Below are 57,671 nucleotides of genomic sequence, written 5' to 3' on the forward strand. Positions count from 1 at the left end.
GCCGCAGCCCGGGCCCTGGTTCACCCACCTCTACCACACGCGACAGGAGTTCACAGGCATCATCGGCTGACCCGCTTTACAGCCAAACGCTTTGCCGAACTCATCGAAGTTCTGCACTGTGCCCTTAGCCCGCCACTCGCCAGTGCTATGCGGATCGGTCTTCGCCAACACACGCGCGTTCTGCTCCGTCTGGTTCTGGCACCACAGCTGTCCGAAGGCGATAAAGAAGCGCTGCTGCGCGGTATATCCATCACGCTTTCCATCGGCATACCCTGGCTCGGCGGTCGCTCCCTGTTGCGTAAGAGCTGCTTCGAGCGCCTGGAAAGCAATCCGAATCCCGCCATTGTCAGCTGTGTTTTCGCCAAGCGTCAGCTTGCCGTTCAGGTTTTCTCCCTCCGCCACCTTGAACCCGTCATACTCTTTCACCTCGCAATCGGTGCGCTCGGTAAATTTCGCGCGATCCTCGGCGGTGAACCACGGCCGCACATTTCCCTTCGGATCGTACTTCGATCCCTGGTCATCGAAGCCATGCGTCATCTCATGCCCAATCACAGTGCCGATCCCGCCGAAGTTCACTGCTGGATCTTTGCTGTTATCAAAGAAGGGAGGCTGCAGAATCCCGGCAGGGAAGTTGATGTCGTTGTTCGAAGGGCTGTAGTATGCGTTCACCGTAGGCGGCGTCATACCCCACTCCTTCTCGTCGACCGGCTTGCCCAGCTTGGTAAAATTTCGGGCCCGCTCAAAACTCTGACCCCTCTCTATATTGCCGAGATAATCGTCCCGCTTCACAGTCAACGAGCTGTAGTCGCGCCAGTTTTCCGGATAGCCGATCTTGTTCCGAATCGCATCCAGCTTTGCCTTCGCTTCCACCCTCGTCGCATCGCTCATCCAGGGCAACTGCTGAATGTCCTGTCCCAGCGCCTGCTCGAGCGCTACCACCAGCTTGTCCATATTGGCCTTTGCATCGGGAGGGAAGTATTGTTTTACCCAGTCCTGACCAACGGCCTCGCCTAACGCGGTATCGGTCGCGCGCGTGCACCGCTTCCATCGCGGTGTCTGCTCCTTCTGGCCTTGCAGCGTCGCCGAAAAGAAGTTGAAGTTTTCATCCACAAATGGCTTCGACAAAGCAGGCGCAGCAGTTCTCAGCGCATGCCAGCGCAGATAGCTCTTGATCGAATCCAAACTTGCCGCATCGATCTCGGCATTCATCGCCTTGAAGTAGTCGGGCGTTGCAACGTTCAGCGTACTGAACTCGCCAATCGTGACCTCCTTCAAATAGGTCTGCCAATCATAATTAGGAGAGAGCGCCTCGAGATCCGCCTTGGACATGATGTGATATCGCTTCGCCGGATCGCGTAGCGCAACACGATCCATCGAGCCCTTGGCGAGCGCCGTCTCGATCGCCATCACACTCTTAGCCTCGTCCGACGCCTTCTCCGGAGTATCGCCAAGCAAGACAAACATCTTCGCGACATGCTCGACATACTGATCCCGCAGCTTTTGGCTCCGATCATCCTCGGTCAGGTAGTACGACCGGTCCGGCAACGAGAGGCCCCCCTGGATCGCACTCGCGATCTGCTGGCTCGAGTCCTTCTGATCCTGCTGCACATTCAACCCATAAAACACGCCCACGGAGTAGTTCTTCTGCAACTCCGCCACAGTCGTCGCTAGTTGTTTTTTGTCCTTCAGCGATGCAATCGTCGCCATCGCCGGTTGCAGCGGCTTTGTCCCCAGCTTGTCTGCCAGACCGACGTTCATGCACGCCGCAAAGTAGTCGCCATACTTCCTCTGCAAGGGGGTCTTCGGATCCTCGGCAGCTGCCTTTAGCTCCGTGTACAGCAGATAATTATTGCGTTCCGCTAACTCGTTAAACCGTCCCCACCGCACCTGATCAGCAGGAACGGGATTCTTCTTCAGCCAGTTGCCGCACGCATATTGGTAGAAGTCGATACAAGGATCCACAGTCTTATCGATTGAGGAAAGGTCAAAGATGATCGGCTGCTTCGGCTCTGAAGTTGGTCCGCCCGGTACATCTGTTTCCGTAAATGCTTGCCCCAGACACGCGGCCGTAAAAAGTATCAACAGACTTGCTAAAGACTTGGAAATCATGTCGCTCCTCAGAAGAACCCTCCGTAGAAAGCTACCAGAAAACAAGACGGTTCTTCGTCCGCCGTCAAGAACGTAACTCTCCGTGGTTCTACGAAGACGAAGTGCAGCATTACAAAGTTTCTGGATCCATGAAACGCAGAAAAAACGGGCTCAGGCGAAAGCCCAAACCCGTTGTTCTCGCTATCGCATCTTCTCTAGAAGATCTTCAGATGGATCGTCAGGTACTTCTTAGGATCGCTCCGAATCGTTGTCACGAGGTCCGTGCTGGCCACCAGCAGCTTATTCAAGTTGGTGTAAGCGGCATCATCTTTCACCAGTTTGCCCAGCGTGCCCCGACCATCGTTCACTCCCGACACCAGCGCGTTCACTTGCGTCAGCGTATTGCTCAGATCCTGGCGAAACTTCGGATCTTTCAGCATCAGCCCAAGTCCACCCTTGCCGGCGTCAGCGTCGGCCAGCAGAGAGTTCGCATGAGCAAGCGTCGAATTCAGGTTTTTGTAAAGGCTATCGTCCTTTAGCAGCTTGCCTGCCGTGCCCTTGCCGCTGTCGATCCCATCCGCGATGTTCTGCAGCTTCTCAACAGTGCCGTTCAGCCGGTTGTACAGCGTGTCGTCAGTCATTAGTTTGCCAATCGATCCGCGGCCTGCATTGATATTTTTCTCCAGCTTCAGCAGTTCATCGACTGTATTATTCGCCTTGTTGTACAGGTCGGGACTATTGATCAGCTGTCCAATCGAGCCCTTCCCCGACTGAATGTTGTCGACGATGACGTTCATCTTGGCCAGAATCACATTCAGGCTCTCGATCGTTCCCTGGCTCGCCTTCACGACATCTGTCAAGCTAGGCGTTTCCAGAGTCTTCAGCACATCGCCATCCTGCAACAGCGGCCCAACTGCAAACTGGCTGTTAATGTCCACCACCGTATCGCCCAGCACCCCCACCGTCGACAAGGAGGCCTTCGAATCCTTCTTCAGATTGGTGGCGAACTTTTCGTTCATCTTCATCACCACCTTCACCGGCGTCAGCTTGTGCTCCGGCGAGTTGTCGATCGTCACCGACTTTACAGTCCCGATCGTCACTCCCTCCAGGTTCACCGCCGCCCCTGTCTTCAGCCCCGCCGAGTTCTCGAAGAATGTCACCACCGTCAGCTTATGAGAGAAGATTCCCAGCCCCGACGAACTCGTCATCAGGAACAGCAGGGTCACCAGCACCACCGTCGAAATCAGTACGATCACGCCCACCTTCAACTGCGACCACCGGACCTCCTGCTGGCTGGGCATAGCTCTCCTTTAAGTCCTTTTTGCAAAACTTTACTGCCGCGGCGTCGCACTGCCGCCTCCCACCTGTAGCGCAATCAGGGTGTCAGTAACTAGGAGAATACATTACCCTCCCAGTCAATCGCCCAGGAAAACTCCGGGCATCACCTCGAGCTAAAGTGGTCGATCTGTTATGGATGCCCAAACCGCTCTAATGGTTTCAAGTTCCTATGGTTTCAATTTCCTATAACCCACGACCGCTGCGTTAATCCTCCGCTACCACTACCGCCATCGCCAGCTCCCGGCTATGGGTCAAACTCAACTGTACCCTCCGCACCCCCATCGCCTTTGCCAACTCTGCCGCCCGCCCGCTCAAGTGAAGCGTAGGCTTACCGCTCGCCTCACGCCGCACCTCAAGCTCCTTCCACGTAATGCCTCGGCTAATTCCTGTTCCCAGCGCCTTCGCGCCAGCCTCCTTCGCTGCAAAGCGGGCCGCAAAGCTCTCTGCCGCATTCTTTTTTTTGCGCACACAGTAAGCAATTTCTCCCGCAGTAAAAACCCGCTCCAGAAACTGCTCGCCGTACCGCTCGATACTCTCTTTGATCCGTTTCGTCTCGATCAGATCCGTTCCCACACCCAGCACCATGAAGAACCTCGCTCGCACCACTTTCTTACGCCCATAGAACCAACAACGGCAAATCGCCGCCGAAGACAGAGAGTTTTCGTAGCGATATCGCAAGTCATCTCTTTTCAACATTATCAAACCGTAAACCCCACATGACCACAGTACCCCGCCAGAGACTCACGCTTCCCCCCTCCCCTTCCGATGAACACCCTATCGGCAAGCACATTCGATCCGGCAGAGGCTCAACATCCCATGCAATCGCTTGATATTCAGGGCTTCAGCTACGAAGAGCGCCAAGGCCTCCTGCCCTCGCTCACCTCAGCCTTCGCAGACTGCGGAGGTTGGATCCTCAACCGCAGGACCCTCTCGCCTACCACCATGGAGTTTCGCGTCGAAATCCAGCTCCGCGCCGCCATCGACCTCTACGCCTCTATCATCTCCTCTGGCCTCGAACTCACCCGCGCCGGCCATCTCGGCTTTACCCACCTCTGCACATGCCGCAAAAATCTCGCCACCCCGGCCGACCTCGGTCAGATCATCACCATCCGTCTGGAGATAAGCTTCCTGGAAGATGCCACCCTGCAGTCTCTCTTTCTCTCCGCCGGAGAGTGCGCCTGACCGTTCCACGCACCGCCTAATGCACGTCCAGTTTCTTCTGTTTCGGCCCCCACAGCCCCATCCGGAACGGTACACCCACCGAAAACTGCAGATTCGGCGTATCTGGCGTCAGCCCCACGCCAAAGCTCAGATCAATCGTCTTCCCCGGCGCATACACATAGCTTGTTCCCAGCCGCAACGTGCCTTCCACCAAATACGACGCCGGAATATCCACCCCGTTCAACGTGGTGCTGCGAGTAAATCGTTGATCCCATCCCAGCGTCATCGATACCTCAGGATTCAGTGCCAGGATCGACCCAATCTGGAACCCAACTGCATCCCCCGGGTTGAAGTGTCCCACCATCGTTGCCGCTGGGTTATTCGGATCGTTGGCCGACACCGTATGATCGCCTTTCAGATTCGCCGTATAGGAAAGATTCCCGAAGAAGACCACCGGATCGCTTGACTTCGCCATCGTCAGGTTCCCCTGGATTGAGTTAAAGCCTGTCCCAAGCGCGATCTGGCTGCTCTGAAGATTGAAGGGATCTTTCCCCGTCGTGGATTTGAATCGCACACTCGCCAGCATGTCGGGAATCTTTCCATGCTCGCTGGTCAGCTGCCGTGAGATGCCCGCAGAGATATCGCCCAATCCAAAACTGCTTGAAGATGTCTGGACATTGTTCGCATCCACCGTCCGAATCAACTCATACCCGTAGGGAATCGTGACGTCGCCTTGGAGCTTATGCGGCAGCCCAAGTCTCGCAGTGAAGTTTGGCAGAAGATAGTCTTCTCTTATCCGTTCCGAAGCGATATCGCCCACCACCAACACCGGCAGCAACGCAAAGCCATTCACCGTAACATGGTCCGACGACGCGCTGAAGTAGGAGGTGGTGTTGTCGACCTCCAGGGTTCCAGAAGGCAGCAGCAATCCGCCGCGCACAATCAAAGCTTGATCAAGAGCCTCCGTCGCCTGCCGTTCCGTGTTGTCGTAGGTTGAGGTTGACACCACCGAGTTGATCACGCGACTGGTCGAGGCGGCCGGCAGAGTAGGACGTTCGTCCACCCTGGCGGGAGTAGTAAATCCTCCGTTCATGCGCCACTCCAGCTCATTCACTCGTTCCAGCAGATTGCGAATGATCGCATCGCGCTCCCGCAACGCCTCCTGCAGCTTCAGATCCACAGGGTCTCTCGCCGGCGTTGTAGCTTTGGCGACCTCCTGTGTCTGCGGCTGACCGTTAGTTGATGTCGTCTGGGCAAGGAGTGATCCCGCGCTCGCCAACAACACTACAACTGCTGATAAAACTCTTCGCCGCAACATCGAGCCGCCTTTCCTCTCAGTACAAATAGTTGCTCGGAGCCGTTACTCCAATCTTGCGCGAGATCAGCGATTCATCCGGTACCAGCCGTGCGGCCAGAGGAAGACGCTTATCTCCGATCATTCGGTCGTCTGGCGGATGCACCACAAAGACGATGCCGTTCTTCCACAAGGTCTGAAACCGATCGACTCGCATCGTGATATTGCCGAAGCCCGGATCGCCCAGAATCACATGCCCCGCCACAATGCCCTTTACCACAACAAAATGGTCGAAGCCTTTCTCTCGTATCGGGACGATCACAGAATTTTTTTCCTGCGCCAGATCCTGGATCGTCATACCGCTGAAAGCCTCAGCATGGTATCCTCGCGCCTCGGAAAAGTGCTTCAAATCGAGCAATGAAAATCCACCCCGGGAACGCACGCGAGTCGCATCCACGCGATGAAGAAGCCACACCACGATCGAAGTCTCAGTCGTATCGTCCTTGAAGTCATAAGTGAGGAGTGTACTCAACGCCGCGGCGCCACAACTCACATCCCAACGCTGCTTCACCACGCCCTCATCGCGAATCTCTTTCAGGCTTCGGACATTCTTGCTCCCCCTCGCCCCCGTCGCTTCTCCAGTGTTCTGAGCGCGCACGAGGGCAGGGAAGAGAACAAGACTAGCCAGTCCCGCAGCAAGTATCGATCGCAAGCAGTTCATCAGTGTTTTCCAGTCAGGTTGGACTGCACAATGGTCCCTACGGTCGAGTTCAGATTGACGTTCAGGTTCAGTAGCACATTGATGTTGGAGTTCACCGCGTTGATGTTGACCAGCGAACTCAGATTCTGCTGCGCGCTGCCATTTAACGTGAGCGTGCCCATATTGGTGGTTGAGGTCAGCGGTCCGGTCAACACCTGCAGCGTACCGGCACCCGTCACCAGTCCGTTCGCAGTTGACGCCGACCCTTGAAACTGCACGACTCCATTCGACAAGCTCGCCGAAACGCCCGCTGCCGTAACCCGATCCATGGCAGCGTCGTTCAGCGATTGGCCCTTATGCTTGGTTGAGCTCTGGGCCACTCCTGTAGAAGTTAGCAGCGCAAGACCCGCAATCACTAAAAGACGATTCATACATCCTCCTTGAAGCCACAGAGAAGCGTAGGTTGGGGCTCTCTGATTGGAGAGCCCCTCCCTGCGGCCGTCTTTAGCGAGACTGCGAGATAACGTTGACCTGGCTGAGGGTCGGCATCGTAGTCAGGTTTGTCGTGTGGGCAATGTTGAGCCCATTGGCAACCATACCGCCAGCCGCGTTTACGATGTTCAGTGCCTTCGCGTTCTGCTCTGCCGAACCGGCAAGTATCACGCTGTAGCTGTTGGTGTCATTGATGGTCGATCCATCGACGGCGATGTTTTTCGCGGACGCATCGTCGAAGCTGAGTGCACCCTCTATATCCTTAGTTACAGACTTGCTCTTCACTGCTGTAAAGGACTCCGTGTCTGAAGCGGTCGTCGCAAGTGTCTCCGCATCACTGGTCGCATAGTTATTCGACACACTCACATTATGAGTCTTCGACGAGCTCGCGGTCAGTGTGTTGCTCTTGCTCGAGGCCAGGTTCAGGGTGGCCGCCAACGACGCGGCGTTGGTTGAGGCGCTCGTATCTGTGTTCGACGTGTTGCCGGTGGCGTTATTCGCCGACCCGCCATTGGCTGCGTGCGTATTATTCGAAGCAGCACCTACGGTTCCAGAGGTGCTTCCACCACTCGCAGCGTTGTTGCTGGAAGTCGAACTGCCCGACGTTCCGGCGCTGCCGCCAGTCGCTGCCGTTGCATTGTTGGCTGTGGTGCCGGTAGCCGCTGTATTGTTGTCGTTGGCTGCATTGTTTTCAGAAGCGTTCAACGTCGCAGCAGCAGTCTTCGATTTGGTGAACGTGTCAGAGAAGCTCTTGCTCTTCGTCAGATCGTTGGTATAAGCAAAGTTATCGGTCGTGCTGGTGTTAAGCGAAGAGTTGAGGCTCGACGCAGAGCTGCTTGCAGCGCTTACATTCGAGTTCTTGACAACTGTCAGTTGGCTGTTCGTTCCCCGCTTATAACCGGTGAGATCGGCCGACGATGAGCTATCCTGCGAAATACCGTTGGCCTGCGTTACATCGGTTGGTTTGGATGAGGCATCGGACAACGCGCTGCTGTCGTATACGTTGACGCCATTGGCAACAAGCGCGTCAGACGAACTTACGATGTTGATGCCACTGGCACCCATCAGCGCGCTTCCAGACAGATTCACCGTGCCTGTGTTGTTTTCAGTGACGGTCGAGTTATTGGCCGCGATCGAAGAATTCTCTTCGCCGGCGGCGGTAACTTTGTCCATCTGGTTGTCAGCCAGCGCCTGCTTTGTCTGCTTATCGTTGGTGGTTTTGGTCTTGTTCTGGCCGTAAGCGGAGCCGCCGACAAGAACCGATGCGGTAACGAGAGTGCAAATGAGTTTATTCACGTCTGCCTCCTGGGGCATTGTTAGACCAGCGCGACCGTCTACGCAGCAAGGCCGGCTGCATAGGGGACAAATTGACGCACCAAACTGCGGGCGCGCGCGGAGACTCAGCGGGCGCAGTTGGGACATCGCGTAACTATCCGGGGCTAGGGCTTCAACTCAGGCTGAATAGAATCAGCGCAAAACGTAAAAAGCGGAATAACGCATGCAATCTGACTGGTCGTTCAAGCCGATCGCGTTCGTAATGTAGTTCGTGCGTGAAGCCCTTACTACTAATGAATGTCATCTCTGTCTTGCAACAGATAGTGCGCGACAGATGGAGCCCGTTTCAGAAGTATCTTCCAGACTTCCGACGCAGTATGACATGCAATTTATGTGCCAAGTTTACCCGCAGCATTCCACAGGGGATCTCGCGTATCTCATTCGGCATCATGCACCAACTTGCAAATATCGAGGAAAAAGTTATCTAGCTTCCTCTACCACACCGGTAACCCTCTTGCCGGGATCCGCCGTAACTTACGCGGTTTTCTTCTCTCGAATATCGCTCTCTCGGAGCACCCGAGTCCTGAATCAGCGCCCAAGCTCCACCACCGTCTTGCGGTGCAGCACACTGTCTGAGTCACCAATAATTAACAACCCCGGCTGCTTCCACCCATGCGTCAAAACCAATCTCAAGCCGGTCGCATCTCCAGCCAGGTTGAAGACCGGCTCACTCACCACCGAAGCTCCGCCACCCACCTTCGTCGTCAACCCCACTCCATTGACTCCAGCCGACTCCTCCCACCGACGCCCCTGCGCATCCGTCAGGTAAACCTGTATCAAACTATCGCTCTGTGCCGACCGGCCCCGATTTGTAACTCGAACGGTTACTCGCACCAGGCGCCATCCGTCACGGACCATAAAGCCCTTCACCTCCTCCACCCCCGCGACCGTAAAGCACATCTCATCAAAGCACTGCGGTTGTCCCACCGCTGCCACTCTCTGCCTCTGGACCAGCGAAATCCCTATCAGAATCGCCAGATACACCACCCAAACCCCGGCCAGCCAGGCTATCCCGCGCCGCACTCGCGCCCGTTCGCCCCGCAGCCACGACACCCCAACACCCACCACTCCCAGTGCCGTCCAACCCGCCACTCCCGCCAGCAAAAGCTCGGTCAGCCTCACTCCCCACCCCATTCGCGATAGACTTTCTATACGTACATGCCTTCTCATTCTTCCACGTTGTCCCCCCAACCCGGCTCCTCTTCCACAACGCCTCTTCATTCGACGCCCGATGGCAGCGCAGCAATGCCTGTTATTCTCGCTCGCGATCTCGGCAAGACGTACCGTTCCGGCAAGCTCGAGGTTCCCGCACTTCGCGAGGTCAACTTCGCTATCAATCCGGGCGAGTTCGTTGCTATCGTGGGCCCCTCCGGCTCCGGGAAGTCCACTCTCTTCTACATTCTCGGCGGCCTCACCGGAGCCACCACCGGCTCCGTCCTCATCGACGGCGTCGACTTCGCCACCCTCACCGATGCAGAGCGAACCCGCACCCGCCGCGCCAAGATCGGGTTCATCTTCCAGCGTTTCAATCTCCTGCCCACCCTCACGGCCATGGGCAACATTGAGATCGCCCACGACATCGCCAATCTCGGCGCCTCTACCAAGCGAGAGCTCGACCGCCCTCTTCTCACCCACCTCACCGAGATGCTCGGCATCCAGGGCCGTCTCGATCACCGTCCCAACGAGCTATCGGGCGGAGAGCAGCAGCGCGTGGCCATCGCCCGAGCCCTCATCAACCGCCCCGCTATCGTCCTCGCTGACGAGCCCACCGGCAACCTCGATACGAAAAACTCGGATGCCGTTCTAAGGATGCTTCGCCAGTCCAGCCGCGACCTCAACCAGACCGTCCTCATGATCACCCACAACCCGGAGGCCGCCCAGATCGCCGACCGAATCCTCCACATGCGCGACGGCGAAATTACTCATATTGAAACCGTTACGCGTTAGCGTTCCTGTGCTTCCCCTCCAGTTCTCGGACTAAAGAAGCTCCTCGCTGTGCATAGTAACTGCCTCCTTGGTTACTACGAAAAGTCGCGTGGGACTGAACAGATCGCATGGTTGAGCACTTTAAAATTGAAGTCGAACACTCCTCCCTGTAACATTCGCTTTGTCTGAACCAGAAAGCAGTTTGCGATCTGCCGGGGGTCACCGTGTCCTACACTTACTTCCAACCCGAACAGCAATTTTCGGATTGTTTCAGGCGAAAGCCGTTTCTCTTCTGCCATAACCTCGACTCCAACGATCTCTTCTCGACCCAGTCGGTGGAGAAGCTAGCCGAAATCTGGAGCCGCGACAACACCAAATCCGGCTTCTTCTACCTCGACAGAAAATTCAGAGAGTGGGGCAGTGAAGATCACAAGGCCAGCCTCGTAGAGGCCTTTCGCCACTCCGACCTCAGCCGCATGAGGATGAAGCTCAGCTTCATCCATACGCAGCCAAAGTACGACAAGGTCCTCGAAACCATGACGCAAGAGCTCTCGGAGCTTACTCATGTCGACCTCGGCAAAGAGTATCGCGCGCCCATGGAGACGCTCTTCCTGACCTCGCCAAACGAGTTCACGCCGTATCACATCGACAGCGAAGACAGCTTCCTTCTCCAGATCCAGGGTACAAAGACCATCTACATCTTCGATGGAAGCGACAAAGAAATTCTCAAAGACCTCGATATCGAAAAGTACTGGGCAAAGAACGAGATCGCATTCCGCGAAGAGATCAGGTCGCGCGCCATGCGCTTCGAGATGGAGCCAGGAACCGGCGTCCACATCCCCATGCATTTCCCGCACATGGTCGAAAGCGGTCCCACATCTTCGATGTCGCTCAGCATCGGCTACGAATCAATAGCCTTCGATCGCGACCTCTTCCGCGTCAATCACCAGCTGCGCAAACTAGGCCTCAACCCTACGCCGCCGGGCAAGAGCAAGGTCATCGACAACACCAAAATGGCAGTCGTTGCCGGCGCCAAAGGCATCACCAAGACCCTCAAGGGTCTGCACAAGTAACCAGCCGCAAAGTTCGTTCTCATAGAAAACCCTGCGCATGCTTCGCGGGTCATACCCGGACCCCACACCAGCACCAGCCTGAGACGGTACTGGCTTTGCACTAAAGCCAAGCCAAATAGCAGCCGACAAGCAACACGAATAGACGAACATCGCACCGGATCTGCATCAGGGGTGGGTCTCGCTTTCTAAAATCCGAGGGCGTTTTCTAGACCATAAACGTAAGCCACAGTAGGATGGACCCGAGCTCCCGGCATCAAATCGCGCATAAAAGGAACTCCATGCCCTGGTATCAACTCAACGACGCCAACGACCCCAAGCTCGACGCGCTCGCCAAACAGTACAACCTCCATCCTCTTCATATCGAAGACACACGCAACGAAGACGAAGGCGTCAAAGTTGACTCCGGCGCGACCTACACCTTCGCCGTCTTCAAGCCGGTCCGTCTCATCCCCGACCCCGACAACCCCGGCGAAGAGATGCCATCCTTCTCCCCAATCGACATCTTCGCCGGCAAAGACTTCCTCATAACCGTCTCCGACCCCACCTGCCCCACTACCGGGCAGGCCCTCGCCCGTGCCCGCCGCGACGGCGATGACGAACACCCCGGAAAACTCGTCTCTCTCATCCTCGACACCATCGTCGATCTCTACTTCTCGGCCATCGACCACTTCGACGACCGCATCGACCAGCTCGAAGACAAAGTCTTCGACGATCCCACCCCTGAGATCCTCCAGTCCGTCTTCGCCATCAAGCGCGAACTCATTGACCTCCGACGCGTCCTCGTCAACACCCGCGACGCAGCGCTCCATCTCCAGCGCGATCCCAACACCATCATCGATGCCGACTATCAGCCCTACGTCCGCGATACCTACGATCACGTCGCACGTCTGCTCGACTCGGTCGAAACCCAGCGCGACCTGCTCAACAACACGCTCGACATCTATCTCTCGTCCGTCTCAAATCGCACCAACGAGGTCATGAAGGTCTTGACGGTTTTAGGCACCATCGTCCTTCCAGTTCTCGCCATCTCCGGTATCTACGGAATGAATCTCAAAGGCCTTCCTTTTGAAGATTCACCCCACGGTGCAGAGTGGGTTGGCGGCATCACCGTCGTTGCCACGGCTGTCTTGCTGTTCCTCCTCCGCAAGCTGAACTGGCTTTAGAGACGCTTTCAAAGCCTCTCCACCGTATCAACGCAATTTCGACACCTGTTGACCCGGGCAAAATCTCACAAAAGTCTCAGCCCAACTCTTTCCGCTTACCTGCATCTCTGCTAAGTACGACGGCAACGCCGTCAGGGAGATTCGTTAATGACCGACTATCGTGTAAGTCAAGGGGAAGTTCAGGAAGATCAGATAACCGCCGCCATCGAAAAAGTCACAGCACAGGTTCCGTCCACCGTTTACCTTGCTCTGGCCATTGGCTCCATGGCGGTTTCAGTCGGCTTTCAAGCTGCAAAGAAACCGCACTCAGCTCTTTTTGTCGGCCAATGGGCCGCGCCGTTCCTTATCCTCGGCATCTACAACAAGCTCGTAAAACTCCACGGCTCCGACGGCACCACTCACGCCTGATCTAATACGCGAGAAGCCCCGGCACGAGGGCCGGGGCGCCTCTCAAAACGTCGATCTACAACTACCAGAGCACACCGTCGATCGGAGTCGTGGCCGGCGGAAGTTCCGACTCGCCAAGCAGCTGCCGCAGGTTGACTTCGATCGTTGTAGTGATCGAAGTCAACGGAACGTCGTAGATAGTGTTCTCAAAAGGATCTTCAAGGTCTCGTCCGATCTTATCCAGCGCAAGAAAGATAAACCCCACCAGCGTCGAGCCAAGCGGCGTCAGCCATCCCATATTCGTCACCAGCGCCAAGGGCAGCAGGACGCAGTAGATATGCACGAACAACTGCGGAAAGTAGTCATACTGCTTCGGCATCGGAGTGTTCTTGATCCGTTCCGCACCGCCCTGCGCATCCGCCAGATCGTTCAGACTCTCGTCCATCGCGCGCCACTGCAGCGCGTCAATCCACTCCCTCGTCTGGCACTCCAACAGCAGCTTACCCATCAGCTGCTGTAGAGCCAATGGAACATTCTTCTCGGCCCGCAGACTCTCGAGCTCGCCGTGCTCCAGGAACGGCGCGATCTCAGCCCACGGCTCCAGCTTCCTCAGGTGTTGTCGCAGTGCATGCACAAACGCGATCTGCAGATAGACCATCCGTCGCTGCATCTCCTTGAGCTCCGGAGTATCGCTACCCCTCAGCGACAACATCCCAGTGGTCACCTGTCGCGCCCAGCTCCGTGAGTTGTTTACCACCGAACCCCACAGAATCCTAGCCTCCCACCACCGGCCATACGCAGACTGGTTCCGGAACGCAACGATAATTCCGATCGCCGATCCAAAGAGCGCCAGGGGAATATGCGGCATCGCCACCCACTCCCAGCGCAACAGCTTGTACGCCGCCACCACCGCCAGGTCATACAGCACCAGCAGTAGCAGCGGTAAGCCAACGTACTTCAGCATCGGCATCAGCTGTCGCCCACGCGGAACGATCATTCGCCTTCGCCCTGAATCGTCACCGGCACAAACGTCCGACTCCCGTCCTCCGAGATCCTCACCTCGCCCTTGCCAATGTCGTAGATCCATCCGGAGATCGTCAACTCCCCGCGCGCCGCCGCCCCCGCAACCGACGGATGCGTCCGCAGATGCTGAATTTGCAGCAAAACATTCTCCTCGGTCAGCTGGCGCAGCAGCACGCCTGGTTCCTCGTCAGGCTTGGCCAGCGAACTCGCCACACTCAACGCCGCATGCGCATTCTTCAGCCAGCTCTTCACAGTCGGCATCTTCTCCAAGGCCTCGGGATGCAGCAGGCCCTTCATCGCCCCACAATCCGAGTGCCCGCACACCACAACATGCTGCACCTTCAGCGCCGTAACGGCATATTCAATCACCGCACTCACGCCGCCAAGCATCTCGCCGTACGCCGGTACCAGGTTCCCGACATTTCGAGTTACAAATACATCGCCGGGCTGCGATTGTGTAATCAACTCAGGATCAATTCGAGAGTCCGCACAAGTCACAATCAAAGCATGCGGCGTCTGAGGCTCGCTCGCTGCCTTAACATAGGTATCCTTGTTCTCAGGATAGACACCCATTCGAAACTTCCGTATTCCCGCCTTCAGCTCTTCCAGTACAGCATCCATAGCGCTCCCTTTCTCATGCTCTCAAACAATCTCATCGTGCACTGCCGCGCAAGCGGCGGGTTATTCCTTCCACTTGATATTGCACCCAATTGAGAATCGTTGATTCGTATCCGGTCGTTTTCCCGCGATCACCGCATCCATCGCAGCCCGCAGATCCTTCCCCGTTACAGGGATGTCGTTGCCTGAATCCCCGCGTCGAGGCCTACTATCATCCATCTGCCCGCGATATACCAGCGCCATCTCCGCGTCGAACAAAAAGAAATCCGGCGTACAAGCCGCGTCATAGGCTCGTGCGACCTCCTGCGTCTCGTCGTACAAATACGGAAAGCGGAACCCAAGCCGCTCTGCCTGCTTCTTCATCTCCGCTGGCGCGTCCTGCGGATAAGCCTCCACATCGTTCGACGAGATCGCCGCAATCGCAATCTTTCCTTCGTAGTCCTTCCCGACCCTTGCCAGTTCCTCCTCCACATGCTTCACAAACGGGCAGTGCACGCAGAGAAACATCACCAGAAGTCCGTGCCGGCCCGACGGCGACGTTCCACCTCCGGTCATCCGATTCTCCGTATCAGACCGGCCATCCTCCCAGCTTGCAGCGAAGACATCATCCCGCCCCACAGCTCTTCCGCTCACCACATCTACCAGTTCAAACGCGGGAGCCGTAGCACCCAAAGCGACCATCGTCGACTGTGTCCTGGACATCTTGCCCTCCGCTACCTTCACGATCATAGCCAACTCTGAACTAACACCACTACCGCTGAAGCCGTTTCTTTCGTCTTCCTCCGCAAAAATTTTGTTTTCTGCGATGTCTCTCTCTCTTTTGACAGAGTTTTGTGCTTTGTTTTGACTTCATCAACCTTAGATTTTAGATAAAAGATAAACTCACGAGCCGCACTCTCGCCATCCTCCAGAAGGGAACCCGCCTCACCATCCCCAAACCTACCCCACGAGCCCTATGCTCAAACCAGCATGATCGTCCCACGCACCCTCGCCGGCGGCCGCACAACTCGCCATGCTCTTCCGGTCGGCCCGAACAAACTGCCTCTCTGCCGCTGGTGCGAACTTGAAATCCTCGCAAAACGCCGCCGCACCTTCTGCAGCGACTACTGTGTCCACCAGTGGCGTCTCCGCACCGACCCCGGCTACCTACGCAACCAAGTCCTCGCCCGAGACCACGGTATCTGCAGCGTCTGCGCTATCGACACCATCGCCGCCTACAACGCCCTCAAGCGCTCTCGAGGCCCAGCCCGAGCCGCCGGCCTCCGCCTCTACGGCATGAAGTCCATCACCGCTCGCCGCAGCCTCTGGGACGCCGACCACATCCGTTCCGTAGCCGAAGGCGGCGGCCAGTGCGACCTTGACAACCTCCGCACGCTCTGCCTCCTCTGCCACCGCGAAGCCACCGCCCAGCTTCGCCAGCGCCTCCGCCTTACCCGAGCCTCCTGATCCAACTCATCCGCCCAGCTCATCCATAAGCCTGGTACTCCTTCCAGAACTCCGGCCATGGCAACCGCGGCGGCCCGCAAACGAAGATATCCGGATGCGACTCACTCTCCTCGTTCTTCACACCTGCCGAGTTTCCATTATGCCCAGCCAGCCTACACGCCGAAAACGCCTTATCTGCAGCCTCGCGCGAAAAGCCAACCACAATCAGCGTCGAAGGCGGCACCGCAGGATATCCCCGCAGCCACGCCGAGTTCGTCATACTGATCGGCAGCGGCAGATGGTCCGCCGACCCCAGAATCTCCAACGCTCCCTGCTCGCCGTAGTTTCCCACCAGGACACCAACTTCACTTCGCTGCTCGGCCGGCAAAGAATCGCGGATCCCCGCAACCGTCTTCACCAACTCATCCCATCCAAACTCCTCCCGCAGATCGCCATTGTTCTTCAGCGCGAACGCCTTCAGCGGCCCATCCGAGGCCAGCGGCACAATAATCGCGTATACAAAGACTCCATACGCCGCCATACCCGCAAAGACCACACCCAGCACAGCCCGCCGCCACTCCGTTCCAAGCGTCACCACCCACCTTTCACCCGCCACCGCACCCATCGCCAGCAGCATCGGATAAGCCGCCGCCAAATAGTACCCACGTCCTTTACCAACCACAAACAGCGCGAACGGAACCACGTACATCCACCCCAGCATTCGATACCGCTTGTTCCGCAGAAAAAAGATCACTCCCGCGATCCACAACGGCGCAGCTGCCAGATTCGCGCAGATCTTGAACTGATCCCACACGAAGCCGTTCGCCCGCCCCTGCCTTACATCCCGCGCATGGATGTGCTGCAAAAAATGCAGCGAGATAAACCCATGCCGAACCTGCCAGATAAAGTTAGGCGCGAAGATCAGCAGCGCAACCGCCACTCCACCCCAGAACCACCCACTCGCAAAGTAACGCCGAGCCGAACTGAACACCATTCCGCTCACGATCCCCACGATAAAAAACAGAATCGAGTACTTGGTCATCAACCCCAAGCCGACAAAGACTCCGATCGCCAGCCACCATCGCGGGTTCTCCGTTTTCAACAGCCGAATGACGAAGTACGCGATCAGAACCCACCACAGATAGTCGAACGAGGAGTACTGAAACTCCGTCCCCTCGAACACGGCCAGCCCGGAGGTAGCCACCGCCAGCGCCGCCGTCACCTGCGCCAGCCGTCCGCCGCCCAGCTCCCGCGCCATCAGCCCCGTCACCACAATCGCCAGCGCCTGCGCAACAACCGAAAACAGCCGCAACCCCACCATCGAAACCCCAAACAACTGCAACCCCACCCGCTCCACAAACGGCGTAAAAGGGGGATAGGCGACAAACCCCCAGTCCAGATGCCGCGCATCGCTCAAAAACTGAAACTCATCCCGATGAAATCCATACCGCCCGTTCGTCAGCAGATGAACGAGTGCTACCATCAGCGCAATCCCAATCAGCGCCAGTGTCTCTGTTCGGGTCTCCCTCCCCGAGCCAATCTCTGTCTGCATCAGAATCCTCCGTCAACCGAACGCTACGCAACACATTACACGCGAGTTCACTGTTCCACGTCTTCTGATCCCTATTAGCGATATACTTCCTTAGTCCTACCCCTTTCATAGGTTTCCTACTCCATCTGTAGGAGGTACCACCCATGTCAGTCCCACCCCCGGGCGGCGGTCTGGGCAGCAACTCCAACTACATCCTCACCAGCCTGTGCAATAACATCACCGGCCTCACCGTCACGATCAACGTCACCCAGAACATCGTGCACAAGGACTCCTCCGGTATCTGGTACCACGGCTTTGGATTCCAGCTCAACTGCAACTCCGCCCCCCACTTCTCCAACGCCTTTCAGCAATTCATCTTCATTCTCCTGGGCACCCCTATCGGCGACCCCCAGATCAACCTCGCCCTCAACGACTATACGGTCGGCTCAGATTCCATCTATCTAGAATACTTCGGCGTCCTCGCCATGCCTAACCTCGTCCTCCCCGCCGGCTATCAGTTGCAGATGCAGCTCAAAAACGACACCAAGGACAACATCGTCGGCATCACCTGGACCGTCACCGATCTCGGTTTCCTTCCTGCCCCCAACACGCCGATCACCGGATACTGGTCTCCCAGCCCCCTGCAGAACCCGCCCGTGTTAACCCGGCAGCACGTCAACTACATTGGCATCGACGGACATATCCACGAGCGCCTCCATGACCCCTCCTACAACTGGGTCGATAACGATCTCACACAGCTCTCCGGCAACGGCATCGCCCCTGCCGACGGCAGCGCGCTCGATGCCTATTTCGGTCCCGACAACGGCCAGCACATCAACTTCATTGGCACCGACGGCCACGTCCGCGAGCTCTACCTCGCCCTGGGCGGCCAATGGATCAACAACGACCTCACCCAACTCTCCAAAGGCATCCTGCCGCTGCCTAACACCCCGCTCGACGGCTACGTCGATCAGGATGGCGGTCAGCACGTCAACTTCATCGGCAACGACAACCACGTGCACGAGCTGTTCATTCCCTCCCACGGCCACTGGATCGATAACGACCTCATCCATAAGTCCGGCGACGGTATCGGCCCCCGTCCCAACAGCCCACTCGACGGCTACATCGACGCCGACAACGGCCAGCACGTCAATTTCATAGACACCGACGGCCACGTCCGCGAGCTCTACATCACCCCCCACGGCCAGTGGGTCAACAACGATCTCATCCAAAAGTCCGGCAACGGCATCGCTCCGTCGCGCAACAGCACGCTATGCGGATATCTCGGCCCCGACAACGGCCAGCACGTCAACTTCATCGGGACCGACGGCCACGTCCGCGAGCTCTACATCACCCCCCACGGCCAATGGGTCAACAATGACCTCACCCACCTCTCCGGCGACAGCACTCCGCCCGCACCCGGCAGCCCGCTCTCCAGCTACTGGGGCGATAACAACTCGCAGCACGTCAACTTCATTGGAACCGACGGCCACGTCCGTGAGCATTACATCCACCCCGACGCCCAGTGGGTCAACAACGATCTCACCCAGCTCTCCGGCAACGGCACGGTCCCGGTCCCCGGCAGCGCGCTCCACTCCTACGCCCAGCCCGACGGGGAGCAGCACGTCAACTTCATCAGCCCCGGCGACGCCCACCTGCACGAGCTCTACGCCCGTCCCCACCATCAATGGGTCAACAACGACCTCAACAACCTTCAGCTGGTCAACCGCACCATCCAACCCCTGCCTCTCAAGACCGACCAGTTCGCCCCCATCAACGCCTTCCAGGTCAACCTCGTCGGACCCATCAACTCCGACAGTGCCGTCCTCTCCTCCGGCGCTGGTACCATCACCTACTCCGCCGTCACCCCGCTCACTGTCCAGAACTCCTTCCCCTCTTGTACCGCCAGCCAGTTCGGCACTGCCGAGACCGCCAACAGCTTCTACGGCTCCCTGGACGCCGGCCCAAGCAACCTCATTACCCAGACCTTTTCCACCAGCGCTCAACCCATGATCCATTTTCACGGCCCCACCAAAGGCCTTAATCTTCCCCTTGAGCCCAATAAACCCCTAAAGCCCATTCGTCGGTGACTCGATGGTTTGCAACGAAAGCTTGGCCTCTCAATCTAGGGAATCGGGAGGGATTTACGGGTAGGTAGCTCGATTCACTTGTCCATAAACGGGCTTCTGGGACAAATGCCCAGGCGTCCCATACAGGCCCCCTTTCCCACATTTCCACTCCAATCCACACCACATGCGCCTTGCCAGCGGACCCGTCCACGCCTACCCTCGAAAGTGCTCCATTACGGATCAGTAAATCCGCTTCCGGCGCGCTGATTTCGCAAAATCCACAGCAAAAACCAAGGTTTTTATCGAATTGCCACATTAATGCCGCATAAATAGAGGTATTCGCACAGCCAACACAACATGTTGTGCTTTATACTTGACACACCACATAAGGGGCGGTACTTTCACGACTGCAGCCACGCAAAAGACGGCCAAGTTCCTTACATTTCACGACCCAGAACGCTGCCGGCTCAACCTAGCCGGATAAATATCCAGCGCTATACTCGTCAGTTTTACCTTTCGGCCGAACGCCACCTGTAGGCATCGGCACCTTGGTTTTTTCATCAAATTAGAAGGAGTACTCCCCATGGCAATCACCCCCAACCAGACCCACACACAGACCGCCGCCCAGACCGCATCCGGAGCCGCCGGCTTCAAGAACCAGCGCACCCCGGGCCTGACTTTCGATCGCCACTCCACCAAACCCGGCGTCTCCCCCTACGACGAGATCGTCTGGGAGCTCCGCGACGCCATCATTCAGGACTTCAAGGGCAAGACCATCTTCGAGCAGAAGAGCGTCGAGGTCCCCGCCGACTGGTCCATGACCGCGACCAACATCGTCGCCTCCAAGTACCTCCACGGCCTCAATGGCTCCAACGAACGCGAGTCCGGCGTCCGCGCCCTCATCACCCGCGTCGCCGAGTCCATCCGCGACTGGGGCATCTCCGGCGGCTACTTCGCCTCTCAGCAGGACGCCGACACCTTCTACGCCGAGCTTGCCCATCTCCTCCTCAACCAGAAGGTAGCCTTCAACTCGCCCGTCTGGTTCAACGTAGGCTGCGACCGCCTCGAGCCCAACTCCGACGCCCAGAACTGGCACTGGAACGCCACCACCGGCAAGGTCGAGTTCTCCGTCACCGGCTACACCAAGCCCCAGTGCTCCGCATGCTTCATCAACTCCGTGCAGGACTCGCTCGACTCCATCCTCACCCTCGCCAAGACCGAGGGCATGCTCTTCAAGTGGGGCTCCGGCGCAGGCTCGAATCTCTCAAACATCCGCGGCTCCATGGAGACCCTCTCGGGCGGCGGCACAGCCTCCGGCCCACTCTCTTTCATGCGCGGCTTCGACGCCTTCGCTGGCGTCATCAAGTCCGGCGGCAAGACCCGTCGCGCCGCCAAGATGGTTATCCTCAACGTCGACCATCCCGATGTCGAAGACTTCATCCAGTGCAAGGTAAAAGAAGAGCAGAAGGCCTGGCACCTCATGCAGGCTGGCTACGACGGCAGCGGTCCCGACTCCGAGGCCTACAGCTCCATCTTCTTCCAGAACGCCAACAACTCCGTCCGCGTCAACGACGAGTTCATGCGCGCAGTCGAGTCCGACGGCACCTTCGTCACCCGCACCGTCAAGGAGCGCACGCCCGTCAAGGAGTACAAGGCCCGCGACCTCATGCACTCGCTCGCCGAAGCCACCTGGCAGTGCGGCGACCCCGGCATGCAGTTCGACACCACCATCAACAAGTGGCACACCAGCAAGAACACCGGCCGCATCAACGCCTCCAATCCCTGCTCGGAGTACATGTTCCTCGATGACTCCGCCTGCAACCTTGCCTCCTTCAATCTCCTGAAGTTCCTCACCCCCGGCGGCCAGTTCGACATCCCCAGCTACCGTCACGCCATTGAGATCGTCACCACCGCGATGGAGATCATCGTCGACTCCGCCGGCTACCCCACCGAGATGATCTCGAAGAACTCGCACGACTACCGCCCCCTCGGCCTCGGTTACGCGAACCTCGGTGCGCTCCTCATGGCCTTCGGTCTCCCCTACGACTCCGACGCCGGCCGCGACTTCGCCGCCACGCTTACCTCGATCCTCTGCGGCGACGCCTACTGGCAGTCCTCCCGCATCGCCGAAACCTGCCCGCCCCTCGGCGCAGCCACCCCGCTCACCCAGCAGGCCTCCATTGAAGGCGGAGCCTGCCCCGGCTTCTACGTCAACCGCGAGCCCTTCCTCGACGTCGTCCGCATGCACCGCGCCGAAGTCAACAACATCGGCAAGTCCAAACAGTCCGCCGAGCCCTTCTTCGTCCCTCAGCTCGACCAGCTCATCGAAGCCTCCCGCCACGCCTGGGACGGCGCACTCGCCCACGGCGAAAAGCACGGTTACCGCAACTCCCAGGTCACCGTCCTCGCCCCCACCGGCACCATCGGCTTCATGATGGACTGCGACACCACCGGCATCGAGCCTGACCTCGCCCTCGTGAAGTACAAGAAGCTAGTCGGCGGCGGCATGATCAAGATCGTCAACAACACCGTCCCCTCGGCTCTCATCAAGCTCGGCTATTCCGAGTCTGAGGTCAACGCCATCGTTAGCTACATCGACGCCACCGGCACCATCGAGGGCGCTCCCGCCATCAAACCCGAGCACCTCGCCGTCTTCGACTGCAGCTTCAAGCCCTCCAAGGGAACCCGCAGCATCTCCTACATGGGCCACATCAAGATGATGGGCGCCACCCAGCCCTTCCTCTCCGGAGCCATCTCCAAGACCGTCAACCTCCCCCAGGACTGCTCCGTCGACGACATCGCCGAAGCCTACATGGAGAGCTGGCGCCAGGGCCTCAAGGCCGTAGCCATCTACCGCGACAACTCCAAAGGCACCCAGCCCCTCAACGTCACCGCCCAGACCGACGCCGACAAGAAGGGAACCCGCGGCACCAACGCCGTAGCAGCCGTAGCCCCGGCAGCAGGAGTGCTCACCGCGGTAGCAGCCCAGGCCGAAATCGACGAAGCCGTCGAAGCCGCCCGCGCCGCCGCCCGCCAGCAGCTCACCGAGGCCATGGAGACCGCCACCGCCGCCCACACCCGCATCCACTCGCTCGAAACCCAGCTCAAGCAGATCGCCGAAGCCGCCCTCCAGAACTCTGACTCCGTCGACGCCCAGTCTCCTCCCCGCGCCGTCCGTCACCGTCTCCCTGCCGAGCGCGCCTCGGTCACCCACAAGTTCGGCCTCGCCGGACACGAGGGCTACATCACCGTCGGGCTATATCCAAACGGCCAGCCCGGCGAAATCTTCATCCGCATGGCCAAGGAAGGCTCCACCGTCTCCGGACTCATGGACTCCTTCGCCACCGCCGTCTCCCTCGCCCTCCAGCACGGCGTCCCCCTCCGTGTCCTCTGCGAGAAGTTCGCCCACACCCGCTTCGAGCCCTCCGGCTGGACCGGCAACGAGCAGATCGGCTACGCCAAGTCGATCATGGACTACATCTTCCGCTGGATCCAGATCCGCTTCCTCTCCGGACACCAGTTCGACCTCTTCGCCGGCCTCAGCCCCCAAAATCAAGGCCAGTCCAGCATCCCGGTCACAGGAACCGTCAACGCCCCCGGCAACCGCATTGAGTCCTCCGTCCTGTCCAACCTCAACGCCTCAAACGATCAATCAAAAAATGCCGTCATCCTGAGCGAAGAGAAGGATCCCCGTATTTCGCAGTCAGAAGCCGCACCCAGCTTCGAGGACACCTACCACACCACCACCCCACCCCAGCAGGGAATCGCACCCGACCTCAGCGCCCGCAGCGGACTCGAATCCCCCGACCCCATGTCCCTCGAAGATCGTGGCATCTACCACGCCTCCGACGCCATGAAGTCCATGTACGAGATGGGCGACTCACCCTCCTGCGCCACCTGCGGAGCCATCATGACCCGCAGCGGCTCCTGCTACCGCTGCATGTCCTGCGGCAGCACAAGCGGCTGCAGCTAAGACGTCCGATGTATCGGACCGCTAAAGTATCAGTGAGCACAATAAAAGCCCCGCCTTTTAGCGGGGCTTTTATTTATTAAGAGTACATATCTACGGTAAACAACACCGCACTTCCATCTGAGACGCGTCTGTTCCGGTCGCCTCTTTGTAATCGCACTTTACGGAGGCTGTAGTCACCGAAACCGTTTCCACCACTGGAATCACAGTGATTGCATATTCGAACGGGGTGCTACGCGAGCCCGTGTCTACTTTTGCAATAGGAATCCCATTTACGGTATACATAGTTACCTCCTCGTACTCTTTTATAGACGCAGATACTATATCGACAGATGCGCAAATGTCTGTAACACTTTTTGCGCCACTAAAAGAATCATCCCATGAGTTTTCTCTCATTTGCCCTCTTTTTTATGCAGAAACTGGTTCCCACCCAACTTTTTTATCGATTCTTGTGATCGAAATCTCGTTATTTGCTCCCCGAACAGGCATTAAGGCACCTGAAACAGCAAAACACGATGCGGTCCTAGTACTCTCAGAAATTGCGCCCACAAGTCGATATGACACTTCTACAGGCTGTTTTGGCGTCTGAGCAGCAATCTGTATTGCGTTTTGCCAGATCGCTTGAACGACCTGAGGAGGAGCATTAGACGGAATGCTTGGCCCAGCGGTTGGAGCCAAAGCAGCAGCAGCGTTCGCATCGGCCAAGCAATGTTCTATAGGAATAAAAGGTTTGCGGATTTCCATATACTCTTCAATTCTTTCGTACGCTTTCCAAATGAGCGCCTCGAGCTCCGGATCAGATTCAGCAACTTTGAGATGTAGCTCCTTCGCCCTTGATCGAGATACTGCGTCCCCATGTGCAAAAAAACTTTTGTTGAGATCCTTGGCGATCTCATGAGCTTTAGCTTTGTCCTCATCAGACATATGTAGCTTTAAAAGACGTTCGCCGATTTGTGAGGCGAGTTCGCTGGCCCTTTTCGCGCTGCCAATGTGAATCGGATCAACGGCGGCAAAGAGTTTCTCTACAAGAGCCGTCGTGTGTTGTTGTTCACTGACCTCAACTTCATCCCGAAGAAACCGCAAAAACGCTCCCACGTCTTCGTAGGCAAATTGTCTCGTTTGTCCATTATTAGTGACTGTGATCTGGGGATCGATAGGGCCGAGCGACGCATGCGGATGCATTACGATTTCGTCCGCCCCGAGAGCAAAAATAGTAGCTGCGCTGAAGGCCATGAAAGGCACTAATACGCCAATCTTTTTAAACCGCTCGCGCAAGATTGACATTAGCTTCCAGGCTGCGAGTGCATCTCCTCCGGTGCTGTGGAGAAGGACATCGATTGAATCCCCATTCTTGATTGCGTCGATTTGATCAATTAGTTCTCGAACGATATCGCTTGCTAAGAGCGCATTAACATTGTGACGTGTACTAGTCGCAAGAACGATCAACGGGCGCTTTCGATAAACTTCTATCGCTTCATAAACTTCTCTACGTTCAGCGAGTGGCATGAATACACGAATTTTAGGACGGCACGGGCCGCCGCAAGCTTTCTCTAGATTTCCCCGTCGAGGAATAATACCCTCATTATCGGTTTTACATCGATTAACTCAATTATATGAGGTTGAATGAAACTAATGTGCCAGCTGTATCTTGCTGATAAAAAAAGAGATGATGGCAGCGGGCCCTTGACAGGCTCATTCCGACCCATTTTCCCGACCGTTATCTCATAAGTCGTTCATTCTAAGAAGTTAATTATTTTCCTTTTTACAAGGCGGGTGGGGGGGCCATACATGAACTCGAGCTCCTATCGTGGGCCCAATCCATCCTCGGGTGCCCCATTCATGCAGTCTCATCGCATGAGTGTGCATTCGCGCTTTAGCGCGAACTTAAACCCACGGCTCGCCATTGCCGAATGACCAATCTGAGCGGTCAACGAAGACCATGTTGATCATGATGTCATCAGGGCGCACGGATAGCTTGCTCTTAAGTTCGTCGGCGATATATCGGTAGAAGGCAAGCTTCGATTCCTTGTTATTTCCGACAGTGCTGGTCACTTGGATCAACATGAAGTCAGGCGACCGATCCCAGCCGAGGAACTTGGGGTCGTAAATCAAATTGTCGGGGGTATGCTCGCCGATGACGATGAAGCGGTCGCCGTCCGGCGCCTTCAGGACATCGACGATCCCTTGATACACAACATCGGCCACAGTGGCGCGATACTCGGCAGTCTTTCCTTTAAGCAGATCGATACGAGCAAACGGCATAAGAGTCTCCTCTGGGTACGGAATTGGTTGAAAGACGTTCAGATTTCTCTTCCAAGCCGAAGCAGCTGATAAGACTTCGTGCCTGACTGACACTTCCACCCATGATAACGGTAAAGATAGCGGCGAACAGCCGGATACCCCACTCCTGCACTCTCATCGCATGAGCGGGCATTCGAGCAAAGCTCGAACCGCTCACCCGCAGAACCAATCTCCGCGCTCTCCCAGGACAACTGTGCTAAATTTCTAGACCAACAACACAAGGGGCTCCGGGCCACGACCTGAAGTTTGTCAGGAGGTCCCATGAAACGACGCACCTTTCTGCTTGCGGCTCTGCTCCTTTTCATCCTCCCAGCAACATGGAGCCAACAACTCGGCAAAAGAATCACCAACAAAGACGTCATCGACATGGCCGCCCTCGGTCTCTCCGACGACATCATCATCGCTAAAATCCGCTCCGCCTCTGCCGGAGGAACCCTGCAGTTCGACACCAGCGTCGACAGCCTCAAGGAGCTCAAGGCCGCCAGGGTCTCGGACGAAGTCATCAAGGTGATGATCAACCCCACTCCCCCCGCTGCCCCGGTCGTAGTCGCCGCCACCCCCATCTCGAACGACCCCACCCTCCCGCCCCCGGAGGTCGGCGTTTACTGGAAGAACAGCAACGCATTCGTCCTCATCGAGGGACAGGCAATCAGCCAGGCAAAGGTCGGCGGCAAAGCCGGCAGCATGTTCACCTACGGCATGCGCAACGAACACTGGGACGCCTACCTCAACGGCCCCCAATCGAAGAACATCATCAACGACCGCCAACCCGTCTTCTACCTCTACGTCCCTGATGGTGCCAGCGCATCCGACTTCGTCCTGATCACCCTCGAAAAGAAGGGCAACCGCAGGGAGTTCCAGATAGGAAGCTTCGGCGGTGTCACCGGCGGTAAATCAGGCGTCAAGCGCGACAAGGAGGTCGCCTTCACCGCAGAGCACGCTGGAATCAGAACCTACAAAATCAAGCTGGACGCATCCATGAAGCCAGGAGAGTACGCCTTCTTCATGGGCACTGGCCAGCAGGCAAACATGGCCGGAGGTTCCACAGGAGGAGCCCGATCGGGAGGCGCCGCCACCGGAAGAGTCTACGACTTCAGAATCCCGGAGTAACCCCGAACCGTTGCCGGATGCCCATCTGACGCGAACGCGCATCAGGGGCCGTCTCGCATTCCCAAAACGGGAACCCCAAAAAATAAACTTACAAATCATGGCGCATCTTTCGAAGCCAAAAAACTGACTGCTAAAACACCATGTTTCACCACCAAGCCACCACGTTTACACCACCAAAAAACCACGATCAAAACACCCATTTTTCGCAAAAACCCCAACAAAACACCACAAACCCCACCCCCCAAAAATATCCGGCTTCCCACACCAAAATTCACCCTCCGCTTCCCGCGAATAAATTCACTTGACTCCCCCAAAGCCAGAGCCGAGTGCCCCGCCGTCGCGATCTTGCGAAGGGTGGGCGCTGAGATAGAGAAGCCGCTTAGGTCCTTAATGCCAGCCTCCAAATCTCATCTCCTAAGAGAGTTAGCTCAAAGTAGACCGCGCACTATCGCCCTAGAAGTTGATGTTTCACTGAGATCAGAAATTGATGAGCCATAGAGACTGCGGTTGCACCGTCTCCCGCTGCTGCAGCGCACCTTTTCGTCGAGTTATGGCGGACATCTCCTGCGGCAAACAGGCCTGGAATGCTTGATTCCATAAAGAGTGGCGCTCGACCATCCGTCCACATCTCCGCTGACAGGCTCGACCGGTCGAGATCCGGGCCCGTCAGAATGTAGCCCGCTGGGTCGCAATGCAGCACCCCAGGTTTTGCCCAGTCGAGGCGAGGCCTGCCTCCGATACAAACGAAGACGCTATGCGTCTCGATAGATGCAGTGTTGCCAGCTTCATCGCGATAAGTAATGCTTTCCAGCGCATCATCCCCTTCGAGATTAGTTAACGTGGTCCTCGTCAGCACCGTAATCGACGTCGTGTCTTCAATGCGCTCCAACAGATATGTCGAAAGCGTGTTCTTCAAGCTCTCCCCTCGGACAAGCATTGTTACCTGTGTCTTCCGCGCGAAGTTCAACGCAGCCTGGCCAGCAGAGTTCCCGCCCCCCACAATCACGACATGCCCCTTGCAGATATCAGCTTCGCTCGAGCCGGCACCGTAATAGAGACCGCGATTCAGAAAATAATCCTCTCGTTCCAACCCAAGCCGTGAGTACTCGATGCCAGTCGCGCAAATCGTAGCCTTCGAAGCGATCTGTTCCCCACTCGCGAACCAGCTGAACTGCCAGCCATCCTGATGCTCTCCTGCCACTCCCTCGAGCCCTACGATGATCTCCGCTCCCAGTTTTATTGCCTGTTGACGTGCCCTGCTTGCGAGCTCCCATCCGCTGATCCCATCCGGAAACCCCATGTAGTTCTCAATCTTCGAGGTGCTGCCAGCCTGCCCACCGACGGCGATCTTCTCGACAAGTATCGTGCGTAGTCCCTCCGAGGCCCCATAGAGAGCGGCACTCAAACCTGCTGGTCCCGCGCCAAAAATCGCCAAATCATAGCATTCGTACTTCGGTCCTTTGAACCACTGCAGAGCCACCGCCAGGTCGCGCAGACTAGGACAATAGAGCTTCGTCTTCTGGCTAAGAACGCAGACAGGAAGTAGAGGGTCTGCGACTCCTGAGATTCCAGCCAGCTTGCGGGCTTCCTCATCCGTATTCAGTTCCACCCAGTCATACTCACAGCAATTACGAGTTAGGAAGTCGCGTATCTTGTAGCCCGCGGCCGAATTCGCGCGCCCATAGATGACGATCCTGCCGTTCAACATCTCTTCTTCTCCAAACCCGAATCATTCATTGAGTTCCTCCTCCGATTCCTCTTTGATCCATGAGCAGACGAAAAGTGTCGACAGAATTTCCCAGCGCTCTGTCGAACTCAGTATGAATAGAAAAAGAATAGGTACTTCTCTCCCTCCCCAGATGCAGGACAGTGCATGGGACAGTCGCGGCCACCGAAGACGCGTTTAAGGCTTCAGCCGCAACCTATTCATTTCAAAGTCACTTCTTAAAATGGTTAGTCAGCGAACAGATGGACCATCGATTGCTACCCATCGGGATCGAGGCTCACTCACAATGAAAAAGATTCTTTCAGTGCTCGTCGCCGCACTCGCCGTCTGCCCTGCCTTGGCACACGCTGACCTGATCGGAACCTCCGTGCTGGAGACTTGAACATTGCCGTCGCCGGATCGACAAACTTCCTTGACCCCGCCCAGGGATTCGCTCCACTCGACTACGGGAACGACCGGGTACCCCATTCATGCAGCTTCATCGCATGAGTGGGCCTTCGAGCGAAGCTCGAACCGACGGGTGCTCCATCCTCCATTGCTAATCAGCTCTATTCCTCAACCGGTCTATACTCACTCCAAAACCCAAAGAGGACCTGACCGATGACCCTGCTCAAACGCCGCTCGTTCCTCCAACTCGCAGCCGCAGCCCTTCCCTCGAGCCTGTTCGCCAAAACCCTCCAGTCCCCACCCGCCACCCAACCACAGGCCGCCGCTCCCGTCCTCAGCGGCGGAGACCGCTATGACTTCAAACGCGTTATCCCCAACGGCACCACCACCTTCAAAGTCTCCTCCAAAGACTGTCGTGGTGACTTCTTTGCCATGGAGCACCGTCACACCAGCAAGGGTGGTCCACCCCGCCACCTTCACCACGTAGAAGACGAGTGGTTCTACGTCCTCGATGGCGAATACCTCGTCGAGGTCGGCGGCAACCTCCACCACCTCAAAGCAGGCGACTCTGTCCTCGGTCCCCGCGGCATTCCCCATGCCTTCGCCTTCGTCGGAGAAGGCTCCGGACGCTTCCTCATCACCTACGCCCCCGCCGGCAGAATGGAAGAGTTCTTCGACACCCGTGACCGCGCAGGCGGTCGAACAACGTACGTCAACAACGCTGAAAAGATGCGAGCCTATGGCATGGAACTCGTCGGACCGCCTCTCGCCATCACATAGTCGCGCACGTGTGAGCATTCCGCACCCTCTTCCCCCCACATAATTCACTTGACGCCCCCCAAAAGCGAGCGCACCCTCACCTCACACCAATCCGAGAAGGGAATCCCTCCATGCGCAACGCTCCCTTCGCCCTACCGCTCTTGGCCTCTGCCCTGATCCTCCCCCGCGCCGCCCACGCCGACACCACCGACCTCTTCACCATTACCGGCGACTCCTACACCTACACCCCTCAACAAAACACCACAAACTCACCCCTCAAAAAAACTTCCAATCCGATCAAGCTCCCTCAGCGATCCGGAAGTCTCTCTTCACGTCCGGCCCAAGCGCGTCCAGAGCCTTCTTATAATCCGCGCTGTCATGAGCAGCCAAAGCATCCGCGTAGCTATCAAACTCCACCACCACCGTCATCTGCTTCAACCCGGCCTCGGAAGCCGTAACCGCACTCCCCGGCGACACCAGAACACGCGCCCCAAACGGCCCCAACGCCGCTCTAGCCAATTCCACATAGCTCTTCATCGTCGCCTCGTCCCCAACCGTATGGTACGCAACCACCCAATAACCCTTCTTCATATCGCCCTCTCTCCAATCCATTTCGCAAGTTGGATGCGACCAACCAGAATACGACTCATCCTCTCCGATCATTCGATCAGGTTATAAAATCCTGCTCATATGCCTACCATCCACGCAGGCCGCTACTCCACCCGCGTCGAAGGCCCCTTTGTCATGTTCCTCATCGGCTTTCGCATCAACCACCCGCTCGCCTTCAACAAGTGGATTCCCGTTGCAAAAGCCATGGGCCCCATGCTCCAGGAACTCTACGCCAACCCCCAGCTTGGCTTCCTCGGCGCCCAATCCTCCCTCTACTGGCCCGGCGTCACGATGACCCAGTACTGGCGCAGCTTCGACCAGCTCGTCGACTACGCTCAGTCCCGCAACGCCGCCCATCTCCCCGCCTGGAAGGCCTTCAACCAGAGCGTCGGCGACGACGGCTCCGTCGGCATCTGGCACGAAACCTATCAGGTCGCCGCCGGGCAGTACGAGTCGATCTACGCCAACATGCCCCGCTTCGGCCTCGCCCTCGCCGGCACCCACGAACCCGCCACCGGCCACCTCCGCGACGCCCGCACCCGCATGCAACCTTGAAAAAGAAAGAAACAAGGGAGTCGCGTGCAATCTTAAATCGGACGGGCTCGGTCGTCCGCCTCACCACAAATCCCACCCGGCGCAACACGCTTCCAACCCCCTCCCCGACGCATCTAAACAAGCAGGAGGGCTCATCCGTGCGCTACACATTCTCCACGCCATCCCTCGTGCTCCTCACCTTAGTCTTCGCCATCTCCAGCCGGAGCGTTTCCGCCCAGAACACCCAGACGACGCCCACCCAAACCATCCCCGCTCCATCCCAGCCCCGCAGCCCCGGCGGTGACGTAGGCAGCGGAGCCGGCGACATCGGCAAGGGTACCGCCGAGGGAACCGGAGCCGCAGCGGAGGGTGTAGGCAAAGGCGCCGGCGATCTCGTCACGCTCCACCCCATCGACGCTGCAGGCAATGTCGGCAAAGGTGCAGGCGTAGCTGGAAAGGACGTAGGCGTCGGCGCCGCCAAGGGCACCGGCAAAGTTGCCAAGGGCACAGGCCGCGGCATCGGCAAAATCTTCCACCACGGCCATCACGACGAGAACACCACCGAACCCAACCCACAAAACTAAAGCCGAAGCCGGGTGCCAGTACCCCGATCTAAATCAGATCCAGCACCCGTGCCTTCACAACCGATCTGCCTCTTCAACCGTAGCGACCCTGGGAAAGAATTTGTCCACGGTAGTCATCTCGAACAGTTGAAGCACGCGCGGACTTACTCCGGCCACAACCAGCCGAACTCCTCTGCCGTGGCACCGAACATAGTGGCTGACGATCAGCCCAAGCCCCGCAGAATCCATGTAGGGGACCTCCGTCAGGTCCAAAATATGGAGAGCATCTTGATCGTTGCCCTCCTCCGATTCGAACGTGTTACGAAGTGCGTTCGGTGAGAGGGTGCCGTACATGTCCCGCGCCGTAAACGGCCCTGACAAGTGAAAGATGACGGTCCGGGGCGTCTTGCCTTGATTGCGTTCAATCGTAAACTTCGAACTCTTCCACACCTGAGCTACTGTCATCGGGGCTCCTTTTCAACATCCGAACCGAACGGATGGACCAGGCTGAACTTGGCTCCCCATCGTCGCACAGTCTCATCGTTACCTATCGCTGCCGCTTTAAGTGAATGAGTGGGTTGAGAGCGAAATCTCGGTGCCACGCGGGGCGACTAGCGCACCCGTATCCGACGCGGCGTACGCGTTATGCAGGATGCGCGGAAGGTACGACACGTCTGTGAGCAGCGGAACTGCCTTACTGACATCTCTAGTTTGTTCGCGTCGAATCTTTGCCGGTACAACGGCAAAAAAGTAGAAACCTCTGGGCATACGCCGGGTTGCCCGTCGCTTTGGCGACAAACTTCTTTTCCTTCGAGTCCAGCTGTGAGGCTCCGGTTCTAGCCCAATCCGGTCGTTGACGCTCCGCTCCGCTAAACTAGAACTTGCCCTAACGGGAAGCCGTATGCCAGCCGAAATCATCCTCCAGCAGACTCCTGACGACGCCGCGCTCCTCGACAAGCGCGAGCAACTTGCCACTGTCCGCACGATGCTCGCCGAGCGCGAATCTGAGCTTGCTCAAATCCGAGCCCAGCTCAAGACCTTCGAAGGTCGTTACCTCCGCCAAGTCGGCATTCTCTACGCCGAACTCGACGACCTCGAAGCGCGCATCGCCGAGCGCGAGGTCGATCTCTACGACTCCGACTCCGCCCGACGCCGAGCTGAGGAGACACGCCAGCGCGCGCAGGAGACCCACGATGCCGCATTCGGTGATGCCCGCGAAGCCGAAGAGTTCGACCCGCCGCCCAGCCTTAAGACTCTCTTCCGCGATGTCGCGAAGCGCATCCATCCCGACTTCGCGCGCGACGACGCGGAGCAGAAGCACTTCACTCTGCTAATGGCCCGCGCCAATCAGGCTTACAGCCGCGGCGACACCGAAACCTTGCAGCGTCTACTTGACGATCATCGCGAAATCAACGCTTCCATCGCCGGCGAAGGCGCTGCTGCTGAGCTTCTCCGCATCACGCGCCAGATCCAGCATGCCGAGCGAGACATTGCAACGCTCGATGCCGAGCGGCACTCGTTGCTCGCCGGCGAGCTAGCCCAACTGCACCTCGACGCCGAAGCCGCCGCCGGCGAACACCGCGATCTCCTCACCGAGCTTGCCGCCAGCCTTCGCGAGCAGATCGCCGATGCCAAGCGCCGCTTCGAGCTTATCGACCGCCAGATCAACGCGCATGGAAGATAAAGATGGAAGATAAAGCCAAACCCGGTCTGCAGCACATTCCTTCCGGCGCCACGTTGTCGCTCCATTCCACGCGCTCCAGCATCATCGCCCGCGGCCGCCGCGATGCCGCCAACGCAGCCTCCAACCCGCACTACCGGCAGGCTGTCACCGACTGCAACTCTGGCAACTTCGGCGAAGCCGCAGCCGGCTTCCGACTTGCCGCCGAGCAAGGCCATGCCGAGTCGCAGTACCTCCTCAGCACTTTGTACGATGCGGGTCAGGGTCTGCCGCAAGACGATACTCACGCCGCATATTGGGAGCGCAAGGCCGCCGAACAGGGCCACGCTTACGCGCAGGCCAACCTCAGCTTTCGCTTCTACGCAGCCGACAACTTCTCTGAGGCTTTCGCATGGTGCGAGCGCGCCGCTCACAGTAACCTCGCCTGGGCGCAGTACAACGTCGGCCTTATGTATCGCAAAGGTGAGGGAGCCGCACAAAGCAATACTGAAGCTGCCCACTGGTATCGCCTGGCCGCCACCCAGAACTTTCCCGAAGCCCAGCAGAAGCTGGCCGACCTCTACTACACCGGCCAAGGCGTCCCGCTCAGCTACACTCAGGCCGCCGCGTGGTATCGCAAAGCCGCCGATCATGGAAACGCCGAAGCCCAGTTCCAGCTTGGCCACCTGTACGCCATCGGCCAGGGCGTAGAGCACGACTACACCCAGTCCCGCCACTGGATTCGTCAGGCTGCACTCCAAGGCCACGAGCAGGCACTCCGCGAACTCAAGCGCCGAGAGTACCGCGATCCATAACTCCGCTCTCCTCAACACCCGATGATGTTGGCCGCGAAACTTCTGCAGGACTCAAGTGTGCCTGATTTGACGCGACTCCTCTGGCGTTCCTATACTTCTTCCCACTCGAAGCGGCGATTCACGGAGGAAGTCCATGTCAAAGCGTCTGCTGTTTTTCCTTGTCTTGATTACCGCCGCACCTGTCGGGTATGCGCAAGAAGCATGGAAGGGTCATTATCAACCCACTCTTGTTCCACAGCAGAGCGGCACGACACAACTGCTGATTGCGGTCAGTCCAGTAAACTCCCGCGTAGTGTGGGCGGCCGGAGCCGGTGGTACGTACGTGGTTACGACCGATGGCGGTTCGACCTGGAAGTCCGGAGTCGTGCCAGGAGCTGAAGGTCTGCAATTCCGCGATGTGCAAGGCGTAAGCGATCGGGTCGCTTATCTCATGTCGATCGGGAATGACACCGGAGATTTTCGCATCTACAAGACGGAAGACGCCGGCGCGCACTGGACCATTCAGTTTACGAATAAGACGGCCAACGCCTTCTATGACTGCTTTGCGTTCTGGGGGCCGGATCGCGGCATCGCGCACAGCGACTCAGTTGACGGAGTATTTCCTGACATTCGCACCAGCGATGGTTCGACCTGGCAGTCGATCGCCCGCAGTATGCCACCTGCTTTGCCAGGCGAAGCGTCGTTCTCGTCCAGCGGCACCTGCATCACTACGGAAGGATGGCAAAACGCCTGGATCGCAACCGGTGGCTCAAGCACCTCTCGGATACTGGCGACTCGGGATGGTGGCTACTCCTGGAATGCTTATGACACTCCGCTGGTGAGCAACGCCAATGCCGGTGGCTTCTCGGTAGCTTTCCGTGATCCCTGGCATGGCATTGTGGGTGGCGGCGACTTGACCTCGAACAGTGCTGCTCAGGCCGCAACGTCGGACAACGGCGGCCAACGGTGGACCCTTACCACCAAGCCCCCAACTCCCGGAGCGATCTTCTGTCTCGCCTATGTGCGCGGCGTTGAACATAAGGATGATTGGCGCCATCGCGACGACTTCGACCATGAACCCGACCGGAGTGTGGTGATCACGACAGAGACGCAGCCGAACTTCACCTCCGGTGCAGCAGCCTGGAGTCCCGATGAAGGACAAACCTGGATCAAACTTCCGGATGTGAGTGGTTATTGGGGGGTCGCTTTCGCAAATCCAGAAGCCGGATGGTTCGTCGGCAACAACGGGCAGATTTTGAAGATCAGCTTCTAGTGCCCTGGTCTCTTTCCACGAAGACAATGGTGCGTAGCTTTCAACTGTATGGTGTCCGCTCTCCTTTTTTGCGGAGTTCCATTTGAGTTCGGCTCTACTCGTTTTAGGAAGCCGTCTCTTTTTACGAACCTCGGCCCAGTCGCGCTGAAGCTGCATTAAGGTGTTTTTCAGCACATAAGTGAGCCTGTGCCAGCTTCGGCCTCAGTCTCCTTCGCGTTGTAGTGATGGATGGGGCGTGTTCGTTGGAGCTACTGGCTGGTGCGGAAGCGTATAAACTGAGGTCGATGGCTTGGCTTCCAGGAACTCGTGTTGGGTCCTACGAGGTAGTCGATGTGCTCGGCGACGGCGGTATGGGAAAGGTGTTTCGTGTGCGTCACCTGATCTCGAACCGCACAGAGGCAATGAAAGTGCTGCTTGCGACCTCTTCGGCGAGCCAGGAGATGCTGGATCGGTTTACCCAGGAGATTCGGGTGCTGGCCACACTGAATCATCCGAACATTTCCGTGCTGCATACCGCATTTCATCACGAAGAGCAGCTTGTGATGATTATGGAGTATGTGGAAGGGATGGATCTACGGCATGCACTGGCAGCGGGGATTACGCTGGACCAGGCGGTAGCCTATGTACGGCAGCTGCTTACAGCTTTGGACTATGCGCACTCGCGCGGAGTAATTCATCGGGACATCAAGCCTTCGAACATTATGATCACACCCTGGGGACAGGTTAAGGTGCTTGATTTTGGGCTGGCGCTAGCAGCCCCCGAAGCGCGGTTGACGATGACCGGGGCGCTGGTGGGATCGATGCATTACATAGCGCCGGAGCAACTATCGGGCGAAGGGCACGATGCGCGGTCGGATATGTATGCGGTGGGTGTGACGCTGTACGAGATGATTACGGGCAGACTCCCGATTGAAGGCACGAATTACGCGCAGGTGATCGGGGGGCTTCTGCAGCATCGTCCGGTATCTCCGAGCCATATTAACCCGCTGATTCCGACGGAGTTTTCCGCAATAGTGATGAAGGCGCTGGCTAAAGAGAAGCGGGAGCGGTGGCAGAACGCGAGAGAGTTTCTTACAGCGCTGGATGCGTCACACCTGGGCCAGGCTTCAGAGTTCAGGGTTGTTTCGCCTTCGACGCCCGAGGTGACAGGTGCCGCACAGGGAGGAGTGATTGGCGAGACATCGAAGTACGAGCCAGATCAGTTGAGCGAGATTACGCTGAAGCTCGCCCACTATGTCGGTCCGATCGCGGGTGTACTGGTAAAACGCGCGTCAAGCAGCACGAATGATCTCCAGGCGTTGGTGGAGAAGGTCGCGCAGGAGATTGAGAGAGAGGATGCTAGGCAGAGATTTCTCTCCTCGGTGAGTGGACGGTTTCGCAGGAGCGGCGTGTTGTAGTTAGCCGAGCATTCGCAAGGCCTTTACGACGGTGACTACCAGACGATTGAAGGATGCGGTGAGCTGTGCCATTTCATCCTTGCCGCGAACGGCTAGTTCGGCCTGGTCGAGCTGGCCAAGACTGACACGGTCGGCGACGGCGGAAAGCTTGCGCAACGGCAGGATGATGAGGAAGTAAAGCACGAGATCGATTGCGAGCAGAATGGCAGCGAACGTCGTGGCGAGAGACCAGATGAGTGTCTTGAAGGCCCTCGATGCAATCTGGATAGGGAGGGCCATGGGCACGGAGACGATCTGGGCACCAACGATTTCGTTTAGTTTCCACCCGAAACCGTTCGTTGATCCGTACTTTTGGATCATGGTTTTTGGAGCAGCCGAGGGTAGTGAGTGGCACTCCAGACAGCTTGCCTCCGTCTTGATAGGGTGAGCTAGATAGAGCGAGGGGCCAGTAGCGGTTTCACGCTCGCCGACGAACTCCTTCACGTCCGGCTTGTTGCGAAAGGCATCTATGACATCGGCCTCCCAATCGACGGCACGGTCCTGAAGGTTTGTAGGGTTGAGCGTGGCTTCCTTGTACATGTAGTCGGGAAACTTTTGGCGGAGGCGAGCGAAGGTGACCGTCGCCCCATAAAACGGAATGGCCTGCGGAAGAAAAGTGTGCCTCATGGCTGGGGCGGTGACGATGATTGGTGTGAGTTCTTCCGTGGTGTAGTCGCGTGTGGAGCTTGCGCTCTGGATCATAAGTTCGGCTTGTTGCAGAACCTGGGCTCGCGCATTGTCGACGAGGAAGGAGTGAGCGACACACGAGACGATGGCTAGACCGATGGCGACAATGGCGACGACAATCAGGTTGAATTTCAGCAGAAGTTTCATGGTTTCTCCAACAGACGCGTTGTTGCTTCGGGCGTCAGGCGATTCTGTCGATGACCAGGAGGGTGCAGTCGTCGTCCGTAGGGGCGCCCTCGCAGAAACGGAACATGGCAGCAAAGATGGCCTGGATGGGGTCTGGGGCTGAAAACTCGCGCTGGCGCTCGATGGAGCCGAATTGCACACCTGTGGGGTTTTCGGCTTCGGTAACGCCATCGCTCAGGAGCACGAGACGTGCGTGGAGGGGCAGAGTAAAAGAGATGGAGTGGAAAGCGGCGTCTTGAAGAAGGCCGACGGGGACGTCGCCGCCGAGAATGGGAGTGATAGTGCCGTCTTCACGAATGAGAAGAGGGGGGACGTGGCCGCCGTTGACTAATTCAACCTCGCCATTTTGTTTGTAGCGGAGGGCCACGAGGGTTACATACTTCTGGCCGTAAACTCGGGAGCACAGAAAGGATTGGACGGTGGTGACGGTGTCGACCAGGGATATGTTGCTTCGGGCCTGAGCGTACATCATGCCTTGGATAATCGAAGCGAGCAAGGCAGCAGGCACCCCTTTGCCGGAAACATCGGCGACGATGGCGACGAAGCCGTCCTCCAAAGGAATGACATCGTAGAAATCGCCGCCGACTTCTGCACAAGGGATGGTCTTCGCGGCGATCTTGGCGTAAGGGAAGGTTGGAAGATGGCGAGCGATGATGCTCTGTTGGATCGAGGCAGCGATTTCCATCTCATTGCGGAGAAGTTCGGCGGCGCGCTCGGCCTGAACTAAGCGGGCATGTTCAACAAGAGTTGCTGCCTCGGTCGCGATGGCAAGGAGGATATCGCGGTCGACGCTGTTGAGAGTGCCACTCCGGAGGCGGCTGTCGAGGTAGAGGAGGCCGAGAAGACGGCCGGAGTTGCGGCCACGCAGCGGAATGGCGATGACGCTGCGGAGCTCGTGGGCGACGACGCTCTCGCGACCGACTGGCTGCCCTTCGCCACTGACATCGCCGAGAATATACTCCTGTCCGGACTCGGCTGCATCGCGGACGATTGAGCGTGAGATCTTCGTATCATCGAAGATTTGCTGGCCGTCGCGATCGAAGCCACACTCGAGGGAGAGGCTAGTGGGACCGTCGCCGAGGAAGACAAAGCCGCGCTCTGCTTGGGTGAGTCGCAGTGTGTACTCAATCATCGTGCTGAAAATGTCTTCTAACACGCTGGTGTTGTTGAAGCTCTGCGCAGCCTGGAGGAAGAGGGAGAGCTTCTGAAGCTCGGAAGTGGAGACTCCGGATGCCATCTGGTGGAATAGAGCGATGGTAGACGTGTGGCCGGGGGAGGTGACAAAGAGGAGGGCGACGCCGGATGGGCCGAGCTTGATGTGATCTCCGGAGCGGAGGCGTGCAGTGTCCTTGCGGATGTCGTTAACGAAGGTTCCGTGGCGACTGCCGAGGTCCTGAATGAAGAACCCTTCTGCGTCCTCGTAAATGTTGGCGTGTTCGCGTGAGACCTGCGAGTTGGTGAGATAAAGATTGCGATCCGCCCGACGGCCAATCGTGAAGGGCAGGGTGTCGATGGTTACCGTTTGCGTCTGGTCTGTATCACGAACTACCAGGCGGGCTGGATGTTTGATGGTCTCCATAACGAAGTAACGTATCGATCGGACACCCTCATTTAGTCGTAGTACGGCGCCAAACGCTAGTGGATGAAGTCTAACACCAGAACCGAGGCGGACGGTTGTTCGGAAGTAATAGACGACCGGCAAGTTGTTGATTGAGGGCCAGCTGAGCGCATGGTCATGGCCAGGGATACTTCGCATTCTGACTGCAAACAGGCGCAACCGGCGCCACCTGGGCGCTGAGCCTAAACGCTAATGACCGGCCCGTGGTACGCAGCCGCAAAAACATCCTGCACAAAGTTTTCAAGCGAAGTCAGTGTGGTGTTCTCCGGCGAACGCGGCTCCACTAGAGATTCTCCAACGAACTCGCGATCAGTTAATCGGTTTGAACAAACCCGCGAAAGCGCATTAAACGGCTGAAGAAAATGAGAGAAATTGAAGTGCCATGTCTACCGTACGAGTCAATTCGGCTCTGCCTGCGTCGTTCACAGCCTGCATCGCAATGCCCATCATGATCGTTGCGATGTACCGAGCATAGTCGGCGGCCTTACGTCTTGCCCCATCCATAGTACTGATTCCGGATCTTGACCGACATGGTGCTTGCCTGAACGATGGTCGATTGATCATCGGGCGGTGTAACTCAGAACTTAACCTTCAGGGCAAACTGACCGAAGCGGCGCTCATCGTTCGCTCCACCATTGACGCCACCCTTCTTTGCCTGGATAGGGATGGTTGCGCCGTCGTAGCCGTAGTTGTTAACGTCGTTATTGGACTCCGTGATGTACAGGTTGTGGTGATTGAGCAGATCAAATCCTTCTGCTCTTAGCTCGATCTCGATGCCTTCTCTGATCAGAAGGCTTTTGCTTGCCGCAAGGTCTAAGTTCCATGCGCCAGGCCCGGAAAACGCATTCCGATGGGTCATCGCAGAGGGATATGGCCCGAAGTCGGATATCCCACCGAGAGCCGGATTGCCGTAGCTTACGGCTGCGGGTAAAGAGACAAGGTCGTAGAGGTTGGCGCCGGAGCCATTCTTAGCTTTCGCTTTGGTGAAGCTATAGTTCGAGATGGTTGTGCCCGGCGTGTAGCGAGGTATGCCGACCCCGGCGCTGCGATTCAGCGAGTTGCTGCTATCGGAGACCGTGAATGGCGTTCCAGTGCGGACAGTGTAAATACCAGTGATCTCATATCCTCCCAGGAGTCTCCCCGTGAGGGAGCGATTATTTTTAAACCATTGGGTTTTGTAGATCGGCGCGAAGACGAATCGTTGACGGATGTCAAAGTCCGAGGCCCCATGGTCCAGCCCAGGGTTGAACGGATCGAGATAGCCAAGATTGCCAATGCCGTTGACCGAGCTATTGCTCTCTGAGAACGTCGAGCTCAGATTGTCGGTCGAGTGCGCTACGGTATAGTTCGCTGTGATAATGAGCCCTGTGCGTTCGAGATCTGTCATCTGAAAGCCAACGTTCAAGCCATTGTAGTAAGAATCTCCCTCGCTGCCACGGTTATTGATCGACCCATATTGATTGTTCAGGCGCGAGTAGATGAAGTTGCCGCTAGCGTCCTGAACAGGGTCGCCGAGATAGACGTTGCCGGCACCACGCAGGTTGTAGCCCTTGACGTCGTAAAGATGTGTCCCGCGTGAACCAACGTAAGCGATGGATGCAACCACGTTATTCGCGAGCTGCCTCTCTACTGTCAGGCTGTAGAACTGCGTTGCCGCCGTACGAATGTTTTCGTCTACATTTCTCAAGCTGGTTGGCGGAAGCGGAACCGTTCCACTGGAGCCGCCAATGGGACCAGCGTTGTTCGTCGTGATGGGCGAGGGTGTCGTGATCTGAACCACAGCGTAGTTGGGCGGATTCTGGATGACATTGAACGTTACGTTTCCAAAGTTCCTCTCGTAGGCTATTCCGTATCCACCACGCAGACTTGTCTTGCCATCGCCGTTGATGTCATAGGCAAAGCCGACACGAGGTCCAACAGTGCCGTACTGCGGATTCCACAATTTACCGATGGGACTATTAGGAGCCGTGAACACCTGGCCATTGCGAATCTGCTCTTGAAGCGTCGCACCTCGGCCATAGTAAAAGTTAGCATCGAGGTTCTGCTTATTATTGTGCTGGATCCCGTAATACTCGTAGCGCACACCATAATTGAGCGTGAAGCGCGGAGTGATCTTCCATGCATCCTGCGCATATACCGCCCAATCCTTGAACCGGTCGCTGTGGGCAAAGTTCGGTTGCGACGCGGGTAGAGTGATCTGACATTGCGGCGTCTGGACCAGATTGCCAGTCGCGTAGTCTCGTACACAAGGCAGCGCTCCTTGTGGGTCAACGGCGCCCTCAAAGATCGAGAGCGTGCCGTTCAAAAAGTTATCCAGGCCCGTTGGAGCGCTTGTACCGATCCCCTCGACTGCCTGCGCATAGGCGCCATAGGTGATGTTGTTCTGGATGTACAGCAATTGAGTACCTGCCTTGAAGGAATGTTGACCCTTCGTCCAATCAATGTCCTGGCTGATCTGAACAGTATTCTGTGGTCCTCCAGAGGGAAGTCCTCCTATTCCTTCAAACTGACTGTAGAAGCCAGGAAACTGAACCAGGTTCCCGCCGATCGTCGCATTGTTATAAAGAAACAGGGTAGGGACGTTTTGCTGCGATGTATCGAACGGTTGACTTAACGTGTGACGAGTAAAACTCAACTTCGTGCTGGACACCAGCGAACCGGAAAACTCGTGGGTCAGGCCGAAGAGGGCGGCGTTGTCTCGTTCTGAACTGCCAACGTTGTATTGCGAGTACGGCGTACTGAACATGGAACCATTTTCATCGAGTTCGTTGTAAAAGACATACCGCCCGTACATCTGAGTTCTTGGAGTCGCGTTGAAATCCACACGTCCAATCAAGTAGTACGTGTTCTGCGGATCGCCGCCTCCGGCATTGGTAGGAGACGTAAACGGCGCTACACCGAATACCGGCGTGCCTCCAGGCAAAAGATCAAACGGTCCACCCGAAGTTGGAGTCACACCCGACGCCACCACGTCGTCCTTGCTCAAGGTCTGGGTAAACGCTGGAGCCGGAGATCCATACTGCGTGAAGAAGGCCTGCGTCGCAGAATTGGACGCCGCCAGGAACTGCGGCGTCGGCACCAGCGAGATCTGATTGCCCGCGCTACGCACCCGCACCCACTCAGTGCTCTGGAAGAAGAACAGTCGATCTTTCAGGATCGGTCCACCTACATCGTAGCCAAACTGGTTGCGCGTGTAGCCGCCCTTCGGTACGCCGCTTTGCGCATTTTGAACCGTATTGGCGGTGTAGGCCGCCAGGCGATTGAACTCCCAAGCGCCACCGTGAAATCGATTGGTCCCCGATTTAGTAACGACGCTGACGATGCCGCCTGACGCGCGACCATACTGTGGCTCAAAGTTGCTGGTCGTAATGCGATACTCCTGCACCGCATCGATCGGCACCGTGACCTCAGGTCCGGTCACATAGGAGTCAACATTCTCAACCCCATCCAAAAGGATCTCTGTGCCGCTGGAGCGTTGACCGTTGAGCGAAAATCCAACGCCGCGCGTCGTGTCGTTCTGGTCGCCGGTAGTCTTTGTCGCGCCACTCTGCGCTACTTTGTCTCCCGAGCTGATGTTGCCGGAGATCGAGACAAAATCGTAGGGATTGCGAGTGAGGCTGGGCAGTTCCGAGACCTGGACACTGCTCACGACCTGCGACACCTCCTGAGTCTGCGTATTGACAGTCGTCCCGCCCTGATCAATTACGGTCACCGTCTGTTGCGCGCCACTTAGAGCGAACTTTATCGGAACCGTTGCATGCCCACCAACCGTGACTTCGACCCGCGCCTCAAACCGCTGAAAGCCCGAAGCGTCCGCCCTGACCGTATAAATACCGGCAGCCACAGAGGGAAACGTGTACTCGCCGTTGTGATTCGTAGTCACTGTTCGTTCAGCGTTTGTCCCCGTATTGGTGAGCGTTACCGTTGCATCGGAGACGAGAGCTCCGCTTTGATCGACCGCTAATCCCGACACAATACCGGAATCGGTCTGTGCTGTTAGCGGGGTTGGAGAAACAGACAGAAAAAGAAGTGCGAAAAGAATCGACGCGAGAACTGAGATATTTCTGAACATAGCTGGACTCCCTTCAAGTGTTGGTGCGCAGGCGGCCTTCCGTTCCAACTCCGAATCATCGACATCGGGAGGCCTGAAGGCCTTCGTCCCGTTGACTTCAAGTAACGCTTGAGTCACTCGTAGCGAAGGCAGTTACTGCTTGTGCCGCATACTGTTCTGCACTCTCCGGGAGCATGGATCGTCTTGCAAAGTAAACAGATTCGCAACCCGCAGCCCGGTGCAGTGCATTATGTGCCGACACTCCCGCAGTCAACAACAGCGTTGTGACGAGCGTCGCACAGAATGTGACAAACGGCAGAATCCGCGGGTCGATTCACAGGTGACGAATCTCCGCGCGGTGAGGACTGATGACTGACGATCGATGGGAGGCGTCGCCGGAAGAGAGGATTCGAGAGTTCATCTTCTCATTGTCGACTCATATTCTTCTCGGGCTTGGCCAGCTTCGTCACTCCGCCCCGCTATCCGTCACATGTGAGCTAGCCAGCACATATTCCGGATGTATGGTTGCACAGTAAGCTCCTGTGTCGAGGCCAGTGACTTATTGTTAGCAAAATAATTCAGCGGAACCGATAACTACAGTTCCGTCTCGCAACGAAATCATCAAGGAGGCTAGAGCGGCACGATTACATAATTCCAATTAATGTGACGAGTTGCTCCTTGTGGTGACCGATAACACACTGGGGTCGTTAGAGCCTTCTTTACACGTGACGAGACACCCCATAACCGTGGAACTTCGCTGATTATCTGCCGTAATCCCGCAAGTCTAGGTAGCGCCGGCTACGCTTCATGGGATGTAGTTAGTTGAAAAAGCCCGGAGACATGGCCAGATCCACTACTGGAGGAAAATCATGGTTCGAATAACTCGCGACCCTCTCCTAGTCTCCGTAAAACTCGTAAGAGCCTTGTTACTCGCTATCGGTGTAGTCCTACTTGCAGATTATGTGCCTTCAGCGGAGGGAACCGATATCACCCAGCTAAAGGCAGATGCTCAAAAGGGCTACGCTTCTCAACAAATTGAACTGGCCGCGGCTTACTTTACAGGCAACGGAGTAACCCAGGATGCAAAGCAGGCCGCGTACTGGTACCAAAAAGCCGCGGAAGCCGGAGATCCTGAGGCGGAAAGTGAGATCGGCTTCTTCTATCAGGCCGGCATAGGTGTTCCGGTCGATCGGGCACGCGCCTTGCACTGGTACCAACTCGCCGCCGCCTCCGGCCTCACCAGAGCCAAAGTGAACCTCGGCGTAGTGTACTTATGGGGCCTCGGCGTCGCCAAAGATGAAGAGCTGGCCATACAGTTCTTTCACGAAGCGGCCAGCAGGGGAGACGGGGCCGCTGCTAGCTATCTTGGTGACCTCTATTACTTCGGGATCGGTGTGAAACACGACAAAGCCGCCGCCGAGACTTGGTACAAAACCGGCGTGCAGCTGCACGATCCTGTCGCCTCCTACAATCTCGGCACACTCTTCTCGGTGGATGCCGACCATCAGCACGACCTTCGCAAAGCCGAGGCTTTTTTGCGCTTATCTGTCGCCGACGGATACATACCAGCCATTCACTCGCTGGGACTGCTCCTGGTCAACCATCCCGAGCTTGCAACGTCTCCAAATGAGGGACCATCCCTTCTGGAAACCTCAGCGAGCGCAGGTTACTGGAAATCTTCAGTCGTGCTGGGCGTCCTTGCACGAGACGGTAAAGGCGTCCCCGCGGACAGCAAAGCCGCCTACTATCACTTCCGGATGGCCATCCTGCAGGGTGGAGAGCCTGCGATGAACCTGGTCAGATACGACATCACGGCACTCACAAAAAAACTGGGGACTCAGCAGGTCGGAGCGCTCGACTCGGACGCAAATACCTGGCACCGGCAGCACCCCACACGTCTCCTCTTCGTCTATAAAAACGGTGACAAGCGGCAACGCTTTCCCGCATCAGCACTTGCAGTCTCGCCGGCTGATCTGCACGCTGGTCAATTGCTTTACGTGCCAGCATCCTGACGACGCTAGGAATAGAATGTATGGTTGCATTCCTATTTCGTCCATAAAGGAAGAAGGGCGAGGATGATTCCCTGAACTTTCCGTCGATAAGTCGCACACGCGCACAACCATTCTTCATGCATCCGGCAATCTTTGTGAGCGCGTCGGTCCTGCTAGGCACCTTGTTCGCCTTCCAGGATTTGATGACTATGCGCCTATGGAGTTACCGCATGGGCATAGGGCTCATTTTTGGAGCATGGTGGGTGCAATATTTTTTGTGGGGCGTCATCTGCTGGTTGCTGTGGAGATGGTGCGGGCCCTGGATTCAGCAGGCAAACGCATTTCGCATCTTCACGCAAGTGCTTCCGCTCAGCGTAGTTACCAGTGTCGTTGAAGAGATGATCTGGGTGGCTTGCTTTCCGCATCTCCCACTCAATCGCCCGCACATGACCTATTGGTCCAGGCTGGCGTTTCATTTGGACGCGGAGTTTGTCGACAACATGGTCATTTTCTGGTGTACATTTGTCCTCTTTCGCGGCATAGGCTACTACCAGAAATTCCGTGAAAAAGAGGCTGCGGCCGCTCAATTGTCGGTGCAACTGGCTCAGGCCCAGATAGCCGCTCTCCGCATGCAGTTAAATCCGCATTTCCTCTTCAACACCATGAACAGCATCTCCAGCCTCATGCGGACGGACATCGCCGCTGCCGACACAATGCTGGAACAACTCGGCAGCCTCTTGCGTATCACCCTCGAGCGCGGCGAAGTGCAGTTCATTCGGCTCAATGACGAAATGGAGTTTGTGGAGATGTATCTCGCAATGCAGGAGCGCAGATTCACGGGCCGTGTACACCAGCAACTATGGGTACATCCGGAGTTGCATGATGCTCTTGTACCTGCCATGATTCTCCAACCGCTCATCGAGAACGCCTACACTCATGGCCTCTCCAGGCTCGACCGCAATGGCTTGCTCCATATCGAGGCAACAAGAAAAGACTCGCGTCTGACGCTGAGTGTTCTCAACAACGGCGCGGGCTTGAATTCGAATCCGCCCAAAGCCTCAGAGGGTCAAGGGGTTGGGCTGGCCAACATTAAGAGCCGCCTGCAGCTGCACTACGGAGATCAACACACATTTTGTATACGCGAGGTCGCACGAGATCAGGTCGAGGTAACTATAACGCTCCCACTACAATTCTCTGCTAGTCCTACGGAGACACTGACAAGGTTTGGTGCATGATGATCCACGCCATCTTGGCCGACGATGAAGTCTTAGCGAGACAGAAGCTGCGCCAGTTGCTTCGCGAGGAGCCTGAGATCGAAATTGTCGGTGAAGGCGCATCAGCTTCCGAAACGATCGACTTGGTGCGTGCTACTCGACCTGAGTTACTTTTTCTCGATATTCGAATGCCAGGCATGGACGGCTTCGATATCATCGGCAAGCTCTCTGTCGGCAGCGACTCCGTTGTGCCGCGCATTATCTTTACGACCGCATATGACTGCTATGCATTGCGCGCGTTTGAGATTCACGCAGTCGACTACCTACTCAAACCGTTTACCTTCGAGCGCTTGCATGCGGCGGTGCAGCGTGCCTGTGAGCAGATTTACGCTACAAAGCAAAATGCCGGACGTAGCAATGAGCGCAGGAGCCAGAACGCGAGCTATACAACACGTATCGTCTTCAAGTCTCGTGGTCGCATCCTCTTTCTCCCCGTCTCAGACATCCGTTGGATTGGAGCCGAAGAAAATTATGTACGCATTTGCACGGAAACGGACAAGCATCTGCTGCGGGAGACAATGAGTCATCTGGAAGAAAAGCTTGACCCACAAATGTTCCTGCGCGTGCATCGTTCCGCCATCGTCAATTTGCAGTACTTGAAGGAAGTGCGTACGGAACCCAGCGGCGAATTCATAGTTGTGTTGGTAAATGGCCATAAAATTGCCATGAGTCGCAGCTATCATGCTCGAATCAGCGATTGGCTGGCTCGTAGTTGAGTGGACATGCGTTGAGTGAACAACTGCCGTTTTCTCTCCCACAGACAGCAAGCGGTACAGTGCCGGGATACCTATGTTCCTACGTCGGGTGGCGGAACTCTCGTACACTCAACGCGACAAACACACCAATATAGATCTGGGCATCTTCGATACCGAGCGGTTCCGTGGCTGGAGTGGCGGCAACAAAAGTTCTTCACCATCTCCGAGACCGCCGCGACACCTTCCTATCTCCCCGGCGTGATTGTCCCCGGGGAGTGAAGGCTGATCCTTGGCGTCCCGAACATCGAAGAAGGTGTGCGCTCCGACTTGAAGCGAAGATCTATTTCTCTCATATTGGTCGTAGGAAATCCTACTTGAACTTTTTTAGGGAGGCACCCTTCTCATTCCATTTAGTGGACTTATTCTGTTGATATGTCGCGAAGCGATTCCGTATAGCGGAGATGTATGTCCTTGAGTCAGTGGTGGTCCCGTCTTTTTGAAACCCGCCGCTTATTCGTTGCTTTCCATGAGACTCTAGCTCGGGTGAGCCTTTATCGGCAACACTCCTGAGGTAAGGTGGACTATGCGCGATACATCCCCGAGGACGACCGAAGACCAGCGCCTTATTGAAAATAAGTCTCGCACCAAGAACTGGCAGCGATGGGGTACGTATCTACCGGAGCGTCAGTGGGGAACCGTTCGTGAGGATTACTCTTACAACGGCGATGTGTGGAACTCGTTCCCTTATGAGATGGCTCAGTACCGAGCCTACCGCTGGGGTGAGGATGGCCTGCTCGGATGGACTGACCGCCAGTGCCGTCTCTGCTTTAGCACCGTTCTATGGAACGGGCGAGACCGCACACTAAAGGAGCGCCTCTTTGGCCTCGGCAACCCCGAAGGGAATCATGGTGAAGACGTCAAAGAGCAGTTCTACTATTTGGACGCACTTCCGACGCATAGCTACTGTAAAGCGCTTTATAAATACCCGCAGACTGCTTTCCCTTACGACCAGCTTCGTGAGGAGAACAAGCGGCGTGGCTACGACCAGCCGGAATATGAGCTGCTGGATACCGGAATTTTCGACGACAACCGCTACTTCGACATCTTCATTGAGTATGCGAAGGCCGACGCGGAGGATACGGTAATCCGCATCACCGCACACAATCGTGGGCCTGATGTGGCGCCGCTTACCATACTGCCTCAACTTACGCTTCGTAATAACTGGTCGTGGAAAAATCTGGAGGCGACCGGAAAGACAAAACCCATCATCTCGCAGACCGGCCCATTCCGTGTACAAGCAGCCCATAAGATTCTGGGTGCTTATCGTTTCGAACCGGTGGATGGTGGTGCGATTTTGCCTGAGCGTCTTCTCTTTACTGAAAACGACAGCAACATGCGCCGCCTGGATCCAAACTATGATGGCCCGGACCATTTCAGCAAAGACGGCTTCGATCGCTGTCTCGTCCATGGCGACCAGAACGCGGTGAAGGAGAACAGCGGCACAAAGTGCGCGTTTTTATACCGCTTCATGCTGGAGCCAGCTAGCAGTCAGGTGCTTTACCTTCGTCTTGTTCGCGTCGGCGCCGAGCACTCATTGGACGTCGAACCAGCGGTGATGGACGTTACCCGTGCCGAAGAGGTCTTCGCAACACGCAAGTCGGAGGCAGATGACTTCTACGCAAAGCGCATCTCACAGGAGGCTACAGCAGAGGAATGCAACATCTCGCGCCAAGCCTTCGCCGGCCTGCTGTGGTGTAAGCAGTTTTACTATTTCATCGCTGAACAATGGATGACGGGTGACCCTACACAGATTGCACCGCCAGCCGAGCGCATGAAAAAATCGGAAGAGTGGCGGCACCTCTTCTGTCGTGACATCCTTTCAATGCCCGATAAATGGGAGTACCCGTGGTTTGCTGCCTGGGACACGGCGTTTCACATGATTCCCATGGCAAGAATCGATCCGGAGTTTGCGAAAAATCAACTTCTTCTCCTTCTGCGCGAATGGTATATGCACCCCAACGGGCAGATGCCCGCATATGAATTTTCTTTTGGCGATGTCAATCCTCCCGTGCACGGATGGGCAGTGTGGCATGTTTATCGTCTAGGTGTCGATGAGAACGGCGTCGGAGACTTAGACTTTCTCGAGCGCGCCTTCCAGAAGCTCATGTTGAACTTTACCTGGTGGGTGAACCGCAACGACGAGAAGGGACACAATCTCTTCGGCGGCGGTTTCTTAGGACTCGACAATATCGGAGTCTTCGATCGCTCCGTCACCCTACCCAATGGCGTGTCCATGCACCAAGCGGACGGAACAGCGTGGATGGGACTGTATTGCTCCGTCATGCTGCAGATTGCACTCGAGCTCGCCCAGCAGCGGTCAACGGCCTACGAGGACATAGCCAGCAAGTTCTTCGAGCATTACATAGCGGTCATCGATGCCATCAACTCCGTTGGAGGCACCGGCTTATGGGACGAAGAAGATGGATTTTATTTCGATCGGCTGCAGCACGACGACGGGCGCAGCATTTCGTTGAAGGTGCGTTCCATGGTTGGCCTTGCTCCACTCTTTGCTGTGTGCATCATGAAGAAAAGAACTGTCGAAGGCTTGACGGATTTTGAGAAGCGCACGAATTGGTTCTTGATGCACAAAGAGAAGCTCTCCGAGTACGTCAGCAAGGCTGAGGTTTCCGACGCCGAGATTAACGGTTCGCAGTGGATTGCGATTGCTCCCCACGACCGATTCCATCGCATTCTGCAGCGAGTCTTCGATGAGTCAGAGTTTCTCTCACCACACGGCATACGCGCACTGTCACGGCATCATCATGAGAATCCGTTCGAAGCCAATCTTCAGGGACAGCGCTTTACCGTTCGTTACACGCCGGCGGAGGGAGATAGCGGCATGTTTGGCGGCAACAGTAATTGGCGAGGTCCCGTGTGGTTCCCTATGAACATGCTGCTGATCAACGCATTGGAGCGCTATTCCCTGGTCTACGGGGATGACTACAAGCTTGAATATCCCACCGGCAGCGGCCAGCAGCACACACTTGTCGAGATTGCTGAAGACATTGCGCGCCGACTGGTGAGCCTCTTCCTGCCCGATAAGGATGGCCGCCGACCCAGCCACGGCAGAGAAGAACGCTACGCTACCGATCCCTATTGGAAAGACCTCATCCTGTTCAGCGAGTACTTCGATGGTGACACGGGACGCGGTCTTGGGGCCTCGCACCAGACGGGCTGGACCGCGCTTGCCGCCACGCTCATCCATGCCCTCTACACACGTCGCGAGATACGTAACCGCGCGCAATAGACTTCTCGGCCACTCCCGCCGTCGTGCTCCCAGGAATCTGGTTCAAACCCGGGCTGGATCCGAACCTCCGGACCCTCGAGTCGATCATGACGTGGATTTTCTCCAGCACGCTTTTGACATCAAGTGCGAAGGTTACTTCCGAGGCGCGGTCTCCTCGCCTTTGAGCCAAGCGTCGACGCGAACTTGTACGCCTTTTACTCCCTGCGCTTGTGTTCCAATCTCATGACGAGTTCCGAAGCAACCGGCTGAGAGGGTGAATGTCAGTGAATTGTTCGAGCTGGAGGACTGCGGAGATAAGCGCCTTCGAGGACGCAGGCCCGAGGACGGGTTCGATGAGGTCGCGGGACTTGGCGATGATCTCTTCCCGACTCATGGGGTTCTCGGCAGTTCCGCGGACGGCGTCGACGTGCTGGGTGAGGGCGGTGCCATCATTGAGAAGGATCTCGACGGTGGCTTCGCGGGCGGGGAGATGCTTCTCTAGCTCTTCGTCTCCGATCAGAGTGACCTTGGCGCGTTGTCGCAGGATGCCGGGGTCCTTCATGAGAGCGGCGTCATGGGCAGAGCGGAAGGTGAGGGTTCGCAGGACGAGCATAACGGCGACGAGGTGTTGAAGGCAGATGTCGGGGAGGGAGCGGTTGTCGACGATCGAGGCCTCGCGGGTGGCGACTCTTACGGTGACGTGACGGATCTGATCCGGGGTGAAGGGGTGCTGATTGAGAAGGAGCTGAACGGCGTCGAGCGGCGCTTGAATGGGCGAGCCAACGCACCATTTTTTGATATTCGTGCGTGTGATCTCGTAGCGTTCTCCGAGGCCATCGATGAGGCCCTGAGGATTGGCGTGAGGGGCGTAGGCGGCGAAGAAGCTTTCAGGGCCTGAGAGGACGTCGTCGACTCCGCTCCAGCCGGCCTGAACTAGCAAGGCGGAGGTGACTCCATTGCGGGCGGGCATGCCGGCGAAGACGAAGGCCTTTTCGACGTGGAGGGTATCCCGCTGCCACGCGGTGAAGCCGGAGGATTGCTGCGATGCGTAGTCAAGGAGGAGGCGCATCTGGCGGGTGTCGAGGGAGGCGGCACAGCCTGCGGCGGCTGCGGCTCCGAAGCCTTCGGAGGTGGCGTGGGGATCGCGGTGAGTCTCGGTCTGGTAGTTGACTCCACCTAGAGTGACGCCGAGGCGCGGGCCGATGTCGTACCCAAGGGTGACGGCGCGGAGAAAGTGGGAGCCGGAGATGTTGAAATGTTCGCCTGCGGCGAGGGCGGCAGGAACTACGGCGCAGCCGGGGTGGGACTGCGAGGGGGAGTGGGAGTCATCGGTCTCGTCGGAGTGTGCGAGGACTCCGTTGGCCAGGGAGGCTTCGAGCGGACCGCACAGGATGGTAGAGGTGGCGACGGTGGCGACTGGCTTGCCGCCGTAGGATTGTGCGAAGGCAATGGCGGCGCGGCCGGGAGGAAGCTGTGAGCCGGAGATCATGGCGGCGAAGGTGTCGAGGATGTGATCCTTGGTCTGCTCGATGACGGCGGGAGGCAGGGGGCGTGTGGCGGCCTGGGCCATGTAAGCGCTGAGGGTCTGCATGACAGGGCCAATGGGAGCGGAGACGGAGGGCGTTTGCTGTGACTGCGAGGAGAGATAGGAAGGAAGATGCAGAGCGGCACCGGCCAGTACACAGCTTCCCTTTGCGAGCAGATTCCGGCGTGTGAGTTTGGGGCCTGAGTTTGAGGCCTCCATTGGTTTGAACGATATGTGCGGTGCGTCCATTGAGTCTCCGGAATTCAGGCGAATCGCGGTGCGGATGGAGAATCGCAACGGCGAGAATACCTTGCAGAATTGCAATCGTGATGTGCGCCTAGAGGATGGCCAGCTTCTCCGCGGGGATGCGGGTTATGGAAGAGGCATCGAGGTTGAGGTGAGCTGAGACCATCTCTGGGGGAAGACGACGTATCCAGTTATTGAGGGAGAACTCGACGAATTGATCGAGCTTGAACATCTCGAGAAAGATGAGGTCGGAAGAGCCGGTGTTTTCGATGTAGTGACCAGCAGCGGTGGGGACGAAGCCAACGTCGTTAGCGTTGAAGTCCATGGTGCGTGCGCGGCCGCCTGGGGCTATGACGGTCATCCGGCCGGAGCCTGCGATGTAGAACTGCCATTCGGCGGCGGTGGGATGCCAATGGAGCTCGCGCAGGCCTCCGGGTTTGAGGGTTACGATGCCGGCGGCGACGGACTTCGAGGCGGGAAAGTTATGCGAGTCGACGATGCGAACTTCGCCTTGGGGAGACGACTTTGTGGGCGGCATGGATCCGGCGCGGAAGATGTATTGGATGGGCGATTCGACAGAGGGACCGCCTGCGGATTGGCGGTCTCGCTCGAGGGACTGCGGGAGCGCGGCGGGGAAGATGAAGAGTTCGCGTGTGGGCAGCTTCGAGAGCTCGCTGCTGCTAAGGCGGAAGTTCTTCTCGAGAACTTCTGGCGGGGTGTGAGCGACCCACTCGGAGATGGAAAAGGTGTTCTCCTCGGAGAAGAATCCTTCATCGAAGACCAGAAGGAACTCGCAACCGTCGGAGGCGAGGCCCTGGATGGAGTGCGGGAAGCCGGCGGGGAAGAACCAGAGGTCGCCCTTGGAGACATCTTCGATCTGGATGGTCCCGTCGGGGCTGAGGACAGTTACGCGAGCGGAGCCGTAGATCATGTAGGCCCACTCGTCTGCGGTGTGCCAGTGGAGCTCGCGGAAGCTGCCGGAGGTGAGGCGCATGTTGACTCCCGCGAGATCCTTGGAGGGAGGAAGCTCGCGCTGAGTGACCTGGTGTGTCCAGCCACCGTTCTCCAGGCGTTTGTGGTTAAGGTCGAAGGAGTACCAGATCGGGCCGACGTCTCCGCGGTCAGTGCGGGGAGGATTGTTAGAGCTGGGGTTTTCTTTGAGGAGCGGAAGGTTCTCTTGACCCGGATTAGAGCCGGATGGGTTAGGCGAGATGGCGGGCGGCTGTTGGGCGGAGATGCTAGCTCCTCCTAAGGCTGCTGCGGCTAAGACTGCGGAACCAGCCTCCAGGAAGGAGCGGCGTGATAGAGCGTCGGCGGAAGGCCTTTCGTCGTTCTGGTTCGGCATGAATACCTCGTTACGGTGGTGGGTAGGGTTTTTCATGCGAGGGCTCCGAGGCGGGGCAGGTCGCCGGCGTTGGGTTGCGCGGGGAGGTTCCAGGCGAAGGTGAGGAGCTTTTCGATCTGGGCGGGGGGAAGGATTCCAGTGGCGATCTGGGTGAATTTAAAGGAGAGGTCCTTGTCAGTGAGCGGGTTCTGTACGCTGCCTACGGCGTGCTCTACATGCCTGGTGAAGATTTGGCCGCCGGTGGTGGTGATGGTGATGTAAGCCTCGTCCGTTTGAATGGCGGGGTCAACGGCGACAGAGACACGCTCGCGAAGGGCAATGACCTGGGGATCGCGTGCGGCCTCGTCGGTGTACTCCTTCTCCCCTGCAAAGCCGCGGATGAGAGCGACTGCGGCAGAGTGAAAGACGCTGAACTTTGCTTCGAGGCCGGTAGTGGGCGTCTTCTTGCCGGTGAGCTCAAGGACGAGGGAGTTGGCGCGGATGGCGATGGAGCGGATCTCGGCGGCTTTGAGGTTGTGCTCGTTACGGAGCTGGATGACACCGTCGATGATGGGGTGGATGACGATGCCGCAGGCGAATGGCTTGTAGGTGTTTCGGGCGATCTCGTAGTGCTGGCCGAGTCCGTCGAGAAGAGGGGCGTAGTCGTGCTGGCGGGAAGCGGCGAAGATGTAGCCGTCGTGACCTTCGATGCTCTCGTCGGAGCTGGTGAAGTTTTTTGCGGCGAGGAGAGCTGCGAGGAGGCCGTTCTCGGCGGCGCGGCCGATGTTAAGGCTCTTGCACATGCTTCCGAACATGATCTTGAGGCCAGCGGCCTCGGTGGCCGCAATGCCGAGCGCCCACTGCATCTGCTGGGGGTTGAGTCCGAGGATGCGCCCGCAGGCGGCGGCAGCACCGAAGGCCCCGCAGGTTCCTGTGATGTGCCAGCCCATATCGTAGTGGGAGGGGTAGATGGCTTTCCCGAGGCGGCACTCGATCTCGGTACCGAGTATGAAGGCGTGAAGGAGATCGGCTCCGCTGACGGGGCGGCTCTGTGCGAGCGAGAAGAGCGCGCTGGCGACGGGACCTGCGGGATGGATGATGGTTTCGAGGTGCGTGTCGTCGTAGTCGAGTACGTGGGAGCTGATGCCGGTGATGAGGGCGGCGCGGAGCGGATCTAGGGTCTCGGACCGGCCGAAGAGGTGGGCGGCTGAGGTGCCAGTGTAAGGCTGAAGGGTGCTGAGGGCTCGGAGGACGGCCTGCTGGCCAGAGCCTCCGACGGTGACTCCGACCCAGTTGACGACAGAGCGCACGGCTTCCTTGTGGACGTTATCTGGTACGTCGGATGGCTGGCAGGAGACCAGCCAATCGGCGAGGATGCGGGTGGCGGGGGGAGTGGGGGTGGAAAGTTGGACGTCGCTAGTTACTTGCGGCGCGGGTTTCTGCGGAGAGGAGACGAGGGGGATCGCGTTTGCGGAGGCGCCTGCCAAAGCTCCCTGAACGAGGAAGGCACGGCGGGAGAGCAGATTGAAGAGACTCATGGGAAGAGAGTGTGCTCGCTTTCCGAAAGTACACGCAGAGTGCTGCTGCGGACTGCCCTTAGAGGTTAAAGAACAAACAGTTATAAACCGGACGTGGGTGGAGGAGGCTTCTGGTCGAGACGTGGAGGCATGTCGAGGAAGGCTCGCATGGTGTGCCAGAGCTGGCTTCGGTTTGTGCCGAGGGCGACAGAGTGAGCGGCTCCGGGGAGGATGACGAACTCGCGGTCGGGGACGGGAAGGCAGCGAAAGAAGTTCAGCAGATCTTCCTCGGTGGCAATGCCGTCGTACTCGCCGCGAACGATGAGGACTGGAGCGCAGAGTTTCGTGGGGTCGACCAGGGGAAGGTTGGCAGACATGTCGAGGTAGGTTCCGGTTGGGGCGGAGTCACCAAATTTGAGCTCGGCGTCGGCCATGGCTTCGGCGACGGCGGGGTCGGAGGTTCCAGGTTTGTCGCGGGTGAAGATGCTGCGAATGGCGTCTCTGCCGCGGGGCCTGAGGTTGTGGGTGCGGTAGGAGTCGAGCGACTCGGCGCGCTTGGTGAGGGTGGAAGAGCCCTTGCCTGTCCAGGTGAAGGCGGCGAGGACGAGACGACGGACGCTGGCGGGCTGGGCGACGGCGAAGGCTCCAGCGCGGAGTGCGCCGCCGGACTCTCCGTAGAGATGAAAGTTGGGCTGGCCGGTCTCCTGTTCGACGATCAGGCTGGCTGCCTTCAGGTCTTCCACGCCGTCGGCGATGTTCGAGTTGCCAGCGGAGGGGGAGGATCTTCCGTAGCCCTCGAAGTCCATCGTCCAGACATCGAAGCCGAACTCGACGAACTTGTTCATCAGGGAGTATTCGCCGTGGCCGGGAACTTCGAGGTCGAAGGTTGGCCGGGAGGAGACAGAGGAGCCGTGACAGAGGAAGAGGATGGGGCGGGTGGAGTGGCCTGACGAGGCGGGGCCGGAGTTCTTGCGGAAGAGGTAGAGTTTGATGTCTCCCCTGTTGGCCCAATACTCTCGGCTCCACATGGCCGGTTGCGAGATTTGCTGGGCGCTAAGGATGGGAGGGTCTCCCAACAGGGCCAGGGTGCTCGCGAGGGCCACAGAGGAGTTGAGTAGAAAGCTTCGGCGCGAAGGCGTGTTCTCTGGAGCGGTGGAATCTCTGAGCACGGGTTCATCCGATGGGTTCATGTTCTTCACCCTCCGAGATCTGTTGGTCGATGAGCTGTTGGTCCATGATCTGTTGGTCGATGGTGCGGTTCTTCGGCGTGGCGAGAGCCAGGGTGAGTGCGGAACCTTCGATCTCATCCTCCCATGAGGCTACAACGATGGTGCCTACGCCGTTGCCGATCATGTTGACCAGGGCGCGAAAGGTGCTGAGAAAGCGATCGATGCCGAGGATGAGCGCCATGCCTGCAACCGGGATCGTGGGCACGACGATGAGGGTTCCGACGAGCGCGACAAAACCTGCGCCCTGTACACCGCTGGCGCCCTTGGAGGTGAGGATTGCAACAGCAAACAGGCTGAGCTGCTGGCCGATCGTGAGATGGGTGTTCGTGGCCTGAGCTACGAAGAGTGCGGCCATGGTGATGTAGAGACTGCTGCCATCGGTGTTGAAGGTGTAGCCGGTAGGGACAACGAGGCCAACGAGAGCTTTGGAGCAGCCGAGGCGTTCCATCTTCTCCATGAGGCTGGGGAGAGCCGACTCTGAAGAGCTGGTGCCGAGTACGAGAAGAATCTCTTCCTTGATGTAGCGCAGGAACCGGAAGATGTTGAAGCCTGCCAACCATGAGACAGCGCCGAGGACGATGAAGACGAAGAAGGCACAGGTGAGATAGAAGGTGACGATGAGCTTGAGCAGGGGCCCGAGGGACATGACACCGTAGCGGCCCACGGTAAACGCCATCGCTCCGAACGCGCCGATGGGAGCGAGGCGCATAAAGAGATTGACGATGGTGAAGATGGCTTGTGTAAGCACCTCGAGCAGGCGGAGGAGAGGCTCGGCACGACTGTGCATCATGGCGAGGGCAACACCTAAGAGGACAGAGATGAAGACGACCTGCAGTATGTCCCCGCGGGCGAAGGCATCCACCATGGTGGTGGGGATGATGTGTAGCAAGAATTGTGTAGTGTTTTGTGCCTTGGCGGCACCTGAATATTCAGCTACGGCCTTCGCGTCGAGGGTGGCCGGATTGACGTTCAATCCGATGCCTGGGTGGGCGAGATTTCCTGCAACCAAGCCGATGAGAAGCGCAAGAGTGGAGACGATCTCGAAGTAGAGCAGGGCCTTGCCTCCGACGCGCCCTACCTTCTTCATATCCTGCATGCCAGCGATGCCGGTGACGACAGTGCAGAAGATCACCACGGTGATGACCATGGCGATGAGTTTGATGAAACCGTCTCCGAGCGGCTTCATGGCGATGGCGGTCTGCGGTGCGAAGCGGCCCAGAGCGACCCCTAGAACGATCGCCACAGTGACCTGCACGGAGAGGCTCTGGTAGAAGGGCTTGCGCAGCGGAACGTCTGG

46 protein-coding genes (1 of these 46 running past the window's edge) are annotated in these 57,671 nt (G+C 57.5%); 20 read left to right on the top strand and 26 right to left on the bottom strand.

The genetic code is table 11. The features are described 5' to 3' along the window. Positions 1-30: 30 nt before the first annotated feature. The 3 genes from HDF10_RS07810 to HDF10_RS07820 form a co-directional block, all read right to left on the bottom strand. Complete coding sequence (locus HDF10_RS07810) at positions 31-2,109, bottom strand: M13 family metallopeptidase (RefSeq protein WP_183812184.1); 2,079 nt, start codon at positions 2,107-2,109, stop codon at positions 31-33. A gap of 194 nt (positions 2,110-2,303) precedes the next feature. Continuing rightward, entirely contained in the window at positions 2,304-3,389 is a 1,086-nt protein-coding gene (locus HDF10_RS07815; RefSeq protein WP_183812185.1) for an MlaD family protein, read from the bottom strand. A gap of 241 nt (positions 3,390-3,630) precedes the next feature. Further along, positions 3,631-4,011 (bottom strand): holo-ACP synthase, encoded by a 381-nt coding sequence (locus HDF10_RS07820; RefSeq protein ID WP_183812186.1) that lies wholly within the window; start codon positions 4,009-4,011, stop codon positions 3,631-3,633. A gap of 231 nt (positions 4,012-4,242) precedes the next feature. Here HDF10_RS07820 and HDF10_RS07825 point away from each other — a divergent pair, with 231 nt between their 5' ends. Next, on the top strand, positions 4,243-4,608 hold the full coding sequence (locus HDF10_RS07825; RefSeq protein ID WP_183812187.1) for a hypothetical protein: 366 nt from the start codon (positions 4,243-4,245) through the stop codon (positions 4,606-4,608). 16 nt (positions 4,609-4,624) lie between these two features. Here the strand turns inward: HDF10_RS07825 and HDF10_RS07830 are convergent, their stop codons facing one another. The 5 genes from HDF10_RS07830 to HDF10_RS07850 all read right to left on the bottom strand — a co-directional run bounded on the left by HDF10_RS07830 (position 4,625) and on the right by HDF10_RS07850 (position 9,530). Then, positions 4,625-5,905, bottom strand: coding sequence for a transporter (locus HDF10_RS07830; RefSeq protein ID WP_183812189.1), 1,281 nt, complete (start codon positions 5,903-5,905; stop codon positions 4,625-4,627). 16 nt (positions 5,906-5,921) lie between these two features. Continuing rightward, the gene (locus HDF10_RS07835) at positions 5,922-6,602 is read right to left on the bottom strand and encodes a C39 family peptidase (RefSeq protein WP_183812191.1); all 681 of its coding nucleotides are present in this window, start codon (positions 6,600-6,602) and stop codon (positions 5,922-5,924) included. Beyond that, positions 6,602-7,012 (bottom strand): hypothetical protein, encoded by a 411-nt coding sequence (locus tag HDF10_RS07840; RefSeq protein WP_183812193.1) that lies wholly within the window; start codon positions 7,010-7,012, stop codon positions 6,602-6,604. Before HDF10_RS07840 ends, HDF10_RS07835 begins: the two co-directional genes overlap by 1 nt. Before the next feature lie 73 nt (positions 7,013-7,085). Then, complete coding sequence (locus HDF10_RS07845; RefSeq protein ID WP_183812195.1) at positions 7,086-8,369, bottom strand: hypothetical protein; 1,284 nt, start codon at positions 8,367-8,369, stop codon at positions 7,086-7,088. Positions 8,370-8,936: 567 nt separating this feature from the next. Then, positions 8,937-9,530: a hypothetical protein gene (locus HDF10_RS07850; protein WP_183812197.1), complete on the bottom strand. Its 594-nt coding sequence runs from the start codon at positions 9,528-9,530 to the stop codon at positions 8,937-8,939. Positions 9,531-9,653: 123 nt separating this feature from the next. Here HDF10_RS07850 and HDF10_RS07855 point away from each other — a divergent pair, with 123 nt between their 5' ends. The 4 genes from HDF10_RS07855 (at position 9,654) to HDF10_RS07870 (ending at position 12,978) form a co-directional block, all read left to right on the top strand. Further along, positions 9,654-10,355 (top strand): ABC transporter ATP-binding protein, encoded by a 702-nt coding sequence (locus HDF10_RS07855; RefSeq protein WP_183812199.1) that lies wholly within the window; start codon positions 9,654-9,656, stop codon positions 10,353-10,355. A 203-nt stretch (positions 10,356-10,558) separates the two neighbouring features. After that, positions 10,559-11,407, top strand: coding sequence for a JmjC domain-containing protein (locus HDF10_RS07860; protein WP_183812201.1), 849 nt, complete (start codon positions 10,559-10,561; stop codon positions 11,405-11,407). 278 nt (positions 11,408-11,685) lie between these two features. Further along, positions 11,686-12,570 (top strand): magnesium transporter CorA family protein, encoded by an 885-nt coding sequence (locus tag HDF10_RS07865; protein WP_183812203.1) that lies wholly within the window; start codon positions 11,686-11,688, stop codon positions 12,568-12,570. A gap of 147 nt (positions 12,571-12,717) precedes the next feature. After that, complete coding sequence (locus tag HDF10_RS07870) at positions 12,718-12,978, top strand: hypothetical protein (protein WP_183812205.1); 261 nt, start codon at positions 12,718-12,720, stop codon at positions 12,976-12,978. A gap of 61 nt (positions 12,979-13,039) precedes the next feature. On the opposite strand, the gene HDF10_RS07875 is transcribed toward HDF10_RS07870, so the two are convergent. The 3 genes from HDF10_RS07875 to HDF10_RS07885 are packed head-to-tail and all read right to left on the bottom strand — an operon-like array spanning position 13,040 to position 15,300. Then, complete coding sequence (locus tag HDF10_RS07875) at positions 13,040-13,954, bottom strand: bestrophin family protein (protein WP_183812207.1); 915 nt, start codon at positions 13,952-13,954, stop codon at positions 13,040-13,042. Beyond that, positions 13,951-14,601, bottom strand: a complete 651-nt coding sequence (locus tag HDF10_RS07880) for a carbonic anhydrase (protein WP_183812209.1) — start codon at positions 14,599-14,601, stop codon at positions 13,951-13,953. The genes HDF10_RS07875 and HDF10_RS07880 overlap by 4 nt, the downstream gene beginning before the upstream one ends. Before the next feature lie 60 nt (positions 14,602-14,661). Further along, positions 14,662-15,300, bottom strand: coding sequence for a thioredoxin family protein (locus tag HDF10_RS07885; protein WP_183812211.1), 639 nt, complete (start codon positions 15,298-15,300; stop codon positions 14,662-14,664). Positions 15,301-15,567: 267 nt separating this feature from the next. Here HDF10_RS07885 and HDF10_RS07890 point away from each other — a divergent pair, with 267 nt between their 5' ends. Beyond that, a complete protein-coding gene (locus HDF10_RS07890; RefSeq protein WP_183812219.1) occupies positions 15,568-16,044 on the top strand; it encodes an HNH endonuclease signature motif containing protein in 477 nt (158 codons plus the stop codon). Between the two features lie 19 nt (positions 16,045-16,063). On the opposite strand, the gene HDF10_RS07895 is transcribed toward HDF10_RS07890, so the two are convergent. Then, complete coding sequence (locus HDF10_RS07895) at positions 16,064-17,575, bottom strand: glycosyltransferase family 39 protein (RefSeq protein ID WP_183812221.1); 1,512 nt, start codon at positions 17,573-17,575, stop codon at positions 16,064-16,066. Between the two features lie 143 nt (positions 17,576-17,718). Between HDF10_RS07895 and HDF10_RS07900 the strand changes: the two genes are divergently transcribed. Further along, entirely contained in the window at positions 17,719-19,644 is a 1,926-nt protein-coding gene (locus HDF10_RS07900; RefSeq protein ID WP_183812222.1) for a hypothetical protein, read from the top strand. A gap of 562 nt (positions 19,645-20,206) precedes the next feature. Then, complete coding sequence (locus tag HDF10_RS07905) at positions 20,207-23,596, top strand: vitamin B12-dependent ribonucleotide reductase (protein ID WP_183812223.1); 3,390 nt, start codon at positions 20,207-20,209, stop codon at positions 23,594-23,596. A 405-nt stretch (positions 23,597-24,001) separates the two neighbouring features. Here the strand turns inward: HDF10_RS07905 and HDF10_RS07910 are convergent, their stop codons facing one another. Together HDF10_RS07910 and HDF10_RS07915 are read right to left on the bottom strand one after the other, a co-directional pair. Further along, entirely contained in the window at positions 24,002-25,099 is a 1,098-nt protein-coding gene (locus HDF10_RS07910) for an SDH family Clp fold serine proteinase (RefSeq protein ID WP_183812224.1), read from the bottom strand. A 378-nt stretch (positions 25,100-25,477) separates the two neighbouring features. After that, positions 25,478-25,855 carry a tautomerase family protein gene (locus tag HDF10_RS07915; protein WP_183812225.1) on the bottom strand — a complete coding sequence of 126 codons (378 nt, stop codon included), beginning with the start codon at positions 25,853-25,855 and terminating at the stop codon, positions 25,478-25,480. A 300-nt stretch (positions 25,856-26,155) separates the two neighbouring features. Between HDF10_RS07915 and HDF10_RS07920 the strand changes: the two genes are divergently transcribed. Continuing rightward, complete coding sequence (locus tag HDF10_RS07920; RefSeq protein ID WP_183812226.1) at positions 26,156-27,004, top strand: hypothetical protein; 849 nt, start codon at positions 26,156-26,158, stop codon at positions 27,002-27,004. A gap of 95 nt (positions 27,005-27,099) precedes the next feature. Here the strand turns inward: HDF10_RS07920 and HDF10_RS07925 are convergent, their stop codons facing one another. Together HDF10_RS07925 and HDF10_RS07930 are read right to left on the bottom strand one after the other, a co-directional pair. Continuing rightward, positions 27,100-27,408, bottom strand: coding sequence for a hypothetical protein (locus HDF10_RS07925; protein WP_183812227.1), 309 nt, complete (start codon positions 27,406-27,408; stop codon positions 27,100-27,102). A gap of 41 nt (positions 27,409-27,449) precedes the next feature. Further along, on the bottom strand, positions 27,450-28,712 hold the full coding sequence (locus HDF10_RS07930; RefSeq protein ID WP_183812229.1) for an NAD(P)/FAD-dependent oxidoreductase: 1,263 nt from the start codon (positions 28,710-28,712) through the stop codon (positions 27,450-27,452). Positions 28,713-29,330: 618 nt separating this feature from the next. Here HDF10_RS07930 and HDF10_RS07935 point away from each other — a divergent pair. Next, positions 29,331-29,897, top strand: coding sequence for a cupin domain-containing protein (locus tag HDF10_RS07935; protein WP_183812231.1), 567 nt, complete (start codon positions 29,331-29,333; stop codon positions 29,895-29,897). Positions 29,898-30,173: 276 nt separating this feature from the next. On the opposite strand, the gene HDF10_RS07940 is transcribed toward HDF10_RS07935, so the two are convergent. Beyond that, positions 30,174-30,467, bottom strand: coding sequence for a DUF1330 domain-containing protein (locus tag HDF10_RS07940; protein WP_183812233.1), 294 nt, complete (start codon positions 30,465-30,467; stop codon positions 30,174-30,176). Between the two features lie 99 nt (positions 30,468-30,566). Here HDF10_RS07940 and HDF10_RS07945 point away from each other — a divergent pair, with 99 nt between their 5' ends. Both HDF10_RS07945 and HDF10_RS07950 read left to right on the top strand, forming a co-directional pair. Beyond that, positions 30,567-31,040: a DUF4188 domain-containing protein gene (locus tag HDF10_RS07945; protein ID WP_183812236.1), complete on the top strand. Its 474-nt coding sequence runs from the start codon at positions 30,567-30,569 to the stop codon at positions 31,038-31,040. A gap of 137 nt (positions 31,041-31,177) precedes the next feature. Next, positions 31,178-31,603 carry a hypothetical protein gene (locus tag HDF10_RS07950; RefSeq protein WP_183812238.1) on the top strand — a complete coding sequence of 142 codons (426 nt, stop codon included), beginning with the start codon at positions 31,178-31,180 and terminating at the stop codon, positions 31,601-31,603. Between the two features lie 54 nt (positions 31,604-31,657). Here the strand turns inward: HDF10_RS07950 and HDF10_RS07955 are convergent, their stop codons facing one another. Continuing rightward, entirely contained in the window at positions 31,658-32,047 is a 390-nt protein-coding gene (locus HDF10_RS07955; protein WP_183812240.1) for an STAS domain-containing protein, read from the bottom strand. 436 nt (positions 32,048-32,483) lie between these two features. On the opposite strand from HDF10_RS07955, the gene HDF10_RS07960 reads away from it, so the two are divergent. The 4 genes from HDF10_RS07960 to HDF10_RS07975 all read left to right on the top strand — a co-directional run bounded on the left by HDF10_RS07960 (position 32,484) and on the right by HDF10_RS07975 (position 36,706). After that, positions 32,484-33,266 (top strand): coiled-coil domain-containing protein, encoded by a 783-nt coding sequence (locus HDF10_RS07960; protein WP_183812242.1) that lies wholly within the window; start codon positions 32,484-32,486, stop codon positions 33,264-33,266. Between the two features lie 2 nt (positions 33,267-33,268). Continuing rightward, a complete protein-coding gene (locus tag HDF10_RS07965) occupies positions 33,269-34,057 on the top strand; it encodes a tetratricopeptide repeat protein (RefSeq protein WP_183812244.1) in 789 nt (262 codons plus the stop codon). Positions 34,058-34,190: 133 nt separating this feature from the next. Further along, positions 34,191-35,309, top strand: coding sequence for a WD40/YVTN/BNR-like repeat-containing protein (locus HDF10_RS07970; RefSeq protein ID WP_183812246.1), 1,119 nt, complete (start codon positions 34,191-34,193; stop codon positions 35,307-35,309). 284 nt (positions 35,310-35,593) lie between these two features. Beyond that, entirely contained in the window at positions 35,594-36,706 is a 1,113-nt protein-coding gene (locus HDF10_RS07975) for a serine/threonine protein kinase (protein WP_183812247.1), read from the top strand. Here HDF10_RS07975 and HDF10_RS07980 read toward each other — a convergent pair whose 3' ends face one another. The 3 genes from HDF10_RS07980 to HDF10_RS07990 all read right to left on the bottom strand — a co-directional run bounded on the left by HDF10_RS07980 (position 36,707) and on the right by HDF10_RS07990 (position 43,308). Further along, positions 36,707-37,579 carry a c-type heme family protein gene (locus HDF10_RS07980; protein WP_183812248.1) on the bottom strand — a complete coding sequence of 291 codons (873 nt, stop codon included), beginning with the start codon at positions 37,577-37,579 and terminating at the stop codon, positions 36,707-36,709. Between the two features lie 34 nt (positions 37,580-37,613). Next, the gene (locus HDF10_RS07985) at positions 37,614-39,197 is read right to left on the bottom strand and encodes a SpoIIE family protein phosphatase (RefSeq protein ID WP_183812249.1); all 1,584 of its coding nucleotides are present in this window, start codon (positions 39,195-39,197) and stop codon (positions 37,614-37,616) included. Between the two features lie 616 nt (positions 39,198-39,813). Beyond that, positions 39,814-43,308, bottom strand: coding sequence for a TonB-dependent receptor (locus tag HDF10_RS07990; protein ID WP_183812250.1), 3,495 nt, complete (start codon positions 43,306-43,308; stop codon positions 39,814-39,816). Positions 43,309-44,156: 848 nt separating this feature from the next. Here HDF10_RS07990 and HDF10_RS07995 point away from each other — a divergent pair. From HDF10_RS07995 to HDF10_RS08010, 4 genes are all read left to right on the top strand, one after another. Beyond that, entirely contained in the window at positions 44,157-45,299 is a 1,143-nt protein-coding gene (locus HDF10_RS07995; RefSeq protein ID WP_183812251.1) for a tetratricopeptide repeat protein, read from the top strand. A gap of 209 nt (positions 45,300-45,508) precedes the next feature. Further along, on the top strand, positions 45,509-46,513 hold the full coding sequence (locus tag HDF10_RS08000) for a sensor histidine kinase (RefSeq protein WP_183812252.1): 1,005 nt from the start codon (positions 45,509-45,511) through the stop codon (positions 46,511-46,513). Further along, positions 46,510-47,268 carry a LytR/AlgR family response regulator transcription factor gene (locus tag HDF10_RS08005; protein WP_183812254.1) on the top strand — a complete coding sequence of 253 codons (759 nt, stop codon included), beginning with the start codon at positions 46,510-46,512 and terminating at the stop codon, positions 47,266-47,268. Before HDF10_RS08000 ends, HDF10_RS08005 begins: the two co-directional genes overlap by 4 nt. A 706-nt stretch (positions 47,269-47,974) precedes the next feature. Beyond that, positions 47,975-50,554, top strand: coding sequence for an MGH1-like glycoside hydrolase domain-containing protein (locus HDF10_RS08010; protein ID WP_311732696.1), 2,580 nt, complete (start codon positions 47,975-47,977; stop codon positions 50,552-50,554). 220 nt (positions 50,555-50,774) lie between these two features. On the opposite strand, the gene HDF10_RS08015 is transcribed toward HDF10_RS08010, so the two are convergent. The 5 genes from HDF10_RS08015 to HDF10_RS08035 form a co-directional block, all read right to left on the bottom strand. Beyond that, positions 50,775-52,307, bottom strand: a complete 1,533-nt coding sequence (locus HDF10_RS08015) for an MmgE/PrpD family protein (RefSeq protein ID WP_183812258.1) — start codon at positions 52,305-52,307, stop codon at positions 50,775-50,777. A gap of 88 nt (positions 52,308-52,395) precedes the next feature. After that, the gene (locus HDF10_RS08020; RefSeq protein ID WP_260177718.1) at positions 52,396-53,685 is read right to left on the bottom strand and encodes a cupin domain-containing protein; all 1,290 of its coding nucleotides are present in this window, start codon (positions 53,683-53,685) and stop codon (positions 52,396-52,398) included. Then, complete coding sequence (locus HDF10_RS08025) at positions 53,682-55,166, bottom strand: MmgE/PrpD family protein (protein ID WP_183812260.1); 1,485 nt, start codon at positions 55,164-55,166, stop codon at positions 53,682-53,684. Before HDF10_RS08025 ends, HDF10_RS08020 begins: the two co-directional genes overlap by 4 nt. 80 nt (positions 55,167-55,246) lie before the next feature. Beyond that, positions 55,247-56,335 carry an alpha/beta hydrolase gene (locus tag HDF10_RS08030; RefSeq protein ID WP_183812262.1) on the bottom strand — a complete coding sequence of 363 codons (1,089 nt, stop codon included), beginning with the start codon at positions 56,333-56,335 and terminating at the stop codon, positions 55,247-55,249. Next, positions 56,319-57,671, bottom strand: the 3' portion of a protein-coding gene (locus HDF10_RS08035; protein ID WP_183812264.1) for a dicarboxylate/amino acid:cation symporter. Its footprint extends 18 nt past the window's final position; only the last 1,353 of its 1,371 coding nucleotides appear in the window; its start codon lies beyond the right edge, outside the window; its stop codon occupies positions 56,319-56,321. Before HDF10_RS08035 ends, HDF10_RS08030 begins: the two co-directional genes overlap by 17 nt.

The organism is Tunturiibacter empetritectus (genome assembly GCF_014201375.1).
GTDB lineage: Bacteria > Acidobacteriota > Terriglobia > Terriglobales > Acidobacteriaceae > Edaphobacter > Edaphobacter lichenicola_D.

What these genes read in the sequence shown, in the direction of transcription:
- HDF10_RS07965 (WP_183812244.1), top strand. Translation starts at nt 33,269, where the DNA reads ATGGAAGATAAAGCCAAACCCGGTCTGCAGCACATTCCTTCCGGCGCC.
- HDF10_RS08005 (WP_183812254.1), top strand. Translation starts at nt 46,510, where the DNA reads ATGATGATCCACGCCATCTTGGCCGACGATGAAGTCTTAGCGAGACAG.
- HDF10_RS07900 (WP_183812222.1), top strand. Translation starts at nt 17,719, where the DNA reads ATGTCAGTCCCACCCCCGGGCGGCGGTCTGGGCAGCAACTCCAACTAC.
- HDF10_RS07940 (WP_183812233.1), bottom strand. Translation starts at nt 30,467, where the DNA reads ATGAAGAAGGGTTATTGGGTGGTTGCGTACCATACGGTTGGGGACGAG.
- HDF10_RS07960 (WP_183812242.1), top strand. Translation starts at nt 32,484, where the DNA reads ATGCCAGCCGAAATCATCCTCCAGCAGACTCCTGACGACGCCGCGCTC.
- HDF10_RS07810 (WP_183812184.1), bottom strand. Translation starts at nt 2,109, where the DNA reads ATGATTTCCAAGTCTTTAGCAAGTCTGTTGATACTTTTTACGGCCGCG.
- HDF10_RS07970 (WP_183812246.1), top strand. Translation starts at nt 34,191, where the DNA reads ATGTCAAAGCGTCTGCTGTTTTTCCTTGTCTTGATTACCGCCGCACCT.
- HDF10_RS07875 (WP_183812207.1), bottom strand. Translation starts at nt 13,954, where the DNA reads ATGATCGTTCCGCGTGGGCGACAGCTGATGCCGATGCTGAAGTACGTT.
- HDF10_RS08015 (WP_183812258.1), bottom strand. Translation starts at nt 52,307, where the DNA reads ATGGACGCACCGCACATATCGTTCAAACCAATGGAGGCCTCAAACTCA.
- HDF10_RS08000 (WP_183812252.1), top strand. Translation starts at nt 45,509, where the DNA reads ATGGGCATAGGGCTCATTTTTGGAGCATGGTGGGTGCAATATTTTTTG.
- HDF10_RS08030 (WP_183812262.1), bottom strand. Translation starts at nt 56,335, where the DNA reads ATGAACCCATCGGATGAACCCGTGCTCAGAGATTCCACCGCTCCAGAG.
- HDF10_RS07830 (WP_183812189.1), bottom strand. Translation starts at nt 5,905, where the DNA reads ATGTTGCGGCGAAGAGTTTTATCAGCAGTTGTAGTGTTGTTGGCGAGC.
- HDF10_RS07880 (WP_183812209.1), bottom strand. Translation starts at nt 14,601, where the DNA reads ATGGATGCTGTACTGGAAGAGCTGAAGGCGGGAATACGGAAGTTTCGA.
- HDF10_RS07905 (WP_183812223.1), top strand. Translation starts at nt 20,207, where the DNA reads ATGGCAATCACCCCCAACCAGACCCACACACAGACCGCCGCCCAGACC.
- HDF10_RS07855 (WP_183812199.1), top strand. Translation starts at nt 9,654, where the DNA reads ATGCCTGTTATTCTCGCTCGCGATCTCGGCAAGACGTACCGTTCCGGC.
- HDF10_RS07975 (WP_183812247.1), top strand. Translation starts at nt 35,594, where the DNA reads ATGGCTTGGCTTCCAGGAACTCGTGTTGGGTCCTACGAGGTAGTCGAT.
- HDF10_RS08025 (WP_183812260.1), bottom strand. Translation starts at nt 55,166, where the DNA reads ATGAGTCTCTTCAATCTGCTCTCCCGCCGTGCCTTCCTCGTTCAGGGA.
- HDF10_RS07945 (WP_183812236.1), top strand. Translation starts at nt 30,567, where the DNA reads ATGCCTACCATCCACGCAGGCCGCTACTCCACCCGCGTCGAAGGCCCC.
- HDF10_RS07890 (WP_183812219.1), top strand. Translation starts at nt 15,568, where the DNA reads ATGATCGTCCCACGCACCCTCGCCGGCGGCCGCACAACTCGCCATGCT.
- HDF10_RS07955 (WP_183812240.1), bottom strand. Translation starts at nt 32,047, where the DNA reads ATGACAGTAGCTCAGGTGTGGAAGAGTTCGAAGTTTACGATTGAACGC.
- HDF10_RS07840 (WP_183812193.1), bottom strand. Translation starts at nt 7,012, where the DNA reads ATGAATCGTCTTTTAGTGATTGCGGGTCTTGCGCTGCTAACTTCTACA.
- HDF10_RS07835 (WP_183812191.1), bottom strand. Translation starts at nt 6,602, where the DNA reads ATGAACTGCTTGCGATCGATACTTGCTGCGGGACTGGCTAGTCTTGTT.
- HDF10_RS07815 (WP_183812185.1), bottom strand. Translation starts at nt 3,389, where the DNA reads ATGCCCAGCCAGCAGGAGGTCCGGTGGTCGCAGTTGAAGGTGGGCGTG.
- HDF10_RS07920 (WP_183812226.1), top strand. Translation starts at nt 26,156, where the DNA reads ATGAAACGACGCACCTTTCTGCTTGCGGCTCTGCTCCTTTTCATCCTC.
- HDF10_RS07910 (WP_183812224.1), bottom strand. Translation starts at nt 25,099, where the DNA reads ATGCCACTCGCTGAACGTAGAGAAGTTTATGAAGCGATAGAAGTTTAT.
- HDF10_RS07915 (WP_183812225.1), bottom strand. Translation starts at nt 25,855, where the DNA reads ATGCCGTTTGCTCGTATCGATCTGCTTAAAGGAAAGACTGCCGAGTAT.
- HDF10_RS07995 (WP_183812251.1), top strand. Translation starts at nt 44,157, where the DNA reads ATGGTTCGAATAACTCGCGACCCTCTCCTAGTCTCCGTAAAACTCGTA.
- HDF10_RS07895 (WP_183812221.1), bottom strand. Translation starts at nt 17,575, where the DNA reads ATGCAGACAGAGATTGGCTCGGGGAGGGAGACCCGAACAGAGACACTG.
- HDF10_RS07930 (WP_183812229.1), bottom strand. Translation starts at nt 28,712, where the DNA reads ATGTTGAACGGCAGGATCGTCATCTATGGGCGCGCGAATTCGGCCGCG.
- HDF10_RS07980 (WP_183812248.1), bottom strand. Translation starts at nt 37,579, where the DNA reads ATGAAACTTCTGCTGAAATTCAACCTGATTGTCGTCGCCATTGTCGCC.
- HDF10_RS07985 (WP_183812249.1), bottom strand. Translation starts at nt 39,197, where the DNA reads ATGGAGACCATCAAACATCCAGCCCGCCTGGTAGTTCGTGATACAGAC.
- HDF10_RS07820 (WP_183812186.1), bottom strand. Translation starts at nt 4,011, where the DNA reads ATGGTGCTGGGTGTGGGAACGGATCTGATCGAGACGAAACGGATCAAA.
- HDF10_RS07935 (WP_183812231.1), top strand. Translation starts at nt 29,331, where the DNA reads ATGACCCTGCTCAAACGCCGCTCGTTCCTCCAACTCGCAGCCGCAGCC.
- HDF10_RS07870 (WP_183812205.1), top strand. Translation starts at nt 12,718, where the DNA reads ATGACCGACTATCGTGTAAGTCAAGGGGAAGTTCAGGAAGATCAGATA.
- HDF10_RS08020 (WP_260177718.1), bottom strand. Translation starts at nt 53,685, where the DNA reads ATGAAAAACCCTACCCACCACCGTAACGAGGTATTCATGCCGAACCAG.
- HDF10_RS07865 (WP_183812203.1), top strand. Translation starts at nt 11,686, where the DNA reads ATGCCCTGGTATCAACTCAACGACGCCAACGACCCCAAGCTCGACGCG.
- HDF10_RS07825 (WP_183812187.1), top strand. Translation starts at nt 4,243, where the DNA reads ATGCAATCGCTTGATATTCAGGGCTTCAGCTACGAAGAGCGCCAAGGC.
- HDF10_RS07990 (WP_183812250.1), bottom strand. Translation starts at nt 43,308, where the DNA reads ATGTTCAGAAATATCTCAGTTCTCGCGTCGATTCTTTTCGCACTTCTT.
- HDF10_RS07885 (WP_183812211.1), bottom strand. Translation starts at nt 15,300, where the DNA reads ATGTCCAGGACACAGTCGACGATGGTCGCTTTGGGTGCTACGGCTCCC.